Here is a 54,534-nt window from a genome sequence, read left to right on the forward strand (position 1 = left end):
TTCCTCAACATGGTTATCTCCTGAAGACTGCCAGCGCGGGGCTATCGCGCCGATGGAAAGGCCGCCGAAACGGTCTGCCTGAGGTCAGGCTTCGGTTTCGATGGGCCCAACCTTACGCCGGGGAAGCTGAACCGGATCCTGACGGCGGTTTCAGATTGGGTTCATCTGGGTGAAATTGTCGTCATCCAGCGGATCGGGAGCCATCCCCTCGCGGAAACCGCCTATGAGGCTGTTCCGCGGTCGCTTGCCGTCCGACAAAGGCGCCGATATAAGCCCCGCAACCCCGAACCCCCGCTTTCTCCCCAAGGACAAGATCATGGCCATCGAACGCACTTTCTCGATCATCAAGCCCGACGCGACCGAGCGCAATCTGACCGGCGCAGTCAACGCCGTGATCGAGAAGGCGGGTCTGCGCATCGTGGCGCAGAAGCGCATCCGCATGACCAAGGAGCAGGCCGAGACCTTCTATGCCGTTCACAAGGCGCGCCCCTTCTTCGGCGAGCTCGTCGAATTCATGACCTCCGGCCCGGTCGTGGTTCAGGTTCTGGAAGGCGAGGGCGCGATCGCCAAGTACCGCGAGGTGATGGGCGCGACCGATCCGTCCAAGGCCGCCGAGGGCACCGTGCGCAAGCTCTACGCCAAGTCGATCGGCGAGAACTCGGTGCACGGTTCGGATGCGCCGGAGACCGCCGCGATCGAGATCGCGCAATTCTTCTCGGGTAACGAGATCGTCGGCTGATCCAGTCGGCAGACTAGAAGGCGACGGGCGAAGGGACCCATTGTGGACTGGCTCTGGCAGATCTTCGATCCCGCTACGATCGGGACCTTCTTTACCCAGTTCCGCAACGAGATGGCCGCACCGACTTTCTGGATCGCGGTCGGCAAGATCATCTGGATCAACGTCCTGCTCTCCGGCGACAACGCGCTGGTGATTGCACTCGCGTGCCGCGGTCTGTCGCCGCGGCATCGGCTCTGGGGCATGATCTTCGGCGCCGGCGCAGCGGTGATGCTCCGGATCATCTTCACTGGCGTCGTCGCCACCCTGATGGAGCTGCCGTACCTCAAGCTGGTCGGCGGCGTTGCGCTGATCGTGATCGCGGCAAAGCTCCTGGTGCCGGAGAACGAGGACGAGAACGACGTCGACGCTGCCGCGCATCTGTGGCACGCCATCCAGATCGTCGTGGTGGCCGACATCGTCATGAGTCTCGATAACGTCATTGCGGTCGCTGCCGCGGCCAATGGCAGCGTGCCGCTGCTGATCCTCGGCCTTACCATCAGCGTGCCGCTGATCGTCGCCGGCGCCGCGCTGATCATGGCACTGCTCACAAAGCTCCCGGTGCTGGTCTGGGCCGGTGCGGCGCTGCTCGGCTGGATCGCGGGCGCGGTGATGGCGACCGATCCCGGGGTCACGCCGCGGCTGCACGCGCTGTTCGAGGGGCCGTTCGGCGCCTCGCTGGACGGCGTGCTCGGCGCCCTTCGCATTCCCCCGCAATTCGGCCATGGCGGGGCCGGCGGCGAGTATTTCTGTGCTGTGATCGGAGTCGTCGTCGTGCTGGTGGTCGGCACCATCTGGCGCCGGCGCAGTGTCACCGCGGCCGCCCTCGAATCCTCCGAACGGCACGCCAAGGCCTCCGCGGAGTGACGTTGAAGCGCTGATCGGTGCAGCCGCCCCTCCAGCGATGAGAGGCGTCCACGTCACTGGGGCGCTTCCCGCGTCGGCAGGACGCGAGCGATCACCGGCCACGGGTTCGACCGAATCCTCCCATCATTGCATTCGTATGACCGGCGCGCATCTCGCTTCGCGAGAGCTCGCGTCGTGCGCGCGGGCGTTGCGTTGAGAGTCGTCGTTCGCAACCCTCACGCGATTTAGACCTTGTCTTATTATAAACTACTGAGATTCAAGGGTGCTTTCGTTGACTCGACGAGGGTTCCCACGGCACCTCGCCCCGACGTTCATGCTCATGAAATCGGAAGGTGCGATGTCGTCGAAAGTGTTTTGTCGTCCTGTTGCCGTTCTTGCCGCTCGCATCAAGACGCTTCTGACGTGCGCCAGCCCGAGAGCCTTCGCGGTTTCCGTGGTCTCCATTGCCTTGTGTAGCGACGGCGTCCTGCACGGCAGCAGCGCGCAGAGCGCCGCGCCCCAGGCCGCGGGGGGAAGCACGTTGCCGGCGGTGACCGTCACCGCAGACGCGCCGAAGCCGCGCGCGCGTCCACGAGCCAATCCGGTCAGGAGGGCGGGCCGCGGCGCGCCCGCGAACGAGCGGGCTAAATTGCAGGCGGAAGCGACCCCGACGGCTGCGAGGCCCGGTTCACTGCCGCGGACCTACGCAGGCGGGCAGGTGGCACGTGGAGGCCAGGTCGGCTTGCTCGGCAACAAGGATTTCATGGATACGCCGTTCAACATCACGAGCTTCACGGCGAAGAGGATCGAAGATCAACAGGCGGTCACCGTCGCCGATGTCGTCAGCAACGATCCCTCGGTCCGTTTCACCGGCCAGACCGGCGGCATTCTCGATTCCTTCTTCATCCGCGGCTTTCCGATCGGGGAAGGCAATGTCGGGGAAATCGCCTTCCACGGCGTCTATGGCGTTGCACCGAACTACCGCGTGTTCACCGATTACGTCGAGCGCATCGAGATCATCAAAGGCCCGACCGCGCTGCTCTACGGGATGGCGCCGAACAGCAGTGTCGGCGGCACCATCAACATCGTTCCGAAGCGTGCCGGGGATATCGATCTCACGCGGGTCACGACCGACTACGCGTCAAACACCCAGCTCGGCACACATCTCGACGTGAGCCGGCGGTTCGGTGAAAATCGCGAATTCGGTATTCGCGTCAATGGCAGCTATCACAACGGCGATACGCCGTTGGACAACCAGACGCGGGAGGCGCATGTCGGCTCTGCAGCCTTCGACTATCGCGGCGAGAAGTTCAGGGCCTCGCTCGATTTCATCGAGCAGGAGGAAAAGTTCGACGCGCCGACGAGACCGTTCCTGGTCGCAACCGGCGTGGCCGTTCCGACCGCGCCGGTCGGACGGCGCAATGTCACCCAGGCCTGGGAATTCGCCAAGGTTCACGACAATTCGCTTCTGGCGCGCGCCGAATACGATGTGACTGACGCCGTGACGGTGTTTGCAGATGTCGGAGGCGGCAGGACCCAGGTCGACCGTCTGTTCGGGACGCCAACGATCCTGAATGCGGCTGGCAACACCACGTCGACACCGGGACGATTCAAGTTCGACATCGACAGGAACGTGGCCGACGTCGGCGTGCGGGCCCGAATCGAGACTGGCGCGATCAGTCATGCCGTGAGCTTGCAGGGGAGCTACTATGGGGATGAGATCTCGCGGGGCTCGGTGAACGGCACGGCGGTGTCGTCCAACATCTATGCGCCGATCGCGCGTCCCCAGCAGTTCGTTGCGGCTCCCGCGACCGTGCCGCGGCTGTCGGACACCGAGCTGACCGGCATTGCGCTGGCCGACACCATGTCGGTTCTCCAGGAGCGGCTTCAGCTGACGGTCGGCGTCAGGCAACAGGGCGTCAGGTCGAACAACTACAACACCACCACGGGCGCCGTGAGTTCGGCCTATGACCAGACGGCGTTCACACCGATGGTCGGCCTGGTCGTCAAGCCCTGGAGCAACGTTTCGCTCTACGCCAACTATATCGAAGGGCTCAGCAAGGGCGACACCGCGCCGACGACGGCGGCAAATCAGGGCGAGGTCCTTGCGCCGTATTTGAGCAAGCAGAAGGAAGCAGGCGTCAAGGTCGATTTCGGCGCGCTCGCGACCACGATCAGCCTGTTCGAGATCACCAAGCCGTCGGGGCAGACGGGTGCCGGCAACGTCTTCCGGGCTGATCAGGAGCAGCGCAATCGCGGCGTGGAATTCACCGTGTTTGGAGAAGTGCAGCCCGGCATTCGCGTTCTTGGCGGCGTGACATTGATCGACGCGGAGCTGACGAAGACGAGCACGCTGGCCAATTTCGGCAAGACGCCGATTGGAGTGCCCGAGGTGCAGGCCAATCTGTCTGCCGAATGGGATACCCCGTTCGCACCAGGGCTGACATTGGTCGCCAACACCATCTATACCGGGCACCAATATCTGAATGGGGCCAACACGCAGGTCGTCCCGGCCTGGACGCGGCTCGATCTTGGCGCGCGCTACAACACGCGCATCAACAACCGGCCCGTCACGGTTCGCGCTCTGGTCCAGAACGTGTTCGATACCAATTACTGGGCGGGCGTGGCGAGCTTCTCTGCGCTAGCGCAAGGCTCGCCCCGAACCCTGCTCTTGTCGATGTCGACCGACTTCTGAGCTTTGGCCTCCTCGGGCCGGCTGCGGAGCTGGATCAGGCGCGGACGACGGGTGCTCTGAATGGACCAAACAATCAGGGCGCCACGTCGAGGCGGCTCGGCGCCCGCCCGATCCAGTATGTTGCCCGGACGCGTGCAGCACGCGCTGCTGTGGGCGCACCGTTGGTTCGGATTGATCGGCGGCATCGTCGTGGTGCTGATCGGCCTGACTGGAAGCTTCATCGTCTTCTACCGGGAGATCGATGTCGCCCTGAATCCGGCGCTCTATGCGCCCGCCGGTCCGGAGCAGAGCGTCACGTTAGCGGAGGTGATGCACGCCGCCGCTGCAGCGGATCCGGCGCCGATCGCGACGATCCTGGCACCGGATCGGATCTGGCCGGTCTGGATCGTGATCCATTCGCATGAGACCGCGCCAGGCAGCTACCCGAACCGGTGGACCACCATGGTCGATCCTTCGAACGGCAAGGTGCTCGGACGGCGTGACTACGCCAACGCATTCGCACTCAAGGTTTACCGTCTCCATTTTACGCTGCTGCTCTATGAGTTCTGGGGCAAGGAACTGGTCGGCGTGGCCGGGTTCGTGCTGCTCGGCTTGGCGGTCTCGGGTCTCTTCCTTTGGTGGCCGAAGCCGGGGCGGTTTTGGCGATCGATCTCGGTGCGCAAGAACGTCTCACTGTTCCGATTTGTTCTGGACCTTCACGGTGCGGCAGGCTTTTGGGCGCTGTCCGTGCTCTTGTTGATCTCGATCACCGGCGTCGGCATCGTTTTTCCCGACCTGGTGCGGCCCATCGTCGGCCTCGTGTCGCAGCCGACGCCTGATCGCTCGCCGCGAGTCGAAATCCCGCCTCCGGCAGGGACGCCGGTGCTCTCACCTGACGCGATCATGCGACGCGCACAAGAGGTCCAGCCCGGTGCGACGGTCGCCATGCTCCATCCGCCGACCGCAACGCGCAACACCTGGCGGGTGCAATTCCGTCCTGATGGAGCTGATCCCGCCGTGCGGTCGCGTGGAGCGATCTGGCTCGATCCGTGGAGCGGCGCTGTGGTGCACGACCGCACGCCGGGCACCATGTCGATGGCGGACCGCTATCTGGCCGAGCAGCTCTGGCTCCACAATGGCGCGACGTTCGGATTCGCAGGACGCCTGCTGGTGTTCGCGGCCGGCTTCGCACCGCTCGTCCTCTTCGTCAGCGGCGCGATGATGTGGCTCAACAGACGGCCCGGGAAGATGAGGCCCGGCTGAGAGGTCAGCGCCTGACGATTGAACCGGCGCGGCCAACCAGGCGGGCGAGCTGACGGAAGCGGCTGCCGACGCGGTCGGCGACGAGGTCGCCGAGCCGGTGCTCGAACACCAGCATCAATTTGCGGCCCTGGCTGCGGAAATGCGTGGCTGGCAGGACGCCGGGACGTGCGGCCGAGATCAGATGCGCGACGCGGAACGCGGCGCCCAGGAGGCGCGCGCGTTCGAGCTGGGCCGGCGTCAGCAGCTCCTGCATGGTGACCGGCGGCTGGTTTTCCTCGCTGAGGCCGGCATAGCGATAGAACACCGACAGGCCGACGAAGGCGCGTTCGGTGTGGGTGATCGCGCCGAAATTGCCGTTGACGACGAGGCTGAGCGTCTGCTCGCCGCGATGATCGGGATGCACGCGCCAGCCGATGTCGGAGAGCAGGCACGCGGTGTGGCGGAGGCGGCGGTCCACTTCCGTCTCGCGCAGCTTGACGACGCGCACCAGGCGGTCGGTCCAGGCGATCAGCTCACGCGCGTGCCTGGCCGAACGCGACAGCAGCTGGTTCAGCTCCTCCGCCGCGCAGATCAGCCCGTCCTTGTTGCGTTCGGTCTCGGGCAGCTTCTCGTGCAGCAGGCCCTCGCGCACGCCGAAGGTGGAGAACACGATGTTCTTTGGCTTCGCGACGCGGATGATGTGCTCGAGCACCAGCGCCGCATAGGTGAGGAGAGGGCGCCGCGCATCGGCGACGATCTCGATGTCGGCAAGCATGTCGGCGGCGGCGAGGCGCCGCAGGCGGCGCGAGAAGTCGAGCGCCTCGGCAGCCGGAATGGAATAGCCGTGCATCACCTGGAGCGGATAGCCGCTCTGGATGATGTGGATGCGCGCGAGCGCGCGCCAGGTGCCGCCGACGGCATAGAAGGTGCGACCGCGGCCGGCAGTGAGTAACTGGACTCCGTCGATCTCCTCGCGCACGATGCGGTCGGCGCGCTTGAGCGATTTGTGGGCGAGGTCCTGCAGTGCGAGGCCGCCGAGCGGCAGCGTCACGCCGCTGCGTACGGCGTTCCTGCGCACGTCGATCAGCTCGAGCGAGCCGCCGCCGAGGTCGCCGACGATGCCGTCTGGATGGTGGATGCCGGAGATCACGCCGAGCGCGGACAGTCGTGCTTCGCGCGAGCCCGACAGGATCTCGATCTTCACCGCGCAGATCCGCTCGGCCCTGGCGATGAAATCGGAGCCGTTGGAGGCGTCGCGGCATGCGGCGGTCGCGATCGCGAACACGCGTCCGACCTTCATCACCCGGCACAGCGCACGAAACCGTTTCAGCGAGGTCAGCGCCTTGTCGATGGCGTCGGGCGCGAGCAGGCCTGTGCTCTGCACCTCGCGCCCGAGGCCGCACAACGTCTTCTCGTTGAAGATCGGGATCAGGCTGCGCGCCAGCGCCTCGTAGACGACGAGGCGGACCGAGTTGGAGCCTATGTCGATAACCGCGACGCTCGAGCCGCGCTTGCGCGGCCGCTTCACGTCGCAAATCCCCGATCAGGATTGATGACGTTCGTTCCGGCGCGTGAGACGACGCGGCGAGGATTCCTTGAGCGACTTTCCACGGCCAGACAGACTCGGATTCGTCATGAAGTAGTTGTGGACGTTGAAAGGCTCCTCGCCCTTCGCGGTCTTCATACGCGTTGAAGACCCATCCGGCAACAACTGCCAGCTCTGCTCATTGTCCTTCAGGTTCGCGACCATGATCTGTTCGAGAACCTGCTGATGCACCGTCGGATTTTGCAGCGGACACAGCACCTCGACGCGGCGGTCGAGGTTGCGCGGCATCATGTCGGCGGACGAGATATACACAGCCGCTTTCGCGCTCGGCAGTCCCTGGCCCATGCCGAAGCAGTAGATTCGGCCATGTTCCAGGAAGCGGCCGATGATCGACTTGACGCGGATGTTCTCCGACAGACCGGGAATGCCGGGCCTGAGGCAGCAGATGCCGCGCACCACCAGCTCGACCTGGACACCGGCCTGCGAGGCCTCGTAGAGCGCGTCGATGATGTCGGGATCGACCAGCGCGTTCATCTTCATCCAGACTGCGCCGGGACGGCCATGCCGCGCATGTGCGGTCTCGCCCTGGATGTGCTCGATGATGCGCTTGCGCAAGGTCAGCGGCGACACCGCCATCTTTTCCAAATCGCTCGGTGCTGCATAGCCGGTGATGAAATTGAACACGCGGGCGGCATCGCGGCCGATCGTCGGGTCCGAGGTGAAGTAGGAGAGGTCGGTGTAGATGCGCGCGGTGACCGGGTGATAATTGCCGGTGCCGGTATGGACGTAAGTCGTCAGGCTGCCGCCCTCGCGGCGCACCACCATCGAGAGCTTCGCGTGCGTCTTCAATTCGAGGAAGCCGTAGACGACCTGCACGCCGGCGCGTTCGAGATCGCGGGCCCAGCGGATGTTGGCTTCTTCGTCGAACCGCGCTTTCAGCTCGATCAGCGCGGTGACTGATTTGCCGGCTTCGGCCGCTTCGGCCAGCGCGCGCACGATCGGTGAATTGTTGGAGGTGCGGTAGAGCGTCTGCTTGATCGCAACGACGTCGGGGTCGCGCGTGGCCTGCTGCAGGAATTGCACGACGACGTCGAACGACTCGTAGGGATGGTGGACGATGAGGTCCTTTTGCCGGATCGCGGCGAAGATGTCGCCGCCATGCTCGCGCACGCGTTCGGGGTGGCGCGGCACGTAAGGGGTGAATTCGAGGTCGGGCCGGTCGAGGCGGGTGAGCTGCGAGAGCTCGTTCATCGCCTGCACGCCGTCGACCAGGAAGATCTCGTCGTCGGCGGCGGAGAGCGCGTGCTGCACGAAGCTGCGCAGCTGCTCCGGCATCTTGGCGTCGATCTCGAGCCGGATCACCGATCCGCGGCGGCGGCGCTTCAGCGCGGTCTCGAACAGGCGGACGAGATCTTCGGCCTCCTCCTCGATTTCGAGCTCGGAGTCGCGGATGATCCGGAAGGCGCCTTGGCCGTGCAGATTGTAGCCGGGGAACAGGCGGTTGATGAACAGGGCGGTGGCCTGCTCCAGCGAGATCAGGCGCACCGTGCCATCCGCTGGCAGGCGGATGAAGCGGTCGATCTTGCCGGGCATGCGGATCAGCGCGTTCATCTGCTTGCCGTCGGCGGCGCGCGTGAGCTGCAGCGCGATGGTGAAGCCGAGGCTCGGAATGAACGGGAAGGGGTGGGCCGGATCGATCGCGAGCGGGGTCAGGAGAGGGAACACGTTGTGGAGGAAGTAGTCCTCGATCCAGGTCCGTTCCGCCTTGCTGACGTCCTTGCCGTCCACCAGCACGATGCCGACCTCGGCCAACGTGGCGCGCAGGTCGCGCCAGATCGCCTGCTGGTCGGAGGCGAGCTGGGAGACGGTGCGGTTGATTAGCGCGAGCTGCTCGGACGGCGTCAGGCCGTCGGGGCTGCGCTCGGCGATGCCCTCGCGGACCTGGGCCTTGATGCCGGCGACGCGAACCATGAAGAACTCGTCGAGGTTATTCGCTGAAATCGACAGGAATCGCACCCGCTCCAGCACGGGGTGGCTCGGGTTGACCGATTCCTCCAGGACGCGGCGATTGAAATGCAGCCAGGACAGCTCGCGGTTGATGAACCGCTCGGGACTGGACGCGATGGCCGGAAGGCTCTCGGATTCCGGGGCTTTCTCTTTCGTTTCAACAGCTTGCGCAGAGTCCATCAGAAGTCGGTCCATCCAGTTCACCCCAATTGCGACTCAAGCGCAAAAATCGGCGGGAGCATGTGTTAGAGCGATGACGTTTCGATGACATTGATGTTCCGCCCCCGCGCCGCGTCAAGCGGACTTCGGGGAGGCCTGCGAGCCGGTCAGGCGTCCCGGAGCAGCTCGGCGGCCAGCGCCCGGGTGACGGGACGGCCGAGCCGCAGGGCTTCACTGTCGAGCAGCTCGACGGCCCGCCGGGCGGCGGCCGAGGACCGTTCCAGGCGCGTCGCGAGATAGCCGACCACGCTCTCGTCCACATTGAGCTGGCGGTCGGCGCAGAACTTGACGATGAGGCCGCGGAACAGCTGGTCGTCGGGCGGCATCAGCGCAACCGCCGGAACGGCCCGCAGGCGCGAGCGTAGGTCGCGAAGCTCGATGGGAAGCGCGGCCGGCGCCTCGCGGCCGGTGAACAGGACGTAGGCGCCGTCCTCGCGGGCGAGGTTCATCAGATGAAACAGGGCACGCTCGTCGAAGTCCCCAGCCTTGAGATCCTCGACCACCAGCGCGCCGGTGGCGAGCGCGCCGGGCACGTCCGTCGCGGTCAGCGCATTGCCGGTGGTCGAGCGGGCGCCAGCTTCCTCGGCCCAGATCGCGGCGAGATGGCTCTTGCCGCTTCCCTCCGGGCCCGCCAGCGACATGATCCGGTTCGGCCATTCCGGCCAACCGTCGATGAGGCCGAGACCGGCCGCATTGGCGGGGCCCTCGAGGAAGTTGTCCCGGCTGAGGCTCTCCGCATGCGGAAGCGCAAACGCCAATTGTCGGGGATGAACGCGGCCTGCCACGCTTGCTCTGCTCCATGCCGGCGCGCCGGCCCGCTTGTAGAGATTCGACTTGATGGTGCGGGACTTGGCCTTTTGCTGGGCCGCTTCCCCGCTCATTTGGCCTCGATCGTGCTCATGTGCCGCAGCCACTCGACGAGATAGAGCGACACGGAGGAGAGCGTGAAGACCGTGACGAGACCCATCAGGATGATATCATAAGGCGCGGGCTTGAAGCCGAAGGCAAGCGCCGCCAGCACCAAAGCTGCGAACGCTACTTGTGCCACCGTGTTGAGCTTGGAGACTTTCGACGGCTTCATCTCGACCGGCCGGTCGAACAGCCAGGACACGATCACGGCGGCGACAATCATGATGTCGCGCGAGACCACCAGGATCACGATCCAGCGCGGGATCGCGCCCCAGATGCCGAGCGCCATGTAGATCGAGACCAGCAGCGCTTTGTCGGCGAGCGGATCGAGCAGCGCGCCGAGCTCGCTCGTCATGTTGAAGCGCTTGGCCAAAAAGCCGTCCACGGCATCGCTGATGCCGGCGATCAGGAAGACGGCGAACGCCACCTCCATTTGGCTCGACACGATGGCCCAGACGATGATCGGGACCAGCATGATGCGGCCCAGGGTAATGATATTCGGAATACTCACGCAGCGCTTCCCGGCACCGGTTCTGACCTCAAATCCGGCCCGTGGCAGGCTGAACCGGTTGATATGTCTACATAGTATAGCGGGGAACGCCATGCGAGCCATTGCGCGTCCCCGGAATTCGACGTAACCAGCCGCAAACCCACTGGAAATCGGGCATGACCGACCGCAAAAACGGCCTCACTTACGCCGATTCAGGCGTCGATATCGACGCGGGCAACCGCCTGGTCGACCTGATCAAGCCGATGGTGCGCGCCACGGCGCGGCCGGGCGCCGATGCCGAGATCGGCGGCTTCGGCGGCCTGTTCGACCTCAAGGCGGCCGGCTTCAAGGACCCGGTCCTGGTGGCCGCGACCGACGGCGTCGGCACCAAGGTCAAGATCGCGATCGAGACCGGCCTGCATGGCGGCATCGGCATCGACCTCGTCGCCATGAGCGTCAACGACCTCGTGGTGCAGGGCGCCGAGCCGCTGTTTTTCCTGGACTATTTCGCCTGCGGCAAGCTCGACCCCGAGGCCACGGCCGCCATCGTCGCGGGCGTTGCGGAGGGATGCCGCGAATCCGGCTGCGCTTTGATCGGCGGGGAGACCGCCGAGATGCCCGGCCTCTACAAGGACGGCGATTACGATCTCGGCGGCTTTGCGGTCGGCGCCGCCGAGCGCGGTACCTTGTTGCCGCGCAAGGACATCGCCGCGGGCGACGCCGTGATCGGTCTCGCTTCGTCCGGCGTGCATTCCAACGGCTTCTCGCTGGTCCGCAAGATCGTCGAGCAGTCCGGCCTCGGCTTCTCGGCGCAGGCGCCGTTCGCGCCGGTGATGACGCTCGGCGGCGCGCTGCTGACGCCGACCAGGCTCTACGTCAAATCCTGCCTGCGCGCGATCCGCGAGACCGGCGCGGTGAAGGGGCTTGCCCACATCACCGGCGGCGGCTTCACCGACAACATCCCGCGCGTGCTGCCGAAGCATCTCGGTGTCGGCATCGACCTGGCACGCCTGCCGGTGCTGCCGGTGTTCAAATGGCTGGCGGCGCAAGCCGGCATCGCCGAGCTTGAAATGCTGCGCACCTTCAATTGCGGCATCGGCATGATCGCGATCGTCGAGCCCGACAAGGTCGACAAGGTCGTGGAAGTCTTCACCGACGCCGGCGAGACCGTGGCGCAGCTCGGCACCGTCATTCCCGCCGAGGGCGAGCACCGCGTCGTCTATAACGGCCACCTCGACATGGCACTGTGATGACTGGCGCTGTGATGAAGCGCCGCGTCGCCATTCTGATCTCCGGGCGCGGCTCCAACATGGCCGCGCTGATCAGGGCAGCCGCTGCCGCGGATTTCCCGGCGGAGATCTCGCTCGTCATTTCGAACAAGGCCGATGCGCCCGGACTCGAACGCGCGAGGGCGAGCGGGGTCACGACCGAGGTGATCGAGAGCAAGCCGTTCGGCAAGGACCGCGCCGGCTTCGAGACGGTGCTGCAGGCCGCGCTCGACAAGCACGGCATCGAGCTGATTTGTCTGGGCGGCTTCATGCGCCTGTTCACGGCCGAGTTCACAAAAGCCTGGTACGGGCGGATGCTCAACATCCATCCCTCGCTGTTGCCGTCATTCCCCGGGCTCGACCCGCACGGCCAGGCCCTGCGCGCCGGCGTCAAGCTCTCCGGCGCGACGGTGCACTTCGTCATCCCCGAGACCGACGCCGGCCCGATCGTGATGCAGGGCGCGGTTCCCGTCAGCGACCACGACACGGGAGATACGCTCTCGGAACGAATCCTAGAGGTTGAGCACCGGATCTATCCCGAAGCGCTGCGGCTGCTCGCAACCGGCAAGGTCCGGATCGAGGGCGATGTGTGCAGGACGGACGGCAGCGGGCCCTCGGAGAATTTTCTGATCGCGCCGGTGGTGCACGGCTGATGTCGCCGGAAGACGCCTTGGCGCTTGCTAACACCGAGGTTGTTCGGGTCGGTCAGGCATGCGCGGAAGACCTGATGCTGTCGGGGCAGGCCATCGAGATCGATGAAGGGTGGGTCTTTTTCTACAACACCCGAGAATTCGTCGAGACCGGTAAACCAAGTGCCCGGCTCGCAGGAAACGGCCCCATTTTTGTCGATCGAGACGGCCGCATTCACCAACTTCCAACCTCGATGCCTTGGGAAGAAAGCCTCGAGCGACTTCGGAAGTCGTCGACGTAGATCATCCGCGCGCCCCAAACAAAACCCCCCGGCAGAGCCGGGGGCAACGTCATGATCTCTCGCCTGCGGCGAGAAAGATCAGGAGACCTTGAGATTCTCCGCGGACGACTTGCCGCGGTTCTCCACGAGGTCGAATTCAACCACCTGGTTCTCGTTGAGGGTGGAAAGTCCGGCACGCTCGACGGCGGAGATGTGGACGAACACGTCCTTGTCGCTGCCATTCGGCTTGATGAACCCATAGCCCTTTGTCGGGTTGAACCATTTGACGGTGCCCTTTTGCGGCATCGCTCGTCTCCTCCACTAGATATAAAAACGACGCGGCCGCTTTTTCGCGTGCCACGCCACAAACGGCTCCCGGAAGTCTGTTCGAGTCTTGAGGCGCAATGTCGCGAAACGCACAGCAAACGGTCAATTCCGATTGTGACCGATATTGCAACATGAAATTCGCCGGCTAGCAAGCCGCGCGCGGATTTCAAGACCAAGCCGGGTGCCGTCAAGCGCAAGTTTGCCACCTGTGGCAGCAGAACCACAATCGGTGCAATAGCCTCGGCCGTTATGCGCCAACCGGTTGACCCCTCGTGGCAGTTCGGCACAAATCGTCGCAAGCGCCGCAGACATTGTTGCATTTTTGCGCGCCGCCACTTCGCTTTCGGGATTCATCGTCATGCGCTGCGCCGCGCAGCTCTCCGGGACACGGCAGACGATCGGGCTCACCCGCATCCGCCGGATCGTGGCTGCGCTCGCGATGGCGTTTGCACTGGTCGTGACGATGGCGGCCGTGACGCCCGGCTTCGCGCAAAGCACGCCCACACCGACCCCGACGCCCACGCCGACACCCACGCCGTCACCGACCCCAATTCCGTCGCCGACCTCGACCAATCAAAATCAGTCAGCCGGCAACAGCATGCTCAGTTTCGGCTCGGGCTTCCTGGAGCGGCTCGGCAATCAGGCATCCGGCGGCGTCAACCGTGTGTTCCGCACCAATCCCGGCGGCGGCGGCGCCTCGGCGGCTGCGGAAGATCCGCGCTACCGCACCTGGTTCGAGGGCTATGGCCTTTCGGTCCGCACCGATGCGCAAGGCGACTTCGTCGGCGACAAGCGCAAGACCTTCGGCGGCGTTGCCGGCTTTGGCGCGCGGCTCGCACCCGGCGTCAACATCGGATTCTCCGTCGACCACAGCCACACCGACATCGACGTGCCGCTGGCGCTGCAATCGGCAACCCTCGATCTGACCCAGCTCGGCTTCAGCGGCTCCGTCGACAAGGGCCCGTGGACCTGGGCCTTTGCGGTGGTGCACGGCTTCGGCAAGGTCCATTCCAGCCGCGATACCGGCCTTGGCCTTGCGACCGCGGGCTATCGCGCCGCCGTGGACGGCGCGCTGACCGAGATCAGCTATTACTGGACCAAGGACGAGATGCGCATCGTGCCCAAGGGCGCGCTGGAATATGTGCGCGCCACCAGCGCTGCGTTCCAGGAGACCGGCGGGCTCGATCCGCTCAACGTCGGCTCGTCGGCCCTCTCGCGCGCGCGCGTCATGATCGGGGCCGAGGTCGGCCGCTACTTCATCATCGACCAGAAAATCCTCGACCTCTCGGCCTACGGCAAGTTCGTCGACAATTTCCACCAAGACCTCGGAACCATCCAGGTCAGCCTGGGCGCCCAGAACATCATCGTCCCCGGCATCGGCGAGAGCCGTTACGGCGCGGATGCCGGCGCCTCGGCTTCGCTCAGCCTGACCAACGTGGCGAGGCTCTACGTCAATTACGACGGCAAATTCCGCAAAGAGCTCACCTCGCACCAGGGCACGCTCGGCTTCGAATACAAATGGTGAGTTGACGCTCGCCTGCGTTAAGTCGGCGCCGTCGCCACGTATCCCGCCAGGCCAAAGCCCTCGCGCGCCGCCGTCATCATCGGCACCAGCGCGTTCGGATGGATGAACTCGTCGCGGAAGCAGGGATAGGTCCTGGCGTCGAAGATCTTCTTCAGCCAGTCGACCACGATCTTGTGCCGCTCGGAGCTGCGGAACTCCTTGTGATAGGTGAGCCAGAGATCGGCGTGATGGCTGACGCCGAGATCGACCGCAACGAGCGGCGCACCGAGCGCGATCGACACCGTCGGCAGGAAGCCGATGCCGGCGCCGCGCTCCACCGCGTAGAGCACGCCCACCGACGAATTGGTCTTGATCCCGACGATGCCTTCGAGCGACTTCAGCCCGAGCACGCGGGCATAGGCGCCGTCGTCGACCTGCGGCGCGCTCTGCTTGATGATGCGGTGATTGTTCAATTCGGCGAGCGTTGCCGGCACGCCGTAGAGGCTTTCATACTCCTTGGAGACGAAGGGATAGATGTGGAGGCGGCCGAGCTTGGCGACGATCAGATCGGGATTGGTCGGCGGCTCGAGCTGGATGGCGATATCGGATTCGAGCCGCGCGACGTCGGCCTGCTCCATCGCGCAGCGCAGATCGACCGTGATCTTGCGGTAGGTCTTCTGGAAGTCGATCAGCCGCGGCAGGATCCAGAAATTGCCGGGGCCCTCGGTCACCGCGACGCGAACGGTGCCCGAGGTGTCGTTCGAGGACCGCGCGGCGCGGCGGAAGACGTTGAAGGCATGACGCTCCATATGCGTGACGTCGGCGATCATCGCGGCGCCTTCATCGCTGAGCGTCAGCCCGCTCTGGTCGCGCAGGAACAGCTTGCACCCAATGCTCTCCTCGAGCCGGTCGATGCGGCGCATCAGCGTGGTGGAGGTGAGGCCGAGCTCTTCGGCGGCATTCCGAAAACTTTTAAATTTTGCGCACGCTAAAAACAGCTTCAAATCATCCCAGGACGCGCCCAGGGCTTCTTCACGGTGCTGCATCATCGCAGCACCCCGGTGCAATAACTGCTGCATACTCCTGATCCCCAACCGCTAAGCTCGTCGTAGCGGGGCATGAAAGCCTCGAACGATAGAGGCGCGACATGAGTATGGAAAGGGGCACGTTTGCCGCAAGGCATGATTTCGATGCCTTGCCGTTGAGCCCGGACGTCGACGTCCGCTGTGCGCAATTTTCCGAAATTGGAGCGCTTTCGGAGATGGCGCACCGGCTGGTGCCGGGTGTGCAGATCGGGACGGCGGAGCTTGCCAAATATTACGTCTTCGATCCCCAGAGCATCCTGACATTCAGCCGCAAAGGCAAGCTCGTCGGCGGCATGGCCTTCCTGTTTCTCAATGACCGTGGACATGACGCGCTGCTGCTCGACGAGATTTGCCTCACCGCGCCCGAGACGCGTTATCTCGCATCGGCAGACGAAGACGTCGCTGCCATCTACATCTGGGCGATCGCGGCGACGGGCCGCGGCATCGCCGGTCTCGGCAAGGCCGCGGCTCATCTGCGGCAGATAAGGTTTCGCGGTGCGGATTGCTATGCGCAGCCGTCAACGGTGGCCGGACGCGACATCATGAAGGCGACAGGCTTTGCGCCCGTCCCGAGCTTCCAGCCCGACCTTTGGTGCTACGAGCGGCCCTGGCATCGACAGCCGATGCGCATGCCGGGAGCGGTCATCCAATCAAGGAGCTTTGCAGATGCACGGTACTAGGATTCCAGTCGCCAAGCCCTGTTCCCGCGCCATCACCATCCGCCTCGCGCGCGACCCAAGCGATCTCATGCTGGTGACCGCCATCCGCTCGGCGGTCTACCTCGCCGAGCAGGATTGTCCGTTCGAGGAGGAGTTCGACGGCAACGACATGGTCGCGGCGCATTTCATCGGCTTCGTCGGCAACGAGCCTGCGGGCTGCCTGCGGGTGCGCTTCTTCGGCGATTTCGCCAAGGTGGAGCGGCTTGCGGTGCGTCACCAATATCGGCGCTCGCGCGTCTCGTTCAAGCTGGTTCAGGCCAGTGTCGATTATGTGAAGCGCAAGGGCTTTCGCAAGATCTACGGCCAGGCGCAGGACCGGCTGGTCGATTTCTGGGCCCATTTCGGCGCTAAGCCGCTCGGTCACAACCGCAAGATCACGTTCTCGGATTTCTCCTACACGGAGATGCTGCTGGAGATCGAGCCGGGCCCGGACGCCATCACGCTGGACAGCGATCCCTATGTGATCATTCGTCCCGAGGGCGATTGGGACCGTCCTGGCGTGCTCGATGCCTCGGCCGGGCGGGCGGTGACCTCGCCGCTGCGGGACCTCGCGCTCGCCGACCGCTGAAACCGGTGCAGCTGCGCGCAACTCGATGCTGGTTTCAATGCACGATGATCCGCCGATCCTGGTCTGTGCGGATCTTCAGGTCGAGTACCTGACCCCCGGCCGCCGCCACGTCATCCGCGACGGCGATGTGACGACGGCGCGCTGCCTGGAACTCCTGACGCTGTGGCGCAGCAATCTATGGCCGGTGATGCATCTGAAGCGCATCGCGCAGGCGGCCTGGTTCAATCCGTCATCCAGGCTGACCGATTGGATCGCGGAGACCAGGCCACAACCGGGCGAGATGACGTTCGAGCACCCGCTGCCGTCCGCCTACAGCTCGTCGCGGTTTGGCGGCCACATGTCCGCTATCCGCACCACACGCTGCATCCTGATCGGCTTTTCCCTGGACGAGACCATCCTGGCCACTGCCGTCGAGGGGTTTCACCGCAGTCATCGCTACCATGTGATCACCGACGCGGTGGCTTGCCGGCAGCCGGGCACGGACGATGCCGCGGCCTACCGGGATGCGGTAGTGGATGTCATTGCGAATTTTGCTACAGTCCAGTCCAGCGCCGAACTGATCAGAACCAGCGGCGCCGTTGCGGTGTAGGCGGCCGCGGTCGGTCGATGGGGTTGAGAATTGTCGCGGGGAGACGAGCTCAAGGAGCTGGCGAGCGATCTGTCGCATGCCGCCGAGAAGGCGCGCAGGCTTGGGCTGCCTACCACGGTCTACTTGCTCTCGATGGCGCTGGTGGAGGTGAGGGAAGCCGTTTCCGCCACCGACGAAGCGGACGACGACGGCGCGGCGTGAGAGCTGCCCAGCCGGGTTCTGCGATCCACGGTCCTGTCATATGCGGCTTTGTGCATCGCTGCTGAGCGCTTGCCGCCGACGAATTGGCATTGCAAGTTTTGCGTTGGGGCAATAGCCAAGTACTTGAGACAAGTACTCGCCATCGAGTGATGACGCCGGCCCGCCGGCGGCGTGACGTTTTTAGGGATCATCAAATGTCCATGCTGCCCAATTCGCAAGAGGCCCGGGATGTAGCCTATCAGCTCCATCCCTACACCAATGCGCGCACGCATCAGCAGGCCGGTCCGCTGGTGATCGAGCGCGGCGAGGGGCCTTACGTCTTCGACGCGTCGGGCAAGCGCTATTTCGAAGCGATGGCGGGCCTGTGGAGCGTCGGGCTCGGCTTCAACGAGAAGCGACTGGTCGAGGCGGCGCACAAGCAGATGCAGGCGCTGCCGTTCTACCATACGTTCTCCGCCAAATCGCACGGTCCCTCGATCGACCTCGCCGAGAAGCTGGTCGCGCTCGCGCCGGTGCCCATGAGCAAGGTGTTCTTCACCAATTCCGGCTCGGAAGCGAACGACACCGTGTTGAAGCTGATCGCCTATCGCTCCAATGCGCTCGGCCAACCGCAGCGCAAGAAGGTGATCAGCCGCCTGCGTGCCTATCACGGCGTCACCATCGCATCCGCCAGCCTCACGGGCCTGCCGAACAACCACCGCTCGTTCGACCTGCCGCTGCCGAACATCCTGCATACGGGCTCGCCGCACTTCTACAAGGACGGCGCCCCGGGCGAGAGCGAGGAAGCCTTCGCCACGCGCCGGGCCGAGGAGCTCGACGCCCTGATCCAGAAGGAAGGGCCGGATACGATCGCGGCGTTCTTCGGCGAGCCGGTGATGGGGGCGGGCGGTGTCGTGGTGCCGCCGGCGACCTATTGGGACAAGATCCAGAAGGTCCTGAAGAAGTACGACATCCTCCTGGTCGCCGACGAGGTGATCTGCGGTTTCGGCCGCACTGGCAAGATGTTCGGCTGCGAGACCTACGGCATCAAGCCCGATGCGATCGTCGTCTCCAAGCAGATCACATCGAGCTATTTCCCGCTCTCGGCGATCATCCTGAACGACCGCATGTTCGAGCCGATCGCGGACGAGAGCAACAAGATCGGCGTGCTCGGCCACGGCTTCACCGCGGGCGGCCATCCGGTCGGCTCGGCGATTGCGCTGGAGAACCTCAAGATCATCGAGGAGCGCGGCCTCGTCGCACACGCGGCCGAGCTCGGTGGCTACATGCAGGGCCGCTTGCGTGAACTCGCCAGCCACCCGCTGGTCGGCGAGGTTCGCGGCGTCGGCATGATTGCCGCGCTCGAGCTCGTGCTCGACAAGGCGCGCAAGACCGCCGCCACGACGCCGGGCGCCGTCGGCGGCATCGCCAGCCGCATGCTCCAGGAGCGTGGCGTGATCTCGCGCAACATGCTCGATGCCATCGCCATCTGCCCGCCGCTGATCACGACCAAGACCCAGATCGACGAACTGGTGGACGCGATCTCCGGCGTGCTGAACGACATGAAGAGCGAAGTGGCGAAGCTGACGCCGGCGTAGGGCTCCGTCGCTCTCTCCATCGTCATTGCGAGGAGCTCTTGCGACGAAGCAATCCAGACTGTTTCCGACGAGGGATTCTGGATTGCTTCCCTGAACCTGTCATCGGGCCGCGCTTCGTGCGGACCCGTTGGCTCGCAATGACGGGAAATCGGCGCGACAGCGTGCCCCTACGCCCGCTGCACCCCGATCACGCGGCCTTTCTCGATCGCGAGCGCGAGCTCGCCGCGCTTGAGCTTCAGCGCGGCGTCGCCGAACAGCTCGCGGCGCCAACCGCGCAAGGCGGGCACGTCGGCCTCATCGTCCGCCGCGATCTCTTCGAGATCGTCGACGGTCGCGATCACCTTGCTTGCGACTGCGTGGCGCTCGGCGGTCATCCGCAACAGCACCTTCAACAGCTCGACGATGGCGGCGCCGTTGGAATTGTTGCGCGGTTTCTCCAGCTTGGGCAGCTTCGAGAAGTCCCGCGCCAGCCCGCGCTCGACCGCTGCGATGATGTCCGCGCCCCATTTGGATTTCTCGAACCCCTTCGGCACCGAGCGCAGATGGGCGAGCTTCTCCAGCGTGGTCGGCGCGTGGGTCGCGATGTCGGTGACGGCTTCGTCGCGCAGCACGCGGCCGCGCGGCACGTCGCGGCTCTGCGCCTCCTGTTCGCGCCAGGCCGCGACCTCCATCAGCACCGCGAGGTCCTTGGGCTTGCGGACCCGCGTCTTCAGCCGCTCCCAGGCGCGCTCGGGATGGAAGTCATAGGTGCGGGGCGAGGTCAGGACCTCCATCTCGATGGAGACCCATTCGCTGCGGCGGCGCTTCTTCAGGTCGGCGTCGAGCGCGGCGAACACGTCGCGCAGATGGGTGACGTCGGAGACCGCGTAATGCATCTGCTCCTTGGTTAGCGGCCGGCGCGACCAGTCGGTGAAGCGGTGGGTCTTGTCCGGGCGGTGGCCGGTGACCTTCTCGACCAGCGCGTCATAGGCGATGCTGTCGCCGTAACCGAGCACCATCGCAGCCACCTGGGTGTCGAACACCGGGTGCGGGATGATGCCCGCCTGGTGCCAGATGATCTCAATGTCCTGGCGGGCGGCGTGAAACACCTTGAGCACGCCCTCGTTGCCCATCAGCTCGAAGAACGGCTTGAGATCGATCCCCTCGGCCAGGGTGTCGATGACCACGGCTTCCTCGGCGCTGGCCATCTGCACCACGCACAGCAGCGGGTAGTAAGTGGTCTCGCGCAGGAATTCGGTATCGACTGTTATGACGGGGTGCTTGGCCAGCCGGCTGCAGGCAGCCGCGAGGTCAGCGGTGGTGGTAATTAAATCCATGAACGGCCCATGACACTTGGTATCAGCCGTTCCGCCGAAAGTGCTGTGATGTCAAGGGGCTCTAAGCGAATTCGAGCCTTGCATCGGGCCGGAATCGTCTCTTTCCGACGAAATTCCTATTCGTAACGGATCCGGTCCGAGGATTTGCGGGCGCAGGGCAGCGCCACCACGATCACGCACATGGCGACCAAGGCCAATCCCAGGAACTCGAAAACCAACAGATCCACGGCGAAATCTCCAGAAACATTGATAGATTTGTCGGGGGTGCGTTGAGGGTCTGTTAATTGCGATGGTTACCGGCGGCGGGCCGGGGCGGATGGTGGACGAGGAGTTAATTGGGCGCAGCCATGGTCACGTCATCAGCTTCGGCAAGCCGGTCGCGAGGATGTCCACGGCAGCGCGCACCTTCGGCGGCAGCCGGGGTGAGCGCGGCCAGAGAGCGTGGCACTCGTAGAGGAATTGGGGCTGATTGCTGAAGAGATTGACCAGCGCACCCGTGTCGAGGCGTTCGCGGACCAGCCAATAGGGTAGCCAGGCGAGACCCATGCCTTGTGCCGCGGCATCGGCAATCGCCTCCAGGTCGTCGAGTCGGAGCCGGCCCGATGGCATGATCTCGCGCTGAGGCCCGCCGTCCTGCGGAAAGAGCCAGGGCCGGACACGCCCTGAGCCGCGATAGATGATCGCTTGATGGGCGGCGAGGTCGTCGAGCGATTTCGGCCTGCCGCTCGTGCGCAAATACGACCGCGCGCCACATACCACCATGCGCTGGCTTGCGATGCGCCGTGCGATCAGGCCGGACTGGTCGTCGAGATCGCCGGTTCGGATTGCCAGATCGTAGCCGGCCTCGACGATGTCGGCAATCGGATCGCCGAACGAGAGGTCGAGTTCGAGATGCGGATATTTCCGCGCGAGCTTGATCAGCAACGGCGCAATGCAGTGCCGTCCCAGCAGGGCCGGCATGGTGACGCGCAGCCTGCCGCGCGGCTCCGACAACTGGTCGGCAACGACGCTATCTGCGGCTTCGGCCTCGCTCAGCACCGCGCGGCAGCGTTCGTAGTAGGCTTGGCCGGCGTCGGTCAGGCTCTGGCGCCGCGTGGTGCGGTTGAGGAGCCGTGCCCCGAGGCGCTCTTCGAGGGAACGGACGTGCTTGCCGACCATCGGCCCCGACATCTCCAGGGCATCGGCCGCAGCCGCGAACGAGCCGAGATCGACGGCCCTGACGAAGACGGCCATGCTGGTCAGGCGATCCATGATTGAAAACTCCTGGTTTCGACTGTTGGCTTGCTTGGGCGATTTATCCTCTTCGCACGGATCGGCATAGCTCTATTCAGTTCAACTGTTTTGGAGTGCATCCATGGCCCGCGCCGTTCGCTTTCATCACCATGGCGGTCCCGACGTGCTGCGCATCGAAGCCATCGATGTTCCGCCACCGGCGACGGGCGAGGTGCAGATCCGGGTCAAGTCACTCGGCCTCAATCGCGCCGAGGCCTTGTTGCGAGGGGGGACCTATATCGAGCGCGCGACATTTCCATCTGGGCTGGGTCTCGAGGCGGCCGGCATCGTCGAAGCGGTCGGGGACGATGTGACGAGCTTTGTGCCGGGCGATATCGTGAGCATCGTGCCGCCGCTGTCGATGGTAAGATGGCCGGCCTATGCCGAGCTCGCGAACTTTCCGGCCGAACTCGTCGTGAAACATCCGCCGGAGCTCGGCTTCAAGAAGGCGGCGGCCGTTTGGATGCAGTATCTGACGGCCTACGGCGCTTTGGTCGACATCGCCCGGCTTGGTCGAGGGGACATCGTCGCCATCACCGCTGCATCCAGCAGCGTCGGGATTGCGGCGATTCAGATTGCGAACCGGGTCGGCGCGACGGCGGTCGCGGTGACGCGGACCTCGGCCAAGCTTGGGGCCTTGCGCGATGCCGGCGCGGCCCATGTCGTCGCCTCGGACGAAGACGACATTCGGGCGCGGCTGGAGGCGATCGCCGGATCTAACGGGGTCCGCGTCGTCTTCGACGCCGTCGGTGGTCCCGCGTTCGAGCCGCTGACCGCGACCATGTCGCCGGGCGGAATCCTGATCGAATATGGTGGATTGAGTCCTGAGCCGACGCCGTTTCCGCTCTTCAACGTGTTGACGAAGAGCCTGGTATTGCGCGGCTACCTCGTGCACGAGATCATCCGCGATCCGGCGCGCCTTGCGCAGGCCAAGGCGTTCATTCTCGACGGGCTGTCGGATCGCACGTTGCAGCCGGTCATCGCCAGGACGTTCCGCTTCGAGGACATCGTCGAAGCGCATCGCTTCCTGGAATCGAACGATCAGTTCGGTAAGATCGTGGTGACGATCTGATGAAGTGTCTTTCGTGAGCGGTGCTTCGTAGGGTGGGGCAAAGCGAAGCGTGCCCACCATCGATCAACAGAGTTGAGAGGTAGACGGTGGGCACGGCGCTATGCGCCTTTGCCCACCCTACGAGATGCGTATTCGGTTCGAAATCGTACAGCTCCTTACGGCAGCTTGAGCGACGTCTCCGCATTGTACGGCTTCAGCGTCTCGTCGGCGGCCTTCTGGGCGGCGGCGAGGGCTTCCTTCGGCTGCTTCTTGCCGTTGAGGACCAGCATCACCTCGTCCTCGAGGTTCTTGCGCACCGGCACGGTCTTGTAGGTCGCAAACCACGGCTTTGCGACGTCGAGCTGCTCGACGGCGGTCTTGGCGTCCGGGTTCTTGCCCAGGAATTCGACCATCTCCGGCGTCTTGTACGCGGCCATGTTCGGCGCGAAATAGCCGGTGGCGCGGCTCCACCAGCCGCTCTTCTCCGGCGAAGTCATCCACTTGATCAGCGTCCAGGCGGCCTTCTGCTTGTCGGCCTCTAACCCGGCCGGCATGATCAGCGAAGCGCCGCCGATCGGCACCGCGTTGCGGACGTTGCGCGGGATGAAGGCGACCTTGTAGGCGAACTTGGCGTTGTCGCGCACGTAGGTGAGCGAGCCCGTCGACAGCATCATCATCGCGGCATTGCCCGAGATGAAGGAGGTGCTCACGGCAGGGCCGGGTGTAGCGCCGGGCGTGTGGACCTTGTGCTTGTAGATGAGGTCGTTCCACCAGGTCAGTGCACCCAGCATCGAGGGCGTGTCGTAATAGACCTCGCCGCCGAACTCCTCGTTGTAGTAGCGGCCGCCATTGCTCATGGTGAGCGTTTCCATCATCCAGCCGCAATAGTCGTAGGCGCAGGGGATCGCGATGCCCCATTGGGTCACCTTGTCGCCCTCGCGCTTGGTCAGCTTCTTGGCCCAGTCGGTGACCTCGGCCCAGGTCTGCGGCGGCTTGCTCGGATCAAGGCCCGCTTCCTTGGCCTTGTCGGCGTTGATGTAGAGCAGCGGCGTCGAGTTGTGGAACGGCACGCCGTAGACCGAGCGGTTGATCACGGCATTGCCGTGCAGCGCCGGGAAGAACTGGCCGAGGAACTGCTCCTTGGTGGTGCCGTCGGCCTTGATCAGCGCATCGAGATTGGTGAGCTCGTTCTCGATCTGCATGTCGAGCAGGAAGTTCGCCGACATGATCACGGCGGCCGGCGGCTTGCCGGCCTTGATCGCTGCGCGCGTCTTGATCAGCGTGTCGTCATAGGAGCCGGTGTAGACGGCAGTCGCCTTGACGTTGGGATGAGTCTCGTTGAACTCCTTGATCAGGGTGCCCATGTCGCGGGCGAGCTTGCCGTCGACGGGGACGGGGAAGAACAGGTCGACCTCGGTCGGACCTTCGGCCTTGGCCGGGACGGCGAGGGCGCCTGCCATGGTGCCTACCATGGCAAGGCCGAGCATGAGCCTGCGGGAGAACAGCATCGGAAAATCTCCTATTTGATGCCTGAGGTGACGAAAGAGCTGATGAAGCGTTTCTGGAAGATCAGGAAAGCGACGAGCAGAGGCGCAATCACCATGAGCGTACCCGCGGCGATCGTGCCCCAGGCCTGCGTGCCTTCGGCGGTCTTGGTGAAAACGGAGAGGCCGATCGTGAGCGGGCGCTTGTCCGGCGAATTGATCACCATCAGCGGCCACAGGAAGTCGTTCCAGTGGCTGGTCACAGAGATGATGGCGAAGGCCGAGAAGCTCGGCATAGACAGCGGCACGTAGATGTGGCGGATGCGCTGGAACAGACCGGCGCCGTCGATCAGGGCGGCGTCCTCCAGCTCGGTCGGAATGGCTTCGAACGCCTGACGCATCAGGAAGGTGCCGAAGGCGGAGGCGAAGAACGGCATCATCACGCCGGTGAGCGTGTCATAGAGACCGAGCTGCGCCACCAGCGACAGGTTCGGCACGATCAGCAGCACCGGCACCAGCATCAGCTGCATCAGGAACAGGTAGAAGATCGGCGTCTTGCCGGCGAAATCCAGACGCGCGAAGGCAAAGCCGGCCAGCGTGATCGTGACGAACTGCACCAAGAGGATGCCGGTGCAGATGATGGTGGTATTGAGCGTGTAGCGCGGGAAGTCACCGATCTCCCAGGCATCCCTGACGTTGTCGAGCGTCGGCTTGAGGCTCGGCATCAGCTCGGCCATGGCGTTGATGCCGTCGGACGCGGGGCGCAGCGTCGCGACGACCATCCACAGGAAGGGGATCAGCCAGACGACCGCGAGCAGCACGGTCAGCGCAAAACCAAGCTTGGGCGTGATCTCGCCGCGGGTGGCGAGCGGGGCGTCCTTCCACAGCGTATCAAACAGCTTCATGGCCCGCCCTCGCGGTTCGCCATAGTGCGGAAGGACAGTGCGGTGAGGGCCATCAGTGCGGCCAGCGTCAGCAGCGTCGCGGCCGAGGCCTTGCCGATGTCGTAATGCTCGACCGCCTGCTGGTAGATGTAGAACAGCACGAGGTTGGTCGCATTCGACGGCCCGCCCTGGGTCATGACGAAGACGTGGTCGACCTGCGTCACCGCATTCAGCGTGGCGATGACGGTGACGAACAGGAAGGTCGGCTTCAGCTCCGGCAGGATGATGTGGCGCAGCCGCCGATACGGGCCGGCGCCGTCGAGATGCGCGGCCTCCATCACGTCCTCGGGCACGGCCTGGAGGCCGGCGAGGAAGAACAGCATGTAATAGCCGGCATTCTTCCAGATCGTGATGACCATGATCGCATAGAGCGCGATGTCGGGATCGCCGAGCCAGTTCGGCAGCACCGGCAGCAGCCGGCCGATGTAATAGTCGAGCAGGCCGACATTCGGCAGGAAGATGAACAGGAACAGCGCGGATGCCGCGACCATCGGAATCAGCACCGGCAGGAACAGCGCGGCACGCAGCGCGCTGTTCACCGCATGGGTGCGCGACAGCGCCAGCGCGAACAACAGCGCAAGCGCAATGCTCGGCACCGCCGTGCCGAAGGCATAGATCAGATTGTTGAAGACGGCGCCTGCGAAGGCGGGGTCGGCGAGCACCGCGCTGATGTTCTCAAAGCCGACGAAACGCACCGGCGCCTTCGGCGTCGCACGCTGATAGAGCGCATCGATCAGCACGCGCCCCATCGCGCCATAGGTGAACAGCGCGAGGAAGACCAGCGAGGGCAGGAGCAGCAGATAGGCCGGCAGCGAGGCCTTGAAGCGGCTCGTGAACCGTTTCAGGACGTGTAGACGCGGTGCCGCCGACGTCGCGACCGGGAGAGCCGCGGGTTCAGCGAGGCTCATCTCATCGCGCCCGGAAATTGAGCGCGTAGTCGCGGCCGTCCACTCCTGCCGGCGGCTCGAAGGGGAAGCGCAGACTTTGGTCGAGGAAATCGTGGCTGTGCACGACGACGTTCTGGTCGTCGATCAGCACGACGCCATAGGCCGGCGGCTCGTGGCTGGCGAGATGCTCGCTGGCCGCGACGTCGAGTTCGAACCAGACCTGGTGGTTGGTCCCGCGCAGCGTCGAGAACGGGATCTTGCCGTAGCTGCCGAAGATCGGCCGGTGCACATGACCGAAGAAGAGGTGGCGGATGCGTGCGCGATAGGGCGCGATGACTTCCGCGAATTCGGCGCTCTGCTTGAGCGCGATCTCGTCCATGGCGTGGACGCCGACCGGAAAGGGCGGATGGTGCATGAACACGACGAATTCCTGGTCGTCGGGAGCGGCCGCGAGCGTGCTCGCCAGCCAGCCGAGGCGCCTTGCGCACATCTCGCCGGCATGGCTGGTCTCGTCCAGCGTGTCGAGGAAGACGAACACGCCGTGCTCGGTGGTGCGCGTGCCCTGCACGAAGCCGTTGGCATCGCGCGGCGCCGCCTTCAGCGCGTCGAGGCAGGTGACGCGCTTGTCGTGATTGCCGACCATCGCGATGTACGGAATTTTCAGCGCCGCCATCGCCTCGGCGAAGTTGGCGTAGGATTCAGCCTCGCCCCAATGGGTGAGGTCGCCGGTCACGACCGCGAACGCAGCGTCGAACTGATGCTTGTTGATGTCGGCGATCGCCGCGTCCAGCCGGGCGCGCGGATCGAGGCCGTAGAGCATCGCGCCGGGGTTCGCGAGATGCGTGTCGGTGATGTGGATGAATTTGAAGGGCATGGCGCGCTTTGTCGGGACCGTTGGAGGATGGACGTCTCCGGCAAGACGACCCTGACAGGCGGTTAGAGCGCGTGTGTTTCAGTTTGATGACAGCGGTTCCCGCGGGCGGGACGTGTCCACAGGGCGTGCGGGACGGGAATGGACCGCGCAAAGCGCAATCCATGCAGTTGATCAATTAGAGATGGTGGTGCGCGGTGGAGCCCGCCTCACGTCCCACAGAACGTCTGCAGCACGCGCTGATCCGGCAGCGGCGGGTCGGCGTACGCGGCGTATTCCGGTTGGTCCTCGAACGGCCTCGCCAGCACCTTCACCATTTCCTCGAACGGCGCGTAATTGTCGTCGTTCACCGCGGCCTGGATCACGGCCTCGACGCGGTGGTTGCGCGGGATGAAGAGCGGGTTGACCGCGTGCATGGCGGCCTGTCGCTCGGCGGGGCCTTGCGGCTCCAGCGCGAGGCGTGCGCGCCAGCGGCCGGCCCATTCGTCGAACGCTGCGGCCTCCATGAATTGCGCGCGCACGTCGCCGCCGTCATCGGCCGCGGCGTCGCCCAGCTTGCGGAAGGTGAGGGTGAAGTCGGCCTGGTTCTTGGCCATGGCATCGAGCAGGTCCTGGATCAGCGCATCGTCGCCGTCTCGCTCCGTGAACAGGCCGACCTTCCGCCGCAGGCCGGTCTGATAGGCGGCGCTGAACTGGTCCGAGAAGGCGCCGAGAATATCCTGCGCCTCGGCCACCGCCTTCTCCTGCTCGTCCGAGAACAGCGGCAGCAGGCATTCGGCAAGGCGCGTCAGATTCCACAACCCGATGCGCGGCTGGTTGGCATAGGCGTAGCGGCCCATCTCGTCGATCGAGGAGAACACCTGGGCAGGATTGTAGGAATCCATGAAGGCGCACGGGCCGTAGTCGATGGTCTCGCCCGAGATCGAGCTGTTGTCGGTGTTCATCACGCCGTGAATGAAGCCGACCAGCAGCCAGCGCGCGATCAGCTCGGCCTGGCGCGCGACCACGGCGGCGAGCAGGTCGTGATACGGCCGCTCGGCGTGGAGCAGGTCCGGATAATGGCGCGTGATGACGTGATCGGCGAGCCGGCGGATCGCCTCGGTGTCGCGGCGGACGGCGAAGAACTGGAAGGTGCCGACGCGGATGTGGCTGGAGGCGACGCGGGTCAGCACCGCGCCGGGCAGCGCGGTCTCGCGGATGACGTGCTCGCCGGTAACGACCGCGGCGAGCGAGCGTGTGGTGGGAATGCCCAGCGCATGCATGGCCTCGCTGACAATGTATTCGCGCAGGATTGGCCCAAGCGCGGCGCGGCCGTCGCCGCGGCGGGAGAACGGGGTGGGGCCCGAGCCCTTGAGCTGGATGTCGCGGCGGACGCCGTCTTTGTCGATGACCTCGCCGAGCAGGATGGCGCGGCCATCGCCGAGCTGCGGCACGAAATGCCCGAACTGGTGCCCGGCATAGGCCATGGCGATCGGATCCGCTCCGTCGGGAACCGTCTTGCCGGCCAGGATCTCGGCGCCTTCGGGGGTCTCCAGCAGATCAGGATCGAGCCCGAGCTGGACCGCCAGCGGCCGGTTCAGCTTGATCAGCCGAGGGGCGGCCACCGGGGTCGGCGCGACGCGGGCGAAGAAGTTGTCCGGCAGCGCCGAATAGGAGTTCTGGAAGGGGAAATGGACCGTCATGGGCTCAAGATAGGACTGGAACGCCTGATGGCAAAGGCTCGGTCTGTGATAAGCCAAAAATGGGCCCTTCGGGTCCAAAACAGGGCGTTCCCTTGGTTGCCGCCTTGGTCCTCGTCGGGTAAACCCTGCCGCAACTTCGGACCGGCCATCACGGGCCGTTCGATTCGCTTCCTTCAGACATTGATTTTGGGACGACCATGCATCGCTACCGGTCACACACATGCGGCGCGCTCCGCGAGAGCAACATCGGCGAGACCATCCGCCTCTCCGGCTGGGTCCATCGCGTCCGCGACCATGGCGGCGTGCTGTTCATCGACCTGCGCGACCATTACGGCCTGACCCAGTGCGTGGTCGATCCGGACTCGGCGGCGTTCTCGCTGGCCGAAAAGCTGCGCTCGGAATTCGTGGTCAAGATGGACGGCAAGGTCCGCCGCCGCCCCGATGGCACCGACAATGACGACCTGCCGACCGGCAAGGTCGAGGTCTACATCAGCGAGATCGAGGTGCTGGGCCCTGCCGGCGACCTGCCGCTGCCGGTGTTCGGCGACCAGGAATATCCCGAGGACATTAGGCTCAAATATCGCTTCTTGGACCTGCGTCGCGAAAAACTGCACCAGAACATCATGACGCGCGTCGAGATCATCAAGTCGATGCGCCGGCGCATGGAGGGGCAGGGCTTCTTCGAGTTCAACACGCCGATCCTGACCGCGTCCTCGCCGGAAGGCGCGCGCGACTTCCTCGTCCCGTCGCGCATCCATCCGGGAAAATTCTACGCGCTGCCGCAGGCGCCGCAGCAGTATAAGCAGCTGCTGATGATGAGCGGCTTCGACCGCTACTTCCAGATCGCGCCCTGCTTCCGCGACGAGGACCCGCGCGCCGACCGTCTGCCCGGCGAGTTCTACCAGCTCGACGTCGAGATGAGCTTTGTGACTCAGGAAGACGTCTTCGCGGCGATGGAGCCCGTCATCACCGGCGTGTTCGAGGAATTTGCCAAGGGCAAGCCCGTGACGAAAGGCTGGCGCCGGATTCCGTTCGCCGAGGCGTTGCGCAAGTACGGCAGCGACAAGCCGGACCTGCGCAACCCCATCGAGATGCAGGACGTCTCCGAGCATTTCCGCGGGAGCGGCTTCAAGGTGTTCGCGCGCATGCTCGAAGATCCCAAGAACCAGGTCTGGGCGATCCCGGCGCCTGGCGGCGGCAGCCGCGCTTTCTGCGACCGCATGAACTCGTGGGCGCAAGGCGAGGGCCAGCCCGGCCTCGGCTACATCATGTGGCGCGAGGGCGGCGAGGGCGCAGGTCCCCTCGCGAACAACATCGGGCCTGAGCGCACTGCCGCGATCCGCGCGCAGCTGGGCGTCAAGGAAGGCGATGCCGCCTTCTTCGTCGCCGGTGATCCCGACAAGTTCTGGAAGTTCTCAGGTCTTGCCCGCAACAAGGTCGGCGAGGAATTGAATCTCACCGACAAGGAACGGTTCGAGCTCGCCTGGATCGTCGACTTCCCGATGTACGAGTACAATGAGGACGACAAGAAGGTCGACTTCTCGCACAACCCGTTCTCGATGCCGCAAGGCGGGCTCGATGCGCTGAAGTCGCAGGATCCGCTGACCATCAAGGCGTTTCAGTACGACATCACCTGCAACGGCTACGAGATCGCCTCGGGCGGCATCCGCAACCACGTGCCGGAAGCGATGGTGAAGGCGTTCGAGATCGCAGGTTACGGCGAGCAGGAAGTGGTCGAGCGCTTCGGCGGCATGTACCGCGCCTTCCAGTACGGCGCCCCGCCGCATGGCGGTATGGCCGCGGGCGTCGACCGCATCGTGATGCTGCTCTGTGGCACCACGAATTTGCGCGAGATCTCGCTGTTCCCGATGAATCAGCAGGCCATGGACCTGCTGATGGGCGCCCCGTCGGAAGCCACCACGAAGCAGCTCCGCGAGCTGCACATCCGGGTGAACCTGCCGCAGAAGTAAGTGTGGCGGTCGGTCTCGTGCCCCGGACGCAGCGCAGCACGCGAGTGACGCGCTGCTGAGCCGGGGCCCAAGAATTCCGGTGAACTTGCCCTTTTCGTCTTCGTCGTGTTCAAGTTGACGTTAATCGTGACATCGATCTAAGGTCGCCTCGCGGACGGAGAGCTCAATGAGCAACAGTCGCGTCGCCACCCTAGTCTTGGCAGTGATTGCGCTGCTTATCGCCGGCATGATGGTCGAATTTTACTGGGATTGCCGCCTCCTGAAGGGAGGAACGATGAAAGACTGCATGCCCGGTCGCCCCGGACCGACGGGACTTCACTGACGACACGAGTTGAAGCCCTCCCGAGCTGCATCCGGGAGATCGAACTACAGCCCCGTCGAAGCCTCGATTCTGAACTGCGCCAGCGCGATGATCGGTTCCTGATCGAGGACATCCATCAGCTGAAGCACCGGCAGCTTGCCGAGCGGTGTCAGCCTGATGCTCAGCGTTTGCCCTGAGGTCTCGACGAAGCCGGCGAGTGCATCGACCGCGACCTTGGCATCGAGATTGGAGGCCGCGATCTTCTCGCCCTGGGCCCGGATCATCGCGACGATGGCGCTGCGCGCCGCATCGCGGCTGACATTCTGCATGCGCGCGAACTGGGCCACGACCAGATCGACCACGCCGCGGTCGCGCAAGGACAGCTCGATTACGCCGGTCTCGACCTGCGCCAATTGATCCATTGCCTCCAACCGGTCCATCGTGGTGAAGAGGTCGCGCGGCACCTTGGCAAGGGCCACGCTCAGCTGCGCCCTGGCGAGGTTGCCGAGATCGAGCGTGGCGGGTGTGAGGGCGAATGCGCCCGACGATTCGGTCCAGGCCGCGCCGAGGTCGAGATCGATCGCGAGCTTGTCCACGCCTGCCACGATCAGCGGCTGCAGCGCCGGATTGGTGGGATCGGTCGGCGTGACCATCTTCACGACCAGATTTGCCTTGCTCGGGATCGATCCCACCAGCTGGCCCCAGTTCAGGCTGATCGTGTCGACGGTGATGGGCTGCCGCGCAGTGTTGTGGGGCGCCACCACGCCCTTGATCTCGGCGCCTTCGAGCACACGGAACAGGCCCAGCATCTGATCGGGTGAGGGCGGCTGTCCGGGATTGCTGAGACCAGAGGCCCAGCGCATGAAGTTCGGCATGCTGAAGGATTTGAGCGCGAAGCGCTCCATCTTGAACTGACCCTGCGGCGAGGGAGCATCGACACCCTCGATCGCGAATTCGCCCTGCCGGTAGCGGATCGCATTGATCTTTCCTGTTCCCTGCGGTGTGCCAATCGAGGTCTTGCCGATTTCGGCTTTGCCGATGCGAATGCCGTCGTAGAAGCCAGCGACCTTCTCCATCCGCTCGCGTGTTTGCGCCGAAGTTGGCGCGGCCCATTTATCCTGCGGCATGTTAAACATCTCGAACAAATGGAGCTTCGACGGCTGCACGTCGATGTTTTCCATCGCGAAGCCGTCGACATCCATCCGCAGACCTAGCGTGGACTTGAGCACATAAGGGCCGCTCGAGATTTGCCGGTAGACCCGGCGGTAGCTGTCGTCACGGCTCGTCTGTGGATCGAGCGCGGCGAGGAACGGGGTTGAGTCGAAATCATTGACAATGATGCCGGAGATCTCGCCCGTCAGCTTGTCCGTCTTTCCCGGCTGCGTCACGTTGATCGCGAAGGTGGCGCGGTCCGTCTTCATTGCATCGACCTTGCCGCGGCCGAGGTTTTGTAGCGCGAGGCCGGAATAGACCACTTCACCGCCCCCGATGTTGCTGCCGGCGTCGAAGCTGATGTTGATGGACGGCATCATCACGGACGTTGCCGTCACGCTCGCGAACTGGTCGAGCCCGAACCGGTACATTTCGCTGAGGGAGCTCGATGCCGGCGCGTTTTGAACGCGGAAGGGACCCGCATAGTCGCGCAGCGTCACCTGCGGGATCTTGTAGGCCACTTTGAGCTTGCCGGGGCCGACTTCGTCCAACGCAATCTCGACACCCGAAATGTCGATGCCGTCGGCGGCAAAGCGCATATCGCCGATCTGGCGGACGCCCGTGCTCTTGAAGGCGCCGATCTTGACGTGCCCCTGCGGCTGGTCGCGGGGCTCGACTGCGATGTCCTCGATCGTCAGCGTCCGAGTCGCGACCTCGAACCCGATCTTGCCATGGCTCGCCTTGCCGCCGCCTGCGCGCAGCTGGGCGAACACCGCCTCGACCTCGCTGGTCGCCCGGTGCTGGACATACAGATTGAAGCCGAACCATCCCCCCGCAGCGAGCACGGCAGCCACGATCAGGCCGATCAGGATTCGCTTCATTCCCAGCTCCAGTTGCTCGTTTTGCACCGCGCAACCTGCCATATTCGTGAAACGTGGCGCAGTCCAGAGAAAGCTATGGTTTCAGATATTTGACGGCGCGCCCTGTTGACGGGGCCGCAATCCGATGTTGCCACCGGGGCTTCGGCCGTGCTTCATCCGGTTTCCATGACCCGGAAATACGGTCCGCTCGGGCCGTCGCTCCGGATCATGCATTTTGGGGCCGGTAACGCGAAGCGAGACACCGCATGTCGTCCTATTCTGATGATCTCCACCAGGCGGCGCTCGCCTACCATCGTCTGCCGCGCCCCGGAAAGCTCGAGATCCAGGCAAGCAAGCCGCTTGCCAACCAGCGCGATCTCGCGCTGGCCTATTCGCCGGGCGTTGCCGCGGCCTGTACCGAGATCGCCAAGAACCCGGCCGAGGCCGCTACGCTGACCACGCGCGCCAACCTGGTTGCCGTGGTCTCCAACGGCACCGCGGTGCTCGGCCTAGGCAATATCGGTCCGCTGGCCTCCAAGCCGGTGATGGAAGGCAAGGCGGTCCTGTTCAAGAAATTCGCCGGCATCGACGTGTTCGACATCGAGATCGCCGCCGACACCATCGACCGCGTGGTCGAGACCGTGGCCGCGCTGGAGCCGACCTTCGGCGGCATCAATCTGGAGGACATCCGCGGACCGGAATGCTTCGAGATCGAAGCGCGCTTGAAGGAGCGCATGAAGATTCCGGTCTTCCACGACGACCAGCACGGCACTGCGATCATCGTCGCCGCCGCCATCACCAATGGTCTGAGGCTGAACGGCAAGAAGCTGCCCGAGGTCAAGATCGTCGCGTCGGGGGCAGGGGCCGCGGCGATTGCGACACTCAATCTCCTGGTCTCGATGGGCGCGCAGCGCAAGAACATCTGGGTCTGCGACATCGACGGCCTCGTGCACGAGGGCCGCAACACCTCGATGGACCGCTGGAAGGCGGTCTATGCGCAGAAGACCGACAAGCGCACGCTCGCCGACGTCATCGGCGGCGCCGACATCTTCATCGGACTCTCGGCACCCGGCGTGCTCAAGCCGGAGATGGCCAAGGCGATGGGCGACAAGCCCCTGATCATGGCGCTCGCCAATCCGGTGCCGGAAATCATGCCGGAAGAGGCGCGCAAGGCGCGCCCCGACGCCATGATCTGCACCGGCCGTTCCGACTACCCGAACCAGGTCAACAACGTCCTCTGTTTTCCCTTCATCTTCCGTGGGGCGCTCGACGTCGGCGCCACCGCGATCAACGAGGAGATGAAGCAGGCCGCCGTCGAGGCCATCGCGCAGCTCGCGCGCGAGGCGCCGTCGGATGCCGTCGCGCAGGGTTTCGACACCGGCGAGACGCAGGGCTTCGGTCCGGGCTCGCTGATCCCGAGCCCCTTTGATCCCAGGTTGATCTTGCGCATCGCGCCGGCCGTGGCGAAGGCGGCGATGGAATCGGGCGTCGCAACGCGCCCCATCACCAATTTCGACGAATACACCGCGCTGCTCGAGCGCTTCGCCTTCCGCTCCGGCCTCGTCATGAAGCCGATGTTCGCCAAGGCCAAGACCCAGCCGGTGCGCGTGATCTATGCCGAAGGCGAGGACGAGCGCGTGCTGCGCGCCACGCAAGTCGTGCTGGAGGAAAAGCTGGCTCGGCCGATCCTGGTCGGCCGTCCGTCGGTCGTGGAGGCGCGCATCAAGCGCTTCGGCCTCTCGATCCGCGCCGGCAAGGATTTCGACCTCGTCAATCCCGAGGACGATCCGCGCTACCGCTCCTACGTGCAGTCCTATGTCGAGGTCGCCGGTCGCCGCGGCGTGACGCCGGATGCAGCCCGCACCGTGGTGCGCACCAACAATACGGTGATCGCCGCGCTCGCGGTCACGCGCGGGGAAGCGGACGCCATGCTCTGCGGCGTCGAGGGCCGCTACATGAGCCATCTGCGTCATGTCCGCGAGATCATCGGCTTCTCGCCTGGAATCAGCGACTATGCGGCGCTGGCGCTATTGATCACCAGCAAGGGCGCCTTCTTCATCGCCGACACGCAGGTTCGCCCCAATCCGAGCGCGGAGGAGCTTGCCGAGATCGCATCGCTCGCCGCGGTCCACGTCCAGCGCTTCAACATCAAGCCGAAGATCGCCTTCGTCTCGCATTCGGATTTCGGCAGCTACGACACCGATTCCTCACGCAAGATGCGGCTGGCGACCCAGCTTCTGAAGGACAAGCATCCGGAGATCGAGGCCGACGGCGAAATGCAGGGCGACACCGCACTCTCCGCAGCTGCGCGACGGATGGTGCTGCCGCATTCCAAGCTGGAGGGCGAGGCCAACATCCTGATCATGCCGACCCTGGATACCGCCAACGTCGCCTATCAGATGATCAAGTCGCTGGCGGACGCGCTGCCCGTCGGCCCGATCCTGGTCGGCCCGGCGCGCCCGGCGCACATCCTCACCCCCTCGGTGACGGCACGCGGCATCCTCAACATGACCGCAGTCGCCGTGGTGGAAGCGCAGGAGCGCGCCTCGCGGCAGCAGCCGACGTTGTTTACGTAAGGCCTCAACGTCCCACGAAGTCGTCATGCCCGGGCTTGTCCCGGGCATCCACGTTCTTTGTGCGGTGGGACAGCTCGTGGATGGCCGGGTCAAGCCCGGCCATGACGCCGAGAGAGTAGTACTCAGCTCATCCCAGCTGGTTCGATTCCGCTAGGGAGCGCCAACTTTGAATTCCTATCAGTTCGCCATTTCCCCGTTTGTAAACCGGCGCACGACTCTCCATAATCCACTTCAAGCGTTCCGCGCTTTGAGCTTGCCAAGAGGCCGATCATGCCAGCGTTCGTGACTTTCGGGCGAATCCTGTTCGCCGTGCTGTTCATCTACACGGGCGCGACCAAGCTCTTTGCCATGCAGGCCACCGCCGACGTCATCGCAACCAAGCTCGTGGTGCCCGATGTCGTCGCGCCTTATGCCCAGCAGGTCGAGACGGCGACCGCCATGACCACGCCGCAGCTCTTGGCGATCGCGATCGGCGGGCTCGAGATCATTGCAGGGCTGATGATCGCGCTGAATTTCGGCGCGCGTTTCTTCGCGATGCTGCTGATCGTCTACGTCGCCGTCGCGACCGTCCTGTTCTACGATTTCTGGAACATGGCGGCGCCCGACAACGCCAAGATGCTGGTCGACGCGCTCAAGAACCTCTCGATCATCGGCGCGCTCTGCATGATCATCGGCTATGGCCGCACCACGCGCCCGGCCGAGGCGGCCTACGGCGACGTCTAGCGGTCACTCCGCTCTCGGCGGCGCGATCTCGCGCATCCAGCGGGAAATCGTCGCGCTGCTCGCTCCATCGCTGCCGCGCTGTCGGCCGAGCAGGGCGGCCTCCCGTGCGGCGCGGGGCGTGATGCCGTAGGCGGCCTTGAACGAGCGCGTGAAGTGCGCGTCGGTGCCGAGCTGCCAGCGCCGTGCCACCTCGCTGATCCGGGGGCCCCGCGCGCCCGAATTGGCGAGGTCGAAGAAGGCGCGGTGCAGCCGGCGGCTGCGGATGTAGTCGGCGATGCCGCCGACCGGCGCGAACAGCCGGTACAGCGAGGCCCGGTACAGGCCGAAATGGGCGGCGATCGAATTGGCCGACAGATCCTCGCTGGCAAGGCCAGCCTCGATGTATTGGCGGATCCGCATCAAGGACGGGCTTGCCGCGACGCTATGGTCGGCATCGGCCTCGCCACGTTCGATTTCATTGCGAAGGCACGCGGCCAGCAGCGACACCGTGCCCTCGACTACCGATTGGCATTCGTCGAGGCTCATGCGCGGCGCAAATTCGAACAGGGCGGTGAGATGCCCGGCCAGCAATCGTGCGATCACGCTGCTGCCCGGCAGGACCAGGCCATGCAAATCATCGACCCGCAAGAGATGGGCGGCGAACATCGGCCGCGGCACGACCAGCGTGACATTCTCGAACGCCGTGGCCTTGGTCTCCAGCGTCTGGGCGAGATCGAACAGGCAGATGTCGCCGGCGCGCACGCGCATCGGCCGTGTGCCGGCAACGCCGTCATAGCCGCCCTTCAGATAGAGCTGCAGGATGATGTGGTCGACGCCGCTGCGCGCGATCGTTTCGGCCGTCCGGCGGAAGCGCTGGCCGCTGGCACGGCTCAGCCCGATCAGCACCGGTCCCATGGCGTAGGAGCTGAGGTCGGCGCGAAACGGGCCCGGTTCGCCGGCGGCGAGCTCGTCCACCTCGAACAGCGTGGCGACGGCTTCCCGCCACGCTGCGATGTTCGCCTCCGTCTCCATCTGATCGGCGCTAAAGCCGAATGCCGGCAGCAGGGACGATATAGGGGCGACATCGTCATTCAATCCGGAAGCGTCCGTCGGACTAGTCGTCGTGCAGTCGTCGCTCATTCTGGCCGTGGGTTAGTTTTTGCTCTTTTGTCTCAGTCTATTGATGCGGTGTGTCGCAGCCGCCCGCTCGTATTGACGCCGCGCCTCGGACGTTGGCTATAGCGCCACGACCGCCGTCGGGGCCGATTTTCGGGTCTCGGCAAATATGCTAGCCGGCTTTGCGCTGGCCGGCGGCGGGACCAATTTTAGCACGGCACGCCAGCAACATGCTTAACGGTATGATGTTGCCGGTACTGTGCATGGGGTTGTTTTCCAGTTTGAGTCGGAGCCGGCGTAAGCGCCACTGCCGGCAGGCTACCCCCGCCGCCACGGGGTCACGGTCACTTCATGCGCCGCGTCGAGGAGGTAGGGCGCACCCGGCTTCATCCCGTGGGCAGCCAGCACCTCGTGAGGCGTCCGCTGGGGTACGCCGACGAAGCAGCCTTCACCGCCGGGCAGCCGCACATGCGGAGCCTCCGACAGCCAGAACGTGTCGTAGCGGTCCATGAACAGGTCGAACACGACCGGTCCGCCGATGACGGCGACCATGCCGGATGCGACGTCGGCGAAGGCGCAGGCTTCCTCGAAGCTCGCATGCTCAGGATTCCACAGCGTCGCGTTCGGCATCTCCGGATCGACGGTGAGGTCCCTGATTTTGCGGGTTAGGATCAGCCGCTTGCGCCTGGCCGAATTCGGCTGCTGCTCGTGCGAGTTGCGGCCGTGCACGATCAGCGCGGCGCGATCGAGCGCCTGCTCGAAGAACCGCTTGTCGCCTTCGAATTTCAACGTCTCAGGCATGATGTGCGACGGATCGGCGAGCATGCCGTCCGCGGAGACGATGACGTAGCCTTCGATACGGAAAGACAATTGCGACGGCTATTCGGAAACGGTGGTCACCACCGAATTGACCGGGCGCTGGCTCACCGTCGGCAGCTTGAGATCCTTGAGCAGCTCCTGGTCGTACTCCGGCAGCGTCGAGGCCGGGAACTTGGCGCGCATCGCTACCACCTTGTAGCCGCCGGCCTTCAGCCGCTTAAGCAGCTCGGGCAGGGCCTCCGCGGTGTGCTTCTGAAAGTCGTGCATCAGGATGATGCCCTTGCCCTTGGTGTCGAGCTTCTTCATCACGGTCTCGACGATCTTCTCGGGCTTGGAAGCCTTGAAGTCGAACGAGTCGATGTCGCAGGAGAAGCTCGCGACATTGCGGTTGCCGAGATAGGTGACCATCTCCGGCGGATGCTGCAGCGCCGGGAAGCGGAAGAACGGCGCGGGCGAGATGCCGCCGAGCGCCCACTTCACCGCCGCAAAGCCTTTCTCGATCTCGTCCTTGCGTTGCGCTTCGTTGAGCTTCTTGTTGTTGAGGTTCGCGTGCGACCAGGTGTGGGCGCCAACGGTGTGGCCGGCTGCGTAGACCTGCTTGAGGACCTCCGGCTCGTACGTCGCGTGCTTGCCGATGATGAAGAAGATTCCGGTGGTGCATTCGTCCGCGAGCGCCTTCAGCACCGCGGGCGTGTTGCGCGGCCAGGGGCCGTCGTCGAAGGTCAGCACGACCTCCTTGTCACGCAGGAAGTCGAGCTCCTTGAAGTGCTCGAAGCCGAAGCCGGGACCGCCCGTGGTGTCGATCTCGACGGTGCGGGCGACGCCGAGCGCGCCCGGTGTGTTGCAGGCCGCGCGGGCCGGCTGCGGCGGCTGTTTCGGCGGGGGCGGATTGACGAAGCCCGCCGGCGCCGCGGCCGCTGCTGCAGGCGCTGGACCTGCAGGGGACGTTGCAGCCGCTGGTGTTGCCGCCGGCGCGGCTTGCGGTGCGGCCGCGGGCTTCGCGGCCGGCGTCTGCGACCATGCGGCGCCGGTCAGCGCCACCGACATCGCACCTGCTAAAATCAGTCCTGCCGCCACGCGCATGGTGATGTCCCTCGAGATTGATCCCGTTGTTCCGCCGGGGCTTTTCGCCTGCGGCAAAAACCGTCCGGCCCAAAACAATCCTAGCCTAGATGGTGGGCCGTCGCCATTGCAACGGCTGTTTGATGCCGCGCCGCAATTGTGCCCAGCCGGATGGCGTGCACCTGGATCAAGTGTCGGACAAGGCCCTTGCAATGGCGGTCTTGATCCGCGTGTCGGCCGGCTCGACGGCGGATGGAAATACCTCGGCGATATAGCCGTCGCGGCCGATCAGGTATTTGTGGAAGTTCCAGCGCGGAACTTCCTTCGGTCGGGCTTCCGCGGCCCATTTGTAGAAGGGATGCGCCCTCGCACCGACCACCGCAGCCTTGGCTGTGATCGGGAAGGTAACGCCATATTGGTGGTGTGCGGTCTGCGTGATCTCGCTGCCGCCACCGGGCTCCTGGCCACCGAAATCGTTGGACGGCACGCCGATCACGGTGAGCCCGCGCCCGCGAAATTCGTTCCAGATCTCCTGCAGGCCGGCATATTGCGGCGTGTAGCCACAGAGCGAGGCCGTGTTCACCACCAGCAGCGGTTTGCCGGTGAACGTGGCGAGGCGGATGTCGTCGCCTGACAATGCGGGGAAGGAGAAGGCGTAGGCCGAGATCCGGCTCATGGCGCCATCAGCGAGGGCGCGCGTGACAGGCGCGAACGCGCCCACAAGCGCGACGCTCAGCACGGTTCTGCGATTCATCATGACGGCGTCCCCCGAGATGATCCGAGGGCAGATTACTCCGCCACTGCGGCCTCGCGCGTCAACACCGCGTTATCGGTCCTGCGAGAGAGCTAGTACAGGCGGACGATGAAGTCGGTGCCTTCGCCGGTCTCGCCCTGGTTGATGCCCTGGTCGGAGACGATGATCGAGCCGCCTGACGTCAGCATCTCGTTGATCTTCGCCATGGTCTCAGTGGGGACCGAGATGCGGTTGAGGGCTTCGGCCGGGCTGTCCGGCGTCACCACCGGTTTTGCGGCGACGGGGATCACGGCGGCACCGCGCTGGCGGCGCGCCACGCGGCTGTCGTCCTCGCGCGCCGCGGAACGGGCGGACACGGGCAGCGACACCACCGACCAGCGCAGCGTGTTGGCATCGGCCTTGTCGAGCTCGGCGGTGAAGACATGCGTGCCGAGCGGCCGGTCGCTCGCGGCGATCGTGACAGGCACCTCGAACAGCGGCGCAAAATTCTGCCGCACATAGAGCTTGGAATCCTTGCGGCTGATGAAGACGGCAATCTGGCCGGCCCGCTTGGGTGTGTCCGGCTTTGCCGCCGGCGCAGGATCGGTGAGGCGGCCCTCGTCCTTCTTTGCATCGGGTGCGGTGGCGAGCGCCGGCGCATCGGGTGCCTTCGCGGCTTCGGTTTTGACCGGCTCGACTTTGTCGGCGGGCTTGTTCTCGTTCGCCGGCTTGGCGGCGTCTTCGGACGCAGGCTTGGCCGCTTCGGCCGTCTTGACCTCGCCGGCCGTCGCGGCGGCTTCCTCGCGCGCAGCCGCTTGGCCGGTGGTAACGTCCGACAACACGGCGTGGCCTACCGAGGTGCGCAGCTCGACCACGCTGTCGGCGCTGGCCGTCTTGGTCTCGACCGGGCTGGCTTCGGTCGTGCCTTTATCGGCCTTGTCAGCGACATTGGTCTGCGGCGCGAGGCTGGCGACGGGCTGCGGCGGCACGCGCATCGAGGCAAGCGCGGGATGGGAGAAGCTTTGCGGCGACACCTGGCCCGGCGCCACGATCACGCGCGCGCCCATCCTGGTCCAGTTCCACATCTTCATCGCGAACGCCATGGGCATGCGGATGCAGCCATGCGAGGCCGGATAGCCCGGCAGCGCGCCAGCATGCATCGCGACGCCGGACCAGGTGATCCGCTGCATGTACGGCATCGGCGCGCCGCTATAGAGGTTGGAACGGTGGAATTTGTGCTTCTGGATGATGCTGAACACGCCCATCGGCGTCGAGTGGCCCTTCATGCCCGTCGACACCGGTGATTCCGCGAACACACCGGCTTTGTCGTAGACCGTCACCTTCTGCCGCTCGATCGAGACGACAATGACGAGCGGCCCTTGCGGCTTGGTGCCGGCTTCCTTCTCGACGACGACGTCCTTCTTGCTTGCGGCGCCGCGCTTTTGCGGCTTCTGGCGCGGTATTTCGGGAAGCCGGTTCGGCCGGGCGTAGTAGGGCCGGTCGGAATAGTCCGTCCAGTAATAAAATGCTGCGTTCGCCTCGCTGGTCGCGCCGATCGCACCCGCCGCCGTCAAAATGACGACCTGCCACAGCCGTGCAGGCTTGGCAGAAGAACCCCACCCGTTCACGCTGTTCATCTTCGAATCCATAATCCAAATCAGACGTTAGTCTCGCAAAGGGGATACGCGTTCACCAGCAGCGCGGTTCTGCCATCAGCTACTTTTGTCCAAGGCGTAGCAAAAAAGCCTCACGGAGCGGTAAACGGCGGCCGGGTCCGCTCCTCTGCCGCCTTCCTGACCGCCGCTTGCGTTCCTACATTGCGGGGACTTGTTAGCGGAGAACTTCATGTCATCTCGTTTCCCCGGTCTTTCGAGCATCCATCTGAAAGGTCTCGCTTTATTCCTCCTGGCTCTGACTGCGCCAATGGCGTCGGCATCTGCGGCCGACGAACCTGATCTGATCTTCCGCCGCTCTACCGTGTTCAAATGGATGAGCCCGAACGACAAGCTCGCGACCTATGGTCTCGACGATCCCGAAGTCGAAGGCGTCGCCTGTCATTTCACGGTGCCGGAGAAGGGCGGCTTCAAAGGCTGGCTCGGCCTTGCCGAGGAGGTCTCGGATATCTCGCTGGCCTGCCGCCAGGTCGGTCCGGTCAAGTTCAAGCACAAGATGGAGCAGGGCGACGACATGTTCCGCCAGCGCCGGTCGCTGTTCTTCAAGAAGATGCAGATCGTGCGCGGCTGCGACGCCAAGCGCAACGTGCTGGTCTACATGGTTTATTCAGACAAGCTGATCGAAGGCTCGCCCAAGAACTCGACGTCGACCGTGCCGATCATGCCGTGGGGACCGGCGGACGCAAACGTCCAGAAGTGCGGCGAGTTCTTCACGCAATGAGGCGCTCCGCGTTCACTCCTGCGACGCGCTCGCGGTCACCCGGTGGCGATCGCGCGGCCTCGCAAGGCGCGACCCGGTCAGCCGCACGAATGTCTGCGGCGCGGCCTCGAAGCCGCGGCTCGATTGCAGCGCCATTGCGCCGGTGCTGCCGCGAATGATCGGTTGATCTGCGCGCTCCGTCGGTGGATTTTCATCGCGCGGCGTTGCGCGATTTCCCGCCATCATGGCCATCCCTCACGTGAATGCGCCCGATGATCCGGGCGTCTCGGTTTCGATGGCTTGGGTCGTTGTTGAACCAATTCCGGTTCGACAGGATCCAGCCTTCTTTTGCCGCCCTTTCAGCAGAAAAACGTAAAATGCATGTGAAGCGCGCGCGGCGGCCGCGTGACGACGCCTGGGCGGGTGCATGTCCGGGCCGGCGCCGGAACTTGGCAGGCGATTATGGCCTGCCGCGAGACCTGTCTGAAATAATTGGCATTTTCCGAGAATTGTTTCGTCGCCGCGGCCAGAACGAAACAATTCTCACGAAGACGAAACCATTTTCAGCGTTTCGCGCATCACGCGCGAAACCGCCCATGGTTATCAGGCTCATAACGACGACGGCGCACCGCCGGCCACCGAATTGGGACACAGATCATGCGCGCGCTCAGCTTCATCCTGGCTTTCGGTTTCGTGCTCGCCGGCTCCTCATTGGCGGGCGTGCCCGACGGCAATCTTCCTGGAGTCGGAACTTTCCAGTACAGCGGCTCGCCCGTTGCGGTTCCGGCCGCTCAGCCGATCATGGTTGCCGCGCGCTTCTGACCGCACACAACAAATCAGCAGGCAAAGCCAATCATGTTGCTTCGTCTCTGCGCCGCAGCGTTCGTGTCCCTTCTGACGATCAGCTCCGCTTATGCGCAGGTCCGCTCACCGTCCAGGCTACCCGATCCGCGTGGCGAGTTCGTCCGCCAGTGTGCGCCGCGCATGCTCGGGCGCTGGCAGCATCCGGAAGCGGTCTGCGGCTGCCTGCACGATCACGCCGCCGCGGCCGTCGAGGATCGCGATCTGCGCGAAGCGCTGCTGCGCGGCATCAGCGAGACCGGCGTGCCCACCATCGAGACCGATTGGGTACCGGCCTCCAAGCACAGCGAGATCGGCCCGACCTTCACGAAGATCGCCAAACCGACCCTGCAGTGCATGTTCGATCCGGCGAAGTAGCTTCCCGGATCCTTACTTCGTTTTCGGTCCGTGCCGCGGCACGCAGGAGCTCGTGCGCGAGACTCCTTTGTCGGTCATCTTCGCGCCGCGCACTTCCCTGAGCTGACCGGCGGGGCAGGTTCCGTCATCCACGAGCACGCGCTGGCCGAGCTTCAGATCGCCGATGTCCTGCTCGCGTCCGACTGTGGCAGCGCGTGCCGTCGAGACAAGTGCGATGGAGATCAGCAGCGAGAGGCAGGTCGTGTGGCGCAGCAGCATGATTTGAGGTCCCGGATCGATGCCGCAATTTAGGGAGCGGCGGGCGATTCTGATAGTGAAGCTTCGTCAGGCCCGGCGGGCCGGTTTTCCCTTGGCGGCCAAGGCTGCGCGCGATTCCCTCGCGAGACGTTCGGCGGAGGCCACGAGCTGCGGCACGGGATGTCCGGAAAATCCCAGCACGAAGCCGGGCAGGGGACGCCCGCGCGAATAGGTGTCGGCCAATAGCCAGCCTTCGGCGTCGGCCGCTTGCTTGGCATGCGCCGCCACCGCCGGATCGACGGCAGGATCGAATCGGGCGACAAGATGCAGGCCTTGTGAGGGCACCGGCACCGAAAGCGCGCCACCGGATGCGATTTCCAGCCTCTCGGCGAGCACGTCGCGCGCCTCGCGATAGAGTTTCCGCACGCGCTTCAGATTCGCCGCGAAGGCGCCGGAATTGAGCATGTCCGCCACCGCGCCCTCCATCAGCGTGCCGGGAAAGCGGTCGAGCGCGGCCCGCGCCGTCGTCACGTCCGCGATCAGGCGTTCGGGCAGCGCGCAATAGCCGATGCGCAAGCCCGGAAACAGCGTCTTGGCAAAGGTGCCGAGATAGATCACGCGCTGGAGGCGATCGATGCCGGCGAGTGACATCAGCGGCGCGCCGTCATAGCGGAACTCGCTGTCGTAATCGTCCTCGAGCACGAATGCGCCGGCCTGTTTGGCCCAGTCCAGAAGCTCGAGTCGTCGCGGCATCGACATCTGCACGCCAAGCGGAAACTGGTGCGACGGCGTAACGTAGGCCGCGCGCGCGGACGGCGCCGCGATGCGGCCTTTGGCGACGCGCATCCCGTGCTCGTCCACCGGGACGGGCACGGCGCGATAACCGCAATGGGCGATGGTTTTTCGCGCGGCGGGATAGCCCGGGTCCTCGCACCAGACCTGGTCGCTGGATTTCAGGATCGCGCTCAGCACGATGCGCAGCGCGTGCAGCGTGCCCGAGGTCAGCATGATCTGGTCGGGATCGCAACGCAGCCCCCGCGCCGACAACAGATGGTCGGCGATCGCCACGCGCAGCTCGCGGCTGCCGCGAGGGTCGCCGTAATGCAGGTGCTCGGTTCCGAATGCGCGCATGCGGCGGCCGACGAAAGCGCGAAAGCGCTGCACGGCGCGTTCGTCGATATGGGTGCAGCCAAGCGCAAACGCGCCTTGCTTTGGAGCTTCGAGAACGACCTTCGGCTTGTTCGGCTCGGCCGCGCGCTGGGGGATACGCGCCGCGACGAACGTTCCGGAGCCGACCGTTGCGTCGGCAAAGCCGTCGGCGATCAGGCGCTCATAGGCGGTGACGACGGCGTTGCGGCGGAAGCCGGTCTGCCTCGCCAGCGTCCGCGACGGCGGCAGCGGCTCGCCCGGCCTGACCAGGCCGGAGACGATCATCTCGCAGAGCGCCTGATAGAGCCGGTGCGCGGCGGAAGCGCCGGCCGTGACGTGAGGGCCGGTGAGATCGAGCGGAAGCTCGGGCTTGGTTCGGGAGGAATTGGTCGGAATTTTTTGCATGGAATTGGAACTATCGCAGACCAAATGCGCCGCTACAACTGCTCCGGATTTCTTCCATCCGAGCAGGAGCGGCCGTGAGCCAGACCGAGACCTCGAATTCCTATCCGACATCGGCACGCAACCAGGTGAAGCGCCGGCACGACCGCGGCTTCTATGATCACGACACGGTTCACCGCATCCTGGATTCCTCGATGCTGTGCCACGTCTCCTACGCAATCGACGGCCAGCCCTATTGCACGCCGACCTTCTTCTGGCGCGAGGGCACCAGGCTGTATTGGCACGGATCGAGCGCCAGCCGCATGCTACGCAACCAGAGCAAGGGCGAGCGCGTCTGCCTGACGGTCGCCCATCTCGACAGCCTCGTGCTGGCACGCTGCGGCTTCAACCATTCCGCCGACTACCGCGCCGTGATGGCGTTCGGCACGGCCTATCTCGTCACCAACCCTGATGAGAAGGAGCGGGCGGTGATCGCGATGGTCAATCGCTTCTTCCCGGATCGCACCGCCGGCCTGCGACAGAGCACCACGCAGGAAATCAAGGCGACGTCCTTCATCGCAATGGAAATCGAGGAAGCCTCGGCCAAGATCCGCGCCAAGGGCGTCGCCGACGACGACGAGGACTATGCGCTGCCGATCTATGCGGAGCGCATTCCGGTCCGCACCGTGCTCGGCGCCCCCGAACCGTGCCCACGCCTGCTCGATGGTGTGAGTCGGCCTGCGACTCTGAACGGCTATTCCGAAGGCCGGCTGCTCGAAGATGCATTGCGGGATGCATATTTTCTGGAGTACCCGAACGGCTGAAATCGGCTAGTTTGCGCGCTCCCTGGGACCATTGGAATGTCTGGAGTCGCCCGAATGAATGCCGAAACGCAGCAGCGGATTCTTGACGCCGTCGACAGCGGCTTCGAGGCTCAGCTTGCAACCACCCGCGATTTCGTCGCGATCCCTTCGACCCGCGGGGCGGAGGGACCATGCCAGGACATGATCGGCGATCTCCTGCGCGAACGCGGCTACGAGGTCGACGACTGGCATATCGACGTCGAGGATTTGAAGGATCTGCGCGGCTTCGGTCCGATCGAGCACGACTTCTCGAAGGCGCGATCCGTGGTGGGAACTTACCGTCCGAGAACCAATGGCGGCAAGTCGCTGATCCTGCAAGGGCACTGCGATGTGGTGCCGGCCGGTCCGCTAGAATTGTGGGAAACGCCGCCATTCGCGCCGGTCATCAAGGACGGCAAGATGTTCGGCCGCGGTGCCTGCGACATGAAGTCCGGGACGATCGGTGCGCTCTATGCGCTGGACGCGATCAAGGCCGCGGGCTTCAGGCCGACGGCGCGGATCCATTTCCAATCGGTGATCGAGGAGGAGAGCACCGGTGTCGGCGCACTCTCGACGCTGCAACGCGGCTATCGCGCGGACGCCTGCTTCATTCCGGAGCCGACCGGCGGCAAGATGGTGCGCTCCCAGGTCGGCGTGATCTGGTTCCGCCTCCGCGTGAAGGGGCATCCGACCCACGTTGCCTTCGCAGGCTCCGGCGCGAACGCGATCATGGCGGCATATCACCTGATCCAGGCGCTGCAAAAGCTCGAGATCGAATGGAACGAGCGGGCCAAGGCCGACCGTCACTTCAAGACGCTCGACCATCCCGTCAACTTCAACGCCGGCATCATCAAGGGCGGTGACTGGGCCTCGAGCGTGCCGGCCTGGTGCGATGTCGACTGCCGGATTGCGGTGTTGCCGGGCTGGTCGATCGCCGATCACCAGAAGGAGATCATGGCTTGCGTCGCCGCCGCTTCGCGAAACCACCGCTTCCTCGCCAACAATCCGCCGCAGGTCGAATGGTCCGGCTTCCTGTCGGAAGGCTATGAGCTGACCAACGCCGCGGAGCCTGAGGCTGCGTTCGGAAAGGCCTTCAACAGCGTCTATGGCGGCACGCCAGAGGACCTCGTCTTCACGGCACTGACCGACACGCGCTTCTACGGCCTCAACCACGGCATCCCGAGTCTGTGTTTTGGTGCCAGCGGAGGCGAGATGCACGGCTTCAACGAGTTCGTCGACCTGGAGTCATTGAAGAAGGCGACCAAGGCGATGGCGCTGTTCATCGCGGAATGGTGCGGCGTGGAGAAGGCGTAGGCCTCTTCGCCGTCATTGCGAGGAGCCCTTGCGACGAAGCAATCCAGGCTGTTGCCGCGGAGACAGACTGGATTGCTTCGCTGCGCTCGCAATGACGGATGATAGTCCTGTAGAATCGGCAAAGGCGCACTTGCGCCGTGCCCACCACCTTTCTCTCAGATGAACCAGGATGGTGGGGCACGCTCCGCTTTGCCCACCCTACGACACCTCGGCTCGTAGCGGTCGGTGCCCAATCCACCGGCTCCCTCAAATCCTTTAAGCTTAAAAGAAAGACTAGGATGCCGCCCTGACCGGTGGCAGACTGGCGTTCGTTCGTCGGACGAGTCCTCGGGAGCAACGATGCGCGATTGGGATGACGCTTATGCCAATTCGGCCCACATCCCGGGCTCGGACAAGCTGCCGGCGCTGTGGGCGGAGCGGGCGGCGGCCTACCGCGCCGGGATGAGGGAATTTCGCCCCGACATCGCCTACGGCGCCGGCGAGCGCCAGAAGCTCGATCTGATCCTGCCTGACGGCGACAGCAAGGGTCTCGTCGTCTTCGTCCATGGCGGCTACTGGATGCGCTTCGACAAATCGACCTGGACCGATCTCGCCGAAGGTGCGCGGCATCATGGCTGGACGGTGGCGCTGCCGAGCTACACGCTGGCACCGGCTGCCCGCATCTCCGATATCACTGCGGAAATCACTGCCGCGATCGCCAAAGCGGCATCGCTCGTCTCGGGGCCGATCCGGCTCGCCGGCCATTCCGCCGGCGGCCATCTCGTCACGCGCATGCTGTGCGACGACAGCCGGCTCGAGTCCGCCGTCTACAACCGCATCGCCGGTACGCTCTCGATCAGCGGCCTGCACGACTTGCGTCCGCTCCTGAAGACGGGGATGAACGAGACGCTGCGAATGACGATGGAGGAGGCGACGCTGGAAAGCGCGGCGCTGCATCTGCCACGAGGGCATTCGCCCGTGACGGCCTGGGTCGGCGGGAGCGAGCGGCCCGAATTCATCCGCCAGTCCGATCTGATGGCCAATATCTGGACCGGCTTCGACGTGCCGACGCACCTCGTCGTCGAGCCCGGCCTCAACCATTTCACGGTGATCGATGGGCTCAAGGATCCGTCGTCACAGATCACCGCGCGCCTGATCGGCCTCGACGGATGAGGCCAGGGACGATCGATCGAGAGGGCCAGCCATGACGTCCAGCGATTACGATCCCACAAGCGAAGGCGCCGAGACCGATTTCACCCGGCGCATGTCCTACGGTGATTATCTCGCGCTGGACGCGATCCTCGGTGCGCAGCATCCGCTGTCGGAGGCGCATGACGAGATGCTGTTCATCATCCAGCATCAGACCACGGAACTGTGGATGCGGCTCGCCATCCACGAGCTCGCGGCTGCGCGCCGTGCGATCTCACGGGATGAGGTGCAACCCGCGATGAAGATGCTCGCGCGGATGTCGCGCATCTTCGAGCAGCTGAACGGGGCCTGGGACGTGCTGCGCACAATGACGCCGAGCGAGTATACCCGCTTCCGCTCGCAGCTTGGACAATCCTCGGGCTTCCAGTCGCGGCAATACCGGCTGATCGAATTTCTGCTCGGCAACCGCAACCACGCCATGCTGAAGCCGCACGCGCACGATGCGGAGACGATCAAGCTGCTCGAAGCCGAGCTCGCGACGCCGAGCCTCTATGACGAGGTGCTGCGGCTTGCCGACCGCAACGGGCTCAAGATGCCTGCTGCGGTGCTGGCGCGCGACGTTCGCGAAACCCACAGCTTCAACGAAGGCGTGCTGCAGGCCTGGCGGATCGTCTACGAGGCGCCAGAAACCCACTGGATGCTCTACGAACTGGCCGAGAAGCTGGTCGATTTCGAGGACTATTTCCGGCGCTGGCGCTTCAACCACGTCACCACGGTCGAGCGCGTCATCGGCTTCAAGCGTGGTACCGGCGGCACTGGCGGCGTCAGTTATCTCAAGCGCATGCTCGAGGTCGAACTATTTCCCGAGCTCTGGCGCGTGCGTACGATTTTGTAGGGATGTCCATGACCCGGCTTCGCGTTTACGACGATACCAGAGCCTTGTTCCATTTACCTGACGGCGTGATCTATCTCGACGGCAACTCGCTTGGCGCGTTGCCGCTGGGCGTTGCCGAGCGTGTCAACCGCGTGATCACCCAGGAATGGGGCAACGAGCTGATCCGCGCCTGGAATAGTGCAGGCTGGTATGTGCAGCCGCGCCATGTCGGCGACCGCATCGCGCGGTTGATCGGCGCGGATGCAGGCTCCGTGATGGTCGGAGACACGCTGTCGCTCAAGGTCTATCAGGCGCTCGCTGCCGCGCTCGACATGAACGTCTCGCGCAAGGTGATCCTGTCGGATACCGGCAACTTCCCGACTGACCTCTACATGGCCGAGGGCCTGATCGAAACGCTCGGACGCGGCCATCAATTGCGCCTGGTAGCACCGGAGGAGATCGAGACCGCATTGTCGGAGGAGGTCGCGGTGCTCTACATCACCGAGGTCGACTACCGCACCGGCCGCCGCCACAACATGGCGAAGTTGACCGCGAAAGCGCATGCGCTCGGCATCGTCACGGTTTGGGATCTCGCCCATTCCGCCGGCGCGCTGCCGGTCGATCTCGCCGGGAGCGGCGCCGATTTCGCCGCGGGGTGCACCTACAAATATCTCAACGCCGGCCCCGGCGCGCCGGCCTTCCTCTATGTCGCACCGCGCCATGCCGACGGCGCGCGCGCCGCGCTGTCGGGGTGGATGGGCCACGCAAAACCGTTTGCGTTCGAGCTTGCCTATGCGTCCGCGGGCGGCGTCGAGCGCATGCGCGTCGGCACCCCGCCGGTGCTCGCCATGGCGGCGTTGGAGGCCTCGCTCGATATCTGGGACAAGGTCGATATCGCAGAGGTTCGTGCGCGTTCGCTGGCGCTGGGCGATCTCCTGATCGGTGAAGTCGAGCGCCGCTGTCCGCAACTCAAGCTCGTGACGCCGCGCGACCATGAGCGGCGTGGCTCGCAAGTCTCCTTCGCCTTCGCCGGCGGCTACGCCGCGATGCAGGCCCTGATCGCGCGCGGCGTCATCGGTGATTTCCGCGCGCCCGACATCATGCGCTTCGGCCTCACGCCGCTTTATGTTGGAGCGGACGAGATCATGCGCGCGGCGGAGATCATCGAAGAGGTGATTGCCAACGAGATTTGGCGCCGGCCGGAGTACCAGGTCGTGAATGCGGTGACGTGAAGGACGCTTCTCAGATGTCCGGGATGATTACCTCGGACGTCATTGCTTTGCCGAGCGGGGCAATTCACGTTGAGACAACAATGAATTGGGAGGACTTTTGATGACGCCGCTCGAGAAGCTTAAAGCGATGAAGATGCCGTTCGCCGAACTCAAGGGCGTCGAGTTTGTCGAGGCGGAGAAGGACCGCGTGGTGGCGCGGATGACGGTCCGGCCCGAACTCTGCACGCTTCACCACACCATCCACGGCGGGGCCGTGATGGCGCTGGCCGATTCCGTCGGCGCGGCGGCGACCGTGATCAATTTGCCCGAGGATGCCAAGGGGACCACCACGCTGGAGAGCAAGACCAATTTCATCGGCGGGGCCAAGGAGGGGGCCACGGTCATCGCCACCGCCACCCCGGTGCACAGGGGTCGGCGGACCCAGGTCTGGACCACCAGATTGGAAACCGAGGACGGCAAATTGGTTGCGGTTGTGACCCAGACCCAGCTGGTCCTGTGAAACTGCGGGACTTTGATTTTATTAACGAATTGGTCGCTTCGGTGCCCGAAACTTGGGCAGGTCTCCGTCTTGAAAATCATGGTGCGATGCACAATATAGGAGGCCTAGGGATTCGAACGCCTCCTCGAGGGAACACCAAGAGGAGTTCTGACGTGGTACTTGAAGACGCCGTCCGTACCGTTCCCGGCTATGTACGGACCCTGATCCAGCAGGAAGAATTGCCGCTCCTGCGCGATCACCTGCTGAGGCTTGATGCCGGCAGCCGGCATGACCGTTTCAACGGCTTTCTCGACGACAGCTTCATCGAGCGCTATGCCGCCCGCTGTGCCGAGGACGGCACCGTGATCGTTGCCTATATCGTCGATGGCGTGGTGCGCGGCGCGGCCGAGCTGCACCCGCCGGAGGACGGTTCCTTGCCGGAGGTCGCCTTTAGCGTGGAAGCCTCAGCGCGCCGCCAGGGCGTCGGCACCGTGCTGTTCCGCCGCCTGATCGCAGAGGCCCGCTGGAAGGACTACAAACAGCTGCGCATCACCACGGGCGCGGACAATCATGCGATGCGGGCGCTCGCCAGGAAGTTCGGGGCCCATCTGGCTTTCCGCCACGGTGAATCGACCGGCACGATCGACCTCGCCAAGACGCCCGAGGCCGAGCTTGCCGATCTCGCGGCCTCGCCGTTCACGGCTGGGCGCGCGCTCCTCAGCTTCAACAGCACGTGCTGGAAGCTGATCTCGAGCATGTACGGCAATCGCGCCGCATAACCGGGAATTGCGGACAGGAATCACAAAGCGGACCGGCCAGGCCGGTCCGCTTTCGTGTTCGGTGCGATGAAAGGAATGCTCAGCTGCGCGTGCCGGCGCCGAAGCGGCGGACGACGCGGCGTTCGACCACGACGGAGCGCTGCGCGCCCTGTTCGCCGGCGATCACGCGCGTGGCGGTGATGCGGCTGTTGGTGCGGGCCTGCTTCTTCACCTCGGCCTGGACGACGTCGAGCGGCATTCCCATCAAGGCTGCGGCGATCTCGGCCTGCTGCGCCTGGTCGTCGGTGATGCCGACAGCGGCGAAGATCGCCTCGTCCAGGGTCGGGGGATCGTGGCGGACGCGCCGCGTGCCATATTTGGTATTCCAGTCTGCGCTCATAACGGCCTCATCTTGATGCCGGGATACCTAGTGCCGCCAATGTTGCATTGCAATATGAAATCGGTGCGGCATCTCAGCTATGCACCGGTCTGGTGTCACAGCGGTGACGCAGCACCTGCGCCGACCTCGACCCGTTGCTGAGGCCAACGTTTCAGGGCGGCGTGTCCAGCTTCGGTGAGCCGGTAGATTCCCCGCTCCGTGCGTTCGAACCAGCCATACACATTGTTAAGCAAGATCTTGCCGGCATCGGGGCAGCGTTCGCGCAGCTCGCGCACCGGCTTCGATCCTTCGGCAAGGGCCGACGCGCAGGCCAGCGCCTGCTGGCGATAGGCCGTCATGATCGGTGCGCGGGTGCTGCCGCCGAGCACGGGGTCGCCCTGGCGGCGCTGATGCTCGGCGACGAGGCGCGAGCGGACCTTCGGCTCGCGGCGTGGCGCCGCGGTCGGCGGCTTCACCAGCACTTCGACCTGGCCGCGATCGGTCACGCCGAGCATGCCGAAGCCGAGGCGGCGGCAGAGATTGCGATAGCGCGCGTCGCTCTCGCGTCCCTTGCCGCGCGCGGACATCTTCGCCGCGATCCAGACCTCGTCACCGGCCGGCGCGCGATCGACCGCCTGCAGGATCAGCTCGAGATTGAAGGCAAGCTTGAGCTCGCCGATCACCACGACCGGCGGATCGCCGGCGCTGAGGCCGACGAGATCGCAGCCGCCGATCTCGCCCTTGACCGTGAAGCCGAGCTCTTCGAGGAAGCGTTTGACGGGCAGGTAAAGCGCGGTTTCCAAGGGGGACGTCTCGATCGGAGAATCAGTTGTGGACAGTCTAGAGCGTTCTCGGCCCTGATTGAATCCGGGCCGATGTCTCTAACGTTCCAATCGGAACGCGATTACATCCGTCCACCGACGGGGATCAGGGCGCCCGTGACGCCGCTCGCGGCATCGCTGGCGAGGAACAGGATGACTTCGGCGAGCTCCTGGGGCGTCACCCATTTGGAAAGGTCGGCTTTCGGCATGTCGGCGCGGTTGGCCGCGGTGTCGATGATCGAGGGCAGCACCGCGTTGACGGTAACCTTGCCCTTCCACTCGTTTGCGAGGGCCTCGGTCAGGCGATGCACGCCGGCTTTCGACGCGGCATAGGAGCCCATGCCGCTGCCGGCCTGTAGCGCGCCCATGGCGCCGATGTTGACGATGCGGCCGGCCGTGGACTTGGCAAGGTGCGGCAACGCCGCACGCGAGGCGTTGAGCGCGGTCAGCACGTTCAGCGCATGCATGCGCTGCCACGTCGCGATATCGCCGTCGCCGACGGTCTCGAAGGCAAAGCCGCCGGCGATGTTGATCAATGCGTCGAGCCCGCCGAAATGCTTTGCCGCCGCATCGACGGCCGTTTTCGCCTGCGCTGGGTCGGACAGGTCAACGCCCGCGATGTCGATGTGGTCAGCGCTTGCGGCGGTTTGCGAAGACGCGTGATCGATGCCAGCCACGCGCGCGCCGCGTACCAGCGCCGTTTCCGCGACTACTTGACCGAGCGCGCCGCGTGCGCCCGTCACGATCAAGATTTTGCCTTGCATGATCGTTCTCCCGGCACAGCCGCCCTATGCTTGCAGATAGCGCGCCTTCAGTGCGTCTCGTTCTGCCGTGCCGAGCTTGAGCCCGTCGCGCAAATAGGTTTCGAGATCGCCATATTCGCTGCCGACCGCTTCGAAAGCGGCCGCAAGGTACGAGGCCTCGACGCTGCCGATCGCGTCGAGAACATCGGCGGGCAGATCGGAGACGTTCGACGGGTCGCGCTTGTAGTGCCGGTTGGTCAAGAGATAATCCTCGGCGATGACCTCGTCCGCCACGCCAAGCGCATGCAGGATCAGCGCGCTGGCGAAGCCGGTGCGGTCCTTGCCGGCGGTGC

At 64.7% G+C, this 54,534-nt stretch carries 56 protein-coding genes (2 of these 56 running past the window's edge); 28 read left to right on the forward strand and 28 right to left on the reverse strand.

All coding sequences use genetic code 11. The features are described from left to right. Window positions 1-11 carry the 5' end (the start) of a sulfur globule protein precursor gene (locus ACVWYQ_RS02385; RefSeq protein WP_074447892.1) on the reverse strand. It extends 271 nt beyond the left edge of the window, so only the first 11 of its 282 coding nucleotides appear in the window; its start codon is at window positions 9-11; its stop codon lies beyond the left edge, outside the window. Between the two features lie 305 nt (window positions 12-316). Here ACVWYQ_RS02385 and ndk point away from each other — a divergent pair, with 305 nt between their 5' ends. From ndk to ACVWYQ_RS02405, 4 genes are all read left to right on the forward strand, one after another. After that, window positions 317-739 carry a nucleoside-diphosphate kinase gene (gene ndk, locus ACVWYQ_RS02390; protein ID WP_036000620.1) on the forward strand — a complete coding sequence of 141 codons (423 nt, stop codon included), beginning with the start codon at window positions 317-319 and terminating at the stop codon, window positions 737-739. A 42-nt stretch (window positions 740-781) separates the two neighbouring features. Beyond that, window positions 782-1,642, forward strand: coding sequence for a TerC family protein (locus ACVWYQ_RS02395; protein WP_271546984.1), 861 nt, complete (start codon window positions 782-784; stop codon window positions 1,640-1,642). 742 nt (window positions 1,643-2,384) lie between these two features. Beyond that, a complete protein-coding gene (locus ACVWYQ_RS02400; protein ID WP_456727120.1) occupies window positions 2,385-4,316 on the forward strand; it encodes a TonB-dependent receptor in 1,932 nt (643 codons plus the stop codon). A gap of 117 nt (window positions 4,317-4,433) precedes the next feature. Next, complete coding sequence (locus ACVWYQ_RS02405) at window positions 4,434-5,558, forward strand: PepSY-associated TM helix domain-containing protein (protein WP_271546980.1); 1,125 nt, start codon at window positions 4,434-4,436, stop codon at window positions 5,556-5,558. A 4-nt stretch (window positions 5,559-5,562) separates the two neighbouring features. Here the strand turns inward: ACVWYQ_RS02405 and ppx are convergent, their stop codons facing one another. The 4 genes from ppx to ACVWYQ_RS02425 form a co-directional block, all read right to left on the reverse strand. Further along, on the reverse strand, window positions 5,563-7,065 hold the full coding sequence (ppx, locus tag ACVWYQ_RS02410) for an exopolyphosphatase (protein WP_271546978.1): 1,503 nt from the start codon (window positions 7,063-7,065) through the stop codon (window positions 5,563-5,565). Between the two features lie 15 nt (window positions 7,066-7,080). Further along, on the reverse strand, window positions 7,081-9,270 hold the full coding sequence (locus ACVWYQ_RS02415) for an RNA degradosome polyphosphate kinase (protein WP_198399804.1): 2,190 nt from the start codon (window positions 9,268-9,270) through the stop codon (window positions 7,081-7,083). 146 nt (window positions 9,271-9,416) lie between these two features. Next, window positions 9,417-10,094 (reverse strand): P-loop NTPase family protein, encoded by a 678-nt coding sequence (locus tag ACVWYQ_RS02420; RefSeq protein WP_271547270.1) that lies wholly within the window; start codon window positions 10,092-10,094, stop codon window positions 9,417-9,419. A 92-nt stretch (window positions 10,095-10,186) separates the two neighbouring features. Further along, the gene (locus ACVWYQ_RS02425) at window positions 10,187-10,729 is read right to left on the reverse strand and encodes a CDP-alcohol phosphatidyltransferase family protein (RefSeq protein WP_025035876.1); all 543 of its coding nucleotides are present in this window, start codon (window positions 10,727-10,729) and stop codon (window positions 10,187-10,189) included. A gap of 155 nt (window positions 10,730-10,884) precedes the next feature. Between ACVWYQ_RS02425 and purM the strand changes: the two genes are divergently transcribed. The 3 genes from purM to ACVWYQ_RS02440 are packed head-to-tail and all read left to right on the forward strand — an operon-like array spanning window position 10,885 to window position 12,907. After that, the gene (gene purM / locus ACVWYQ_RS02430) at window positions 10,885-11,958 is read left to right on the forward strand and encodes a phosphoribosylformylglycinamidine cyclo-ligase (protein ID WP_271546974.1); all 1,074 of its coding nucleotides are present in this window, start codon (window positions 10,885-10,887) and stop codon (window positions 11,956-11,958) included. Window positions 11,959-11,972: 14 nt separating this feature from the next. Further along, window positions 11,973-12,629 (forward strand): phosphoribosylglycinamide formyltransferase, encoded by a 657-nt coding sequence (purN, locus tag ACVWYQ_RS02435; RefSeq protein ID WP_271546972.1) that lies wholly within the window; start codon window positions 11,973-11,975, stop codon window positions 12,627-12,629. After that, window positions 12,629-12,907: a YrhB domain-containing protein gene (locus tag ACVWYQ_RS02440; RefSeq protein WP_271546970.1), complete on the forward strand. Its 279-nt coding sequence runs from the start codon at window positions 12,629-12,631 to the stop codon at window positions 12,905-12,907. Before purN ends, ACVWYQ_RS02440 begins: the two co-directional genes overlap by 1 nt. 78 nt (window positions 12,908-12,985) lie before the next feature. On the opposite strand, the gene ACVWYQ_RS02445 is transcribed toward ACVWYQ_RS02440, so the two are convergent. Together ACVWYQ_RS02445 and ACVWYQ_RS02450 are read right to left on the reverse strand one after the other, a co-directional pair. Then, window positions 12,986-13,192: a cold-shock protein gene (locus tag ACVWYQ_RS02445; RefSeq protein ID WP_027576280.1), complete on the reverse strand. Its 207-nt coding sequence runs from the start codon at window positions 13,190-13,192 to the stop codon at window positions 12,986-12,988. A gap of 123 nt (window positions 13,193-13,315) precedes the next feature. Beyond that, window positions 13,316-13,573, reverse strand: coding sequence for a hypothetical protein (locus ACVWYQ_RS02450; protein WP_271546968.1), 258 nt, complete (start codon window positions 13,571-13,573; stop codon window positions 13,316-13,318). On the opposite strand from ACVWYQ_RS02450, the gene ACVWYQ_RS02455 reads away from it, so the two are divergent. After that, window positions 13,572-14,738 carry an autotransporter outer membrane beta-barrel domain-containing protein gene (locus ACVWYQ_RS02455; protein WP_271546966.1) on the forward strand — a complete coding sequence of 389 codons (1,167 nt, stop codon included), beginning with the start codon at window positions 13,572-13,574 and terminating at the stop codon, window positions 14,736-14,738. The genes ACVWYQ_RS02450 and ACVWYQ_RS02455 overlap by 2 nt on opposite strands. A 17-nt stretch (window positions 14,739-14,755) precedes the next feature. On the opposite strand, the gene ACVWYQ_RS02460 is transcribed toward ACVWYQ_RS02455, so the two are convergent. Beyond that, a complete protein-coding gene (locus ACVWYQ_RS02460) occupies window positions 14,756-15,796 on the reverse strand; it encodes a LysR family transcriptional regulator (protein WP_036000552.1) in 1,041 nt (346 codons plus the stop codon). A gap of 68 nt (window positions 15,797-15,864) precedes the next feature. Between ACVWYQ_RS02460 and ACVWYQ_RS02465 the strand changes: the two genes are divergently transcribed. From ACVWYQ_RS02465 to ACVWYQ_RS02485, 5 genes are all read left to right on the forward strand, one after another. Continuing rightward, window positions 15,865-16,482 carry a hypothetical protein gene (locus tag ACVWYQ_RS02465; RefSeq protein WP_198399794.1) on the forward strand — a complete coding sequence of 206 codons (618 nt, stop codon included), beginning with the start codon at window positions 15,865-15,867 and terminating at the stop codon, window positions 16,480-16,482. Further along, a complete protein-coding gene (locus ACVWYQ_RS02470; protein ID WP_036000546.1) occupies window positions 16,469-17,089 on the forward strand; it encodes a GNAT family N-acetyltransferase in 621 nt (206 codons plus the stop codon). Before ACVWYQ_RS02465 ends, ACVWYQ_RS02470 begins: the two co-directional genes overlap by 14 nt. 25 nt (window positions 17,090-17,114) lie before the next feature. Beyond that, window positions 17,115-17,678, forward strand: a complete 564-nt coding sequence (locus ACVWYQ_RS02475; RefSeq protein ID WP_271546963.1) for an isochorismatase family protein — start codon at window positions 17,115-17,117, stop codon at window positions 17,676-17,678. 30 nt (window positions 17,679-17,708) lie between these two features. Further along, a complete protein-coding gene (locus ACVWYQ_RS02480) occupies window positions 17,709-17,879 on the forward strand; it encodes a hypothetical protein (protein WP_271546961.1) in 171 nt (56 codons plus the stop codon). Between the two features lie 194 nt (window positions 17,880-18,073). Further along, complete coding sequence (locus ACVWYQ_RS02485) at window positions 18,074-19,456, forward strand: aspartate aminotransferase family protein (RefSeq protein WP_225171261.1); 1,383 nt, start codon at window positions 18,074-18,076, stop codon at window positions 19,454-19,456. A 167-nt stretch (window positions 19,457-19,623) separates the two neighbouring features. Here ACVWYQ_RS02485 and rnd read toward each other — a convergent pair whose 3' ends face one another. Both rnd and ACVWYQ_RS02495 read right to left on the reverse strand, forming a co-directional pair. After that, a complete protein-coding gene (gene rnd / locus ACVWYQ_RS02490) occupies window positions 19,624-20,772 on the reverse strand; it encodes a ribonuclease D (protein WP_036000537.1) in 1,149 nt (382 codons plus the stop codon). Between the two features lie 351 nt (window positions 20,773-21,123). Further along, window positions 21,124-22,023, reverse strand: a complete 900-nt coding sequence (locus tag ACVWYQ_RS02495) for a LysR family transcriptional regulator (protein WP_271546958.1) — start codon at window positions 22,021-22,023, stop codon at window positions 21,124-21,126. 103 nt (window positions 22,024-22,126) lie between these two features. Between ACVWYQ_RS02495 and ACVWYQ_RS02500 the strand changes: the two genes are divergently transcribed. Further along, window positions 22,127-23,116, forward strand: coding sequence for a zinc-dependent alcohol dehydrogenase family protein (locus ACVWYQ_RS02500; RefSeq protein WP_271546956.1), 990 nt, complete (start codon window positions 22,127-22,129; stop codon window positions 23,114-23,116). Between the two features lie 155 nt (window positions 23,117-23,271). On the opposite strand, the gene ACVWYQ_RS02505 is transcribed toward ACVWYQ_RS02500, so the two are convergent. From ACVWYQ_RS02505 to ACVWYQ_RS02525, 5 genes are all read right to left on the reverse strand, one after another. Then, the gene (locus ACVWYQ_RS02505; RefSeq protein WP_271546954.1) at window positions 23,272-24,603 is read right to left on the reverse strand and encodes an ABC transporter substrate-binding protein; all 1,332 of its coding nucleotides are present in this window, start codon (window positions 24,601-24,603) and stop codon (window positions 23,272-23,274) included. An 11-nt stretch (window positions 24,604-24,614) separates the two neighbouring features. Next, window positions 24,615-25,484 carry a carbohydrate ABC transporter permease gene (locus ACVWYQ_RS02510; RefSeq protein WP_271546952.1) on the reverse strand — a complete coding sequence of 290 codons (870 nt, stop codon included), beginning with the start codon at window positions 25,482-25,484 and terminating at the stop codon, window positions 24,615-24,617. Then, window positions 25,481-26,431 (reverse strand): carbohydrate ABC transporter permease, encoded by a 951-nt coding sequence (locus ACVWYQ_RS02515; protein WP_271546950.1) that lies wholly within the window; start codon window positions 26,429-26,431, stop codon window positions 25,481-25,483. The genes ACVWYQ_RS02510 and ACVWYQ_RS02515 overlap by 4 nt, the downstream gene beginning before the upstream one ends. A 1-nt stretch (window position 26,432) precedes the next feature. Beyond that, a complete protein-coding gene (locus ACVWYQ_RS02520; protein ID WP_271546948.1) occupies window positions 26,433-27,284 on the reverse strand; it encodes a phosphodiesterase in 852 nt (283 codons plus the stop codon). 206 nt (window positions 27,285-27,490) lie between these two features. Beyond that, on the reverse strand, window positions 27,491-28,963 hold the full coding sequence (locus tag ACVWYQ_RS02525) for a protein adenylyltransferase SelO (RefSeq protein ID WP_404541524.1): 1,473 nt from the start codon (window positions 28,961-28,963) through the stop codon (window positions 27,491-27,493). 197 nt (window positions 28,964-29,160) lie between these two features. On the opposite strand from ACVWYQ_RS02525, the gene aspS reads away from it, so the two are divergent. Together aspS and ACVWYQ_RS02535 are read left to right on the forward strand one after the other, a co-directional pair. Further along, window positions 29,161-30,933: an aspartate--tRNA ligase gene (gene aspS / locus ACVWYQ_RS02530; protein WP_404541522.1), complete on the forward strand. Its 1,773-nt coding sequence runs from the start codon at window positions 29,161-29,163 to the stop codon at window positions 30,931-30,933. Between the two features lie 166 nt (window positions 30,934-31,099). Beyond that, the gene (locus tag ACVWYQ_RS02535) at window positions 31,100-31,255 is read left to right on the forward strand and encodes a hypothetical protein (protein WP_275499355.1); all 156 of its coding nucleotides are present in this window, start codon (window positions 31,100-31,102) and stop codon (window positions 31,253-31,255) included. A gap of 44 nt (window positions 31,256-31,299) precedes the next feature. Here the strand turns inward: ACVWYQ_RS02535 and ACVWYQ_RS02540 are convergent, their stop codons facing one another. Continuing rightward, window positions 31,300-33,267 carry a hypothetical protein gene (locus tag ACVWYQ_RS02540; protein ID WP_456725391.1) on the reverse strand — a complete coding sequence of 656 codons (1,968 nt, stop codon included), beginning with the start codon at window positions 33,265-33,267 and terminating at the stop codon, window positions 31,300-31,302. Window positions 33,268-33,512: 245 nt separating this feature from the next. On the opposite strand from ACVWYQ_RS02540, the gene ACVWYQ_RS02545 reads away from it, so the two are divergent. Next, complete coding sequence (locus ACVWYQ_RS02545) at window positions 33,513-35,822, forward strand: NADP-dependent malic enzyme (RefSeq protein WP_404541514.1); 2,310 nt, start codon at window positions 33,513-33,515, stop codon at window positions 35,820-35,822. A 270-nt stretch (window positions 35,823-36,092) separates the two neighbouring features. Continuing rightward, window positions 36,093-36,545, forward strand: a complete 453-nt coding sequence (locus ACVWYQ_RS02550) for a DoxX family membrane protein (RefSeq protein ID WP_275516762.1) — start codon at window positions 36,093-36,095, stop codon at window positions 36,543-36,545. A gap of 3 nt (window positions 36,546-36,548) precedes the next feature. Here ACVWYQ_RS02550 and ACVWYQ_RS02555 read toward each other — a convergent pair whose 3' ends face one another. From ACVWYQ_RS02555 to ACVWYQ_RS02575, 5 genes are all read right to left on the reverse strand, one after another. Continuing rightward, a complete protein-coding gene (locus tag ACVWYQ_RS02555; protein ID WP_404541511.1) occupies window positions 36,549-37,664 on the reverse strand; it encodes a helix-turn-helix domain-containing protein in 1,116 nt (371 codons plus the stop codon). A gap of 294 nt (window positions 37,665-37,958) precedes the next feature. Continuing rightward, the gene (locus tag ACVWYQ_RS02560) at window positions 37,959-38,510 is read right to left on the reverse strand and encodes a dihydrofolate reductase (protein WP_404541509.1); all 552 of its coding nucleotides are present in this window, start codon (window positions 38,508-38,510) and stop codon (window positions 37,959-37,961) included. 9 nt (window positions 38,511-38,519) lie between these two features. Further along, window positions 38,520-39,542 carry a polysaccharide deacetylase family protein gene (locus tag ACVWYQ_RS02565; protein ID WP_404541507.1) on the reverse strand — a complete coding sequence of 341 codons (1,023 nt, stop codon included), beginning with the start codon at window positions 39,540-39,542 and terminating at the stop codon, window positions 38,520-38,522. 166 nt (window positions 39,543-39,708) lie between these two features. Then, entirely contained in the window at window positions 39,709-40,278 is a 570-nt protein-coding gene (locus ACVWYQ_RS02570; RefSeq protein ID WP_157284626.1) for a glutathione peroxidase, read from the reverse strand. Window positions 40,279-40,367: 89 nt separating this feature from the next. After that, window positions 40,368-41,891 (reverse strand): L,D-transpeptidase family protein, encoded by a 1,524-nt coding sequence (locus tag ACVWYQ_RS02575; RefSeq protein ID WP_404541503.1) that lies wholly within the window; start codon window positions 41,889-41,891, stop codon window positions 40,368-40,370. A gap of 208 nt (window positions 41,892-42,099) precedes the next feature. Here ACVWYQ_RS02575 and ACVWYQ_RS02580 point away from each other — a divergent pair, with 208 nt between their 5' ends. After that, window positions 42,100-42,648, forward strand: coding sequence for a CreA family protein (locus ACVWYQ_RS02580; RefSeq protein ID WP_157284628.1), 549 nt, complete (start codon window positions 42,100-42,102; stop codon window positions 42,646-42,648). Between the two features lie 12 nt (window positions 42,649-42,660). Here the strand turns inward: ACVWYQ_RS02580 and ACVWYQ_RS02585 are convergent, their stop codons facing one another. Next, window positions 42,661-42,873 (reverse strand): hypothetical protein, encoded by a 213-nt coding sequence (locus ACVWYQ_RS02585; protein ID WP_271546928.1) that lies wholly within the window; start codon window positions 42,871-42,873, stop codon window positions 42,661-42,663. Between the two features lie 411 nt (window positions 42,874-43,284). On the opposite strand from ACVWYQ_RS02585, the gene ACVWYQ_RS02590 reads away from it, so the two are divergent. Together ACVWYQ_RS02590 and ACVWYQ_RS02595 are read left to right on the forward strand one after the other, a co-directional pair. Continuing rightward, window positions 43,285-43,449 carry a hypothetical protein gene (locus tag ACVWYQ_RS02590; protein WP_271546926.1) on the forward strand — a complete coding sequence of 55 codons (165 nt, stop codon included), beginning with the start codon at window positions 43,285-43,287 and terminating at the stop codon, window positions 43,447-43,449. 33 nt (window positions 43,450-43,482) lie between these two features. After that, window positions 43,483-43,845 carry a hypothetical protein gene (locus ACVWYQ_RS02595; protein ID WP_157284630.1) on the forward strand — a complete coding sequence of 121 codons (363 nt, stop codon included), beginning with the start codon at window positions 43,483-43,485 and terminating at the stop codon, window positions 43,843-43,845. A 12-nt stretch (window positions 43,846-43,857) separates the two neighbouring features. Here ACVWYQ_RS02595 and ACVWYQ_RS02600 read toward each other — a convergent pair whose 3' ends face one another. Next, window positions 43,858-44,103: a DUF6719 family protein gene (locus ACVWYQ_RS02600; RefSeq protein WP_157284631.1), complete on the reverse strand. Its 246-nt coding sequence runs from the start codon at window positions 44,101-44,103 to the stop codon at window positions 43,858-43,860. A gap of 66 nt (window positions 44,104-44,169) precedes the next feature. After that, window positions 44,170-45,636 carry a MocR-like pyridoxine biosynthesis transcription factor PdxR gene (pdxR, locus tag ACVWYQ_RS02605; protein WP_271546921.1) on the reverse strand — a complete coding sequence of 489 codons (1,467 nt, stop codon included), beginning with the start codon at window positions 45,634-45,636 and terminating at the stop codon, window positions 44,170-44,172. Between the two features lie 74 nt (window positions 45,637-45,710). Between pdxR and ACVWYQ_RS02610 the strand changes: the two genes are divergently transcribed. The 7 genes from ACVWYQ_RS02610 (at window position 45,711) to ACVWYQ_RS02640 (ending at window position 52,259) form a co-directional block, all read left to right on the forward strand. After that, window positions 45,711-46,436: a pyridoxamine 5'-phosphate oxidase family protein gene (locus tag ACVWYQ_RS02610; protein ID WP_271546919.1), complete on the forward strand. Its 726-nt coding sequence runs from the start codon at window positions 45,711-45,713 to the stop codon at window positions 46,434-46,436. A gap of 54 nt (window positions 46,437-46,490) precedes the next feature. Then, window positions 46,491-47,768: an ArgE/DapE family deacylase gene (locus ACVWYQ_RS02615; protein WP_271546917.1), complete on the forward strand. Its 1,278-nt coding sequence runs from the start codon at window positions 46,491-46,493 to the stop codon at window positions 47,766-47,768. A 339-nt stretch (window positions 47,769-48,107) separates the two neighbouring features. After that, the gene (locus ACVWYQ_RS02620; protein ID WP_271546915.1) at window positions 48,108-48,920 is read left to right on the forward strand and encodes an alpha/beta hydrolase; all 813 of its coding nucleotides are present in this window, start codon (window positions 48,108-48,110) and stop codon (window positions 48,918-48,920) included. 31 nt (window positions 48,921-48,951) lie between these two features. Continuing rightward, on the forward strand, window positions 48,952-49,791 hold the full coding sequence (gene kynA / locus ACVWYQ_RS02625) for a tryptophan 2,3-dioxygenase (protein ID WP_036033884.1): 840 nt from the start codon (window positions 48,952-48,954) through the stop codon (window positions 49,789-49,791). 8 nt (window positions 49,792-49,799) lie between these two features. Then, window positions 49,800-51,002, forward strand: a complete 1,203-nt coding sequence (gene kynU, locus ACVWYQ_RS02630) for a kynureninase (protein WP_456725392.1) — start codon at window positions 49,800-49,802, stop codon at window positions 51,000-51,002. Window positions 51,003-51,102: 100 nt separating this feature from the next. Further along, the gene (locus ACVWYQ_RS02635) at window positions 51,103-51,501 is read left to right on the forward strand and encodes a PaaI family thioesterase (RefSeq protein WP_036000401.1); all 399 of its coding nucleotides are present in this window, start codon (window positions 51,103-51,105) and stop codon (window positions 51,499-51,501) included. Window positions 51,502-51,653: 152 nt separating this feature from the next. Then, a complete protein-coding gene (locus tag ACVWYQ_RS02640; protein ID WP_271546908.1) occupies window positions 51,654-52,259 on the forward strand; it encodes a GNAT family N-acetyltransferase in 606 nt (201 codons plus the stop codon). 79 nt (window positions 52,260-52,338) lie between these two features. Here ACVWYQ_RS02640 and ACVWYQ_RS02645 read toward each other — a convergent pair whose 3' ends face one another. The 4 genes from ACVWYQ_RS02645 to ACVWYQ_RS02660 all read right to left on the reverse strand — a co-directional run. After that, window positions 52,339-52,638 carry a hypothetical protein gene (locus ACVWYQ_RS02645; protein ID WP_128261949.1) on the reverse strand — a complete coding sequence of 100 codons (300 nt, stop codon included), beginning with the start codon at window positions 52,636-52,638 and terminating at the stop codon, window positions 52,339-52,341. A 95-nt stretch (window positions 52,639-52,733) separates the two neighbouring features. Then, window positions 52,734-53,420: a DUF2161 domain-containing phosphodiesterase gene (locus ACVWYQ_RS02650; protein ID WP_128261948.1), complete on the reverse strand. Its 687-nt coding sequence runs from the start codon at window positions 53,418-53,420 to the stop codon at window positions 52,734-52,736. A 101-nt stretch (window positions 53,421-53,521) separates the two neighbouring features. After that, window positions 53,522-54,202, reverse strand: a complete 681-nt coding sequence (locus tag ACVWYQ_RS02655) for an SDR family oxidoreductase (protein WP_271546904.1) — start codon at window positions 54,200-54,202, stop codon at window positions 53,522-53,524. A 24-nt stretch (window positions 54,203-54,226) separates the two neighbouring features. Continuing rightward, on the reverse strand, window positions 54,227-54,534 hold the end of the coding sequence (locus ACVWYQ_RS02660) for a tyrosine-protein phosphatase (protein WP_271546902.1). Its footprint extends 451 nt past the window's final position; 308 of the gene's 759 nt are visible here — the last part of the coding sequence; the start codon falls outside the window, past its right edge; the stop codon is at window positions 54,227-54,229.

The organism is Bradyrhizobium sp. USDA 3397, assembly GCF_054060965.1.

What these genes read in the sequence shown, in the direction of transcription:
- ACVWYQ_RS02500 (WP_271546956.1), top strand. Translation starts at nt 22,127, where the DNA reads ATGGCCCGCGCCGTTCGCTTTCATCACCATGGCGGTCCCGACGTGCTG.
- ACVWYQ_RS02445 (WP_027576280.1), bottom strand. Translation starts at nt 13,192, where the DNA reads ATGCCGCAAAAGGGCACCGTCAAATGGTTCAACCCGACAAAGGGCTAT.
- ACVWYQ_RS02495 (WP_271546958.1), bottom strand. Translation starts at nt 22,023, where the DNA reads ATGGATCGCCTGACCAGCATGGCCGTCTTCGTCAGGGCCGTCGATCTC.
- ACVWYQ_RS02655 (WP_271546904.1), bottom strand. Translation starts at nt 54,202, where the DNA reads ATGCAAGGCAAAATCTTGATCGTGACGGGCGCACGCGGCGCGCTCGGT.
- ACVWYQ_RS02600 (WP_157284631.1), bottom strand. Translation starts at nt 44,103, where the DNA reads ATGCTGCTGCGCCACACGACCTGCCTCTCGCTGCTGATCTCCATCGCA.
- ACVWYQ_RS02450 (WP_271546968.1), bottom strand. Translation starts at nt 13,573, where the DNA reads ATGACGATGAATCCCGAAAGCGAAGTGGCGGCGCGCAAAAATGCAACA.
- ACVWYQ_RS02645 (WP_128261949.1), bottom strand. Translation starts at nt 52,638, where the DNA reads ATGAGCGCAGACTGGAATACCAAATATGGCACGCGGCGCGTCCGCCAC.
- ACVWYQ_RS02505 (WP_271546954.1), bottom strand. Translation starts at nt 24,603, where the DNA reads ATGCTGTTCTCCCGCAGGCTCATGCTCGGCCTTGCCATGGTAGGCACC.
- ACVWYQ_RS02525 (WP_404541524.1), bottom strand. Translation starts at nt 28,963, where the DNA reads ATGACGGTCCATTTCCCCTTCCAGAACTCCTATTCGGCGCTGCCGGAC.
- ACVWYQ_RS02455 (WP_271546966.1), top strand. Translation starts at nt 13,572, where the DNA reads ATGCGCTGCGCCGCGCAGCTCTCCGGGACACGGCAGACGATCGGGCTC.
- ACVWYQ_RS02545 (WP_404541514.1), top strand. Translation starts at nt 33,513, where the DNA reads ATGTCGTCCTATTCTGATGATCTCCACCAGGCGGCGCTCGCCTACCAT.
- ACVWYQ_RS02535 (WP_275499355.1), top strand. Translation starts at nt 31,100, where the DNA reads ATGAGCAACAGTCGCGTCGCCACCCTAGTCTTGGCAGTGATTGCGCTG.
- aspS (WP_404541522.1), top strand. Translation starts at nt 29,161, where the DNA reads ATGCATCGCTACCGGTCACACACATGCGGCGCGCTCCGCGAGAGCAAC.
- ACVWYQ_RS02595 (WP_157284630.1), top strand. Translation starts at nt 43,483, where the DNA reads ATGTTGCTTCGTCTCTGCGCCGCAGCGTTCGTGTCCCTTCTGACGATC.
- ACVWYQ_RS02585 (WP_271546928.1), bottom strand. Translation starts at nt 42,873, where the DNA reads ATGATGGCGGGAAATCGCGCAACGCCGCGCGATGAAAATCCACCGACG.
- ACVWYQ_RS02465 (WP_198399794.1), top strand. Translation starts at nt 15,865, where the DNA reads ATGAGTATGGAAAGGGGCACGTTTGCCGCAAGGCATGATTTCGATGCC.
- ACVWYQ_RS02550 (WP_275516762.1), top strand. Translation starts at nt 36,093, where the DNA reads ATGCCAGCGTTCGTGACTTTCGGGCGAATCCTGTTCGCCGTGCTGTTC.
- ACVWYQ_RS02515 (WP_271546950.1), bottom strand. Translation starts at nt 26,431, where the DNA reads ATGAGCCTCGCTGAACCCGCGGCTCTCCCGGTCGCGACGTCGGCGGCA.
- ACVWYQ_RS02520 (WP_271546948.1), bottom strand. Translation starts at nt 27,284, where the DNA reads ATGCCCTTCAAATTCATCCACATCACCGACACGCATCTCGCGAACCCC.
- rnd (WP_036000537.1), bottom strand. Translation starts at nt 20,772, where the DNA reads ATGGATTTAATTACCACCACCGCTGACCTCGCGGCTGCCTGCAGCCGG.
- ACVWYQ_RS02570 (WP_157284626.1), bottom strand. Translation starts at nt 40,278, where the DNA reads ATGATGAATCGCAGAACCGTGCTGAGCGTCGCGCTTGTGGGCGCGTTC.
- ACVWYQ_RS02615 (WP_271546917.1), top strand. Translation starts at nt 46,491, where the DNA reads ATGAATGCCGAAACGCAGCAGCGGATTCTTGACGCCGTCGACAGCGGC.
- ACVWYQ_RS02575 (WP_404541503.1), bottom strand. Translation starts at nt 41,891, where the DNA reads ATGAACAGCGTGAACGGGTGGGGTTCTTCTGCCAAGCCTGCACGGCTG.
- ACVWYQ_RS02485 (WP_225171261.1), top strand. Translation starts at nt 18,074, where the DNA reads ATGTCCATGCTGCCCAATTCGCAAGAGGCCCGGGATGTAGCCTATCAG.
- ACVWYQ_RS02565 (WP_404541507.1), bottom strand. Translation starts at nt 39,542, where the DNA reads ATGCGCGTGGCGGCAGGACTGATTTTAGCAGGTGCGATGTCGGTGGCG.
- ACVWYQ_RS02400 (WP_456727120.1), top strand. Translation starts at nt 2,385, where the DNA reads ATGGATACGCCGTTCAACATCACGAGCTTCACGGCGAAGAGGATCGAA.
- purM (WP_271546974.1), top strand. Translation starts at nt 10,885, where the DNA reads ATGACCGACCGCAAAAACGGCCTCACTTACGCCGATTCAGGCGTCGAT.
- pdxR (WP_271546921.1), bottom strand. Translation starts at nt 45,636, where the DNA reads ATGCAAAAAATTCCGACCAATTCCTCCCGAACCAAGCCCGAGCTTCCG.
- ACVWYQ_RS02460 (WP_036000552.1), bottom strand. Translation starts at nt 15,796, where the DNA reads ATGCAGCAGTTATTGCACCGGGGTGCTGCGATGATGCAGCACCGTGAA.
- ACVWYQ_RS02580 (WP_157284628.1), top strand. Translation starts at nt 42,100, where the DNA reads ATGTCATCTCGTTTCCCCGGTCTTTCGAGCATCCATCTGAAAGGTCTC.
- ACVWYQ_RS02470 (WP_036000546.1), top strand. Translation starts at nt 16,469, where the DNA reads ATGCACGGTACTAGGATTCCAGTCGCCAAGCCCTGTTCCCGCGCCATC.
- ACVWYQ_RS02540 (WP_456725391.1), bottom strand. Translation starts at nt 33,267, where the DNA reads ATGAAGCGAATCCTGATCGGCCTGATCGTGGCTGCCGTGCTCGCTGCG.
- ndk (WP_036000620.1), top strand. Translation starts at nt 317, where the DNA reads ATGGCCATCGAACGCACTTTCTCGATCATCAAGCCCGACGCGACCGAG.
- ACVWYQ_RS02405 (WP_271546980.1), top strand. Translation starts at nt 4,434, where the DNA reads ATGTTGCCCGGACGCGTGCAGCACGCGCTGCTGTGGGCGCACCGTTGG.
- ACVWYQ_RS02555 (WP_404541511.1), bottom strand. Translation starts at nt 37,664, where the DNA reads ATGAGCGACGACTGCACGACGACTAGTCCGACGGACGCTTCCGGATTG.
- ACVWYQ_RS02510 (WP_271546952.1), bottom strand. Translation starts at nt 25,484, where the DNA reads ATGAAGCTGTTTGATACGCTGTGGAAGGACGCCCCGCTCGCCACCCGC.
- ACVWYQ_RS02635 (WP_036000401.1), top strand. Translation starts at nt 51,103, where the DNA reads ATGACGCCGCTCGAGAAGCTTAAAGCGATGAAGATGCCGTTCGCCGAA.
- kynU (WP_456725392.1), top strand. Translation starts at nt 49,800, where the DNA reads ATGACCCGGCTTCGCGTTTACGACGATACCAGAGCCTTGTTCCATTTA.
- ACVWYQ_RS02620 (WP_271546915.1), top strand. Translation starts at nt 48,108, where the DNA reads ATGCGCGATTGGGATGACGCTTATGCCAATTCGGCCCACATCCCGGGC.
- ACVWYQ_RS02590 (WP_271546926.1), top strand. Translation starts at nt 43,285, where the DNA reads ATGCGCGCGCTCAGCTTCATCCTGGCTTTCGGTTTCGTGCTCGCCGGC.
- kynA (WP_036033884.1), top strand. Translation starts at nt 48,952, where the DNA reads ATGACGTCCAGCGATTACGATCCCACAAGCGAAGGCGCCGAGACCGAT.
- ACVWYQ_RS02475 (WP_271546963.1), top strand. Translation starts at nt 17,115, where the DNA reads ATGCTGGTTTCAATGCACGATGATCCGCCGATCCTGGTCTGTGCGGAT.
- ACVWYQ_RS02415 (WP_198399804.1), bottom strand. Translation starts at nt 9,270, where the DNA reads ATGGACTCTGCGCAAGCTGTTGAAACGAAAGAGAAAGCCCCGGAATCC.
- ACVWYQ_RS02440 (WP_271546970.1), top strand. Translation starts at nt 12,629, where the DNA reads ATGTCGCCGGAAGACGCCTTGGCGCTTGCTAACACCGAGGTTGTTCGG.
- purN (WP_271546972.1), top strand. Translation starts at nt 11,973, where the DNA reads ATGAAGCGCCGCGTCGCCATTCTGATCTCCGGGCGCGGCTCCAACATG.